Below are 57,671 nucleotides of genomic sequence, written 5' to 3'. Positions count from 1 at the left end.
TAAGCGCAGCAAGGATAACAGAAACTGGTCGAACCTTTTAATTTTATTGAGCATGAATTAGTCAAACACCCGAGCCGTTGCTTCCACTTGATTCACTTTAAGCGAGCTGTTTTAAACGTTTATGACGAAAAGGATGCTGCGTAACTTAAGCAAGCCACGCAAATAAATTAAAAAACAACCAATTGGGTTTCCATTTAACCATTTACTGGATATACTCACAGTTAACTGTATAAAAAGACAGGTGAGACATGAAGCCGTTAACGCCACGCCAACAACAAGTCTTCGATTTGATTAAAAGTAAAATCGATGACACCGGAATGCCACCAACCCGTGCAGAGATTGCGCGTGAGCTTGGCTTCCGCTCTGCAAATGCTGCAGAGGAACACCTAAAAGCACTTGCTCGTAAGCAAGCGATTGAAATTATTCCGGGTGCATCTCGAGGGATTCGTATCCTGCTTGAAGATGCTGCAAATGATGATCAGGGCTTGCCTCTGATTGGTCAGGTGGCAGCGGGTGAGCCGATTCTGGCTCAAGAGCATGTGGAAGCCCACTACCAAGTTGATCCAGCGATGTTTAAACCGCAAGCGGATTTCTTACTTCGCGTAAACGGCGAAAGTATGAAAGATATCGGTATTATGGATGGTGACTTACTTGCTGTGCATAAAACGCAAGACGTACGTGACGGTCAAGTTGTCGTTGCTCGTGTTGACGACGATGTGACGGTGAAGCGTCTGGAGCGTAAAGGTTCTACCGTATTGCTGCATGCAGAGAATGAAGAGTTTGCACCTATCCAGGTGGATCTGACTTCTCAGCACCTGACGATTGAAGGTCTGGCCGTCGGTATTATTCGCAATACTGACTGGATGTAAGCTCAAGCTTTGAAACAACAGTCCAGCTTTACTGGGCTGTTGTTTATTACGCTTTTTAATTTCCCCACCTCTCTCATTTCACACTTCCTATCTTTTGATATGCATCCATGCTTGATAATGTAATTGATATTCATTATCATTTATTTCTGTATCCATTACTTTCATTGGCGCAGGAAATGCCATGTCTCAGTCTAAACATCAAGTTCCTAACCATTTATTAAAACCTTTGTTGTTACGCAGTCGTGAAAGTATGGTCGACAATGGCTTAGTGTATGACCCTATCGCAGCCAAAGCCTGTTTAAACTGCCAAATGGCACCTGATTGTCTTGGCGGAGATGTGGCGCAAAAGCAGTTATTGCATGTCACGTTAACTCAACTGTGTGACCAACAGGTCAATCAATTCCTGCAACAACATCCTGATGCGTGGGTGATTAATGTCGGCGCAGGTCTCGATACGCGTTTTTACCGTCTGGATAACGGACGTTGTCATTGGGTCGAGCTGGATGTTACGGAGAATCTGGTTTGGCGACAGCGACTTTTCCATAAAAACGAACGTTATAAAAATCATATCGGCAGCGTAGAAGAAATGTCATGGGTGGACTCTCTGAATATTCCAGACAAATCACCAGTTTTGGTGGTATGTGAAATGGCACTTTTGGATTGCTCAGAATCACAGGTTGCCCGTTTTATTCAAACTCTGGGACGACACTTTGTGTCTGCTGAAGTGTGTATGGTTCTGGCTGGGGATCTCACTGAAAGTAAATGGGGACAGAAGCTGGGCTCTGATCGCTATGCGCATGGCTTTGAAGCACCATCAGAACAATTTCTGCAATGGCTGCCTTGGGCTGAGTGGGTGAAAGTATTTTCGCCTTTCGATCGTTTTTGCTCTCGATGGAAGGCATGGCAACGCTGGCTCAACAAGATCCCTGTACTTAAATACCGTCTGACACCTGTCCTCGTTCATATTAAGTGGTGATTGGCTAGCTTCACATTGCTCAGGTACACTCGTTAATCCAGTTAACGAGGTGCTTGTGACAAACTCTATTTTCTCTCCTTTATCTAATCCTCAGGTGCACCGTCAGGTCTTGGCACTTGCGATCCCAATGGTGCTGTCGAATATTACCGTTCCTTTGCTTGGTCTGGTTGATGCCGTTGTCATTGGCCATCTTGAACATGCTTGGTATCTGGGCGGTGTCGCCTTGGGTAGCACGATGATCAGTGTGACTTTTTGGCTGCTCGGTTTTTTGCGTATGTCGACAACAGGGTTAGCCGCACAATCTTACGGAAGTGATGATCGTAAGCAACTTGCTTTAGTTTTCCTGCAAGGCGCTTTGATGGCGTTGCTGTTCGCAGTGCTGTTTTTAGTTGCACACAGTTCTATTGCTGACCTTATCTTTAGCTGGAGTGATGCCAGTGAGGAAGTGAAACACTATGGTATGCAGTATTTCTCTGTCCGTGTCTGGAGTGCGCCTGCGGCGTTAATGAATTTCGTATTGTTGGGCTGGCTACTTGGTACTCAAAACTCCAAGGCTCCGATGTGGATGGTGATCATTACTAACCTTACTAATATCGCATTGGATGTCTTGTTTGTGATTGGCTTAGGCTGGAAAGTAGAAGGGGCGGCATTAGCTTCAGTGATCGCAGACTACTCAGGCATGGCATTTGGCTTAGTTTGTGTTTGGAAAACATGGCAAGAGCGACAGTTACCTTCGCCTCAGCGCCTCCTTGCAGACACGCAGAATGGGATAGGTCGGTTTGTAAAACTTAATCGAGATATCTTTTTACGCTCTTTGTGTTTACAGGCGGCATTTAGCTTTATGACCTTTCAAGGGGCGAGCTTTGGTGATGATGTGGTGGCTGCGAATGCTGTGCTGATGAGTTTTTTGATGATCATTTCTTACGGCATGGACGGTTTTGCGTATGCCATGGAAGCCATGGTGGGTAAAGCCATTGGGGCGAAAGACAGGCAGCAACTGAGCGCATCGCTTATTGGGACATTCTTTTGGAGCCTGGTTATCTGTTTGGGCTTAACGGCAGTCTTCTCTTTAGCAGGATCGACCCTGATCGCCATGATCACCTCAATAGAAGAGGTACAGCAGCAGGCGGCGAATTATCTGCCATGGCTGGTGGTGATGCCACTGGCTTCGATGTGGTGCTTTCTCTTGGATGGAATTTTTGTCGGAGCGACTAAAGGTAAAGACATGCGTAACAGTATGTTTGTTGCGACCAGCAGCTTCTTTGTTGTCTTTTACTTATTTTCGGGATGGGAAAATCACGCGCTTTGGCTGGCGATGACTAGTTTTATGCTGATGCGCGGCATCGGGCTTGGCGTGATTTTACTTTATCAATGGCGCAAGGGAACCTTTCTCGCTTAACGGTTACCACAAACAAAAACAGCAGGCGGAGTGCCTGCTGTTTTACGTTTTAGGGGGCTGCTCTCATTAGAACAGTCGGTTCAAACCATTCAATGCTGCCACGCGGTAGGCTTCGGCCATGGTTGGGTAGTTGAACGTTGTGTTAACGAAGTACTCGATGGTATTCGCTTCACCTTTTTGTTCCATGATGGCTTGTCCGATGTGGATGATTTCCGCAGCACGTTGACCAAAACAGTGGATACCAAGGATTTCTTTGGTTTCGCGGTGGAACAAAATCTTCAAACTGCCAATGTCTTTTCCTGCGATCTGTGCGCGCGCCAGATGTTTGAAGGAAGAGCGACCCACCTCGTAAGGTACTTTCGCTGCCGTCAGTTCTTGCTCTGTTCTACCAACAGAACTGATTTCCGGAATGGTGTAGATGCCGGTTGGGATATCTTCAATCAGATAGTTATCCGCTTGTCCTTTGGTGATTGCCTGCGCCACAAAGCGCCCCTGATCGTAGGCGGCACTTGCCAGGCTAGGGTAACCAATCACATCACCGACTGCGTAAATGTGCTCCACTACGGTTTGATAGTTACGATTCACTTTCAATTGTCCGCGCGAGTCCGCTTCCAGACCAACCGCACCAAGGTTGAGTTTATCCGTGTTACCTGTTCGGCCGTTGGCGTACAGCAGGCAATCCGCAAACATCTTTTTGCCAGACTCTAAATGGATAATCACACCGTCTTCTGTACCTTCAATTTTCTCGTAAGTTTCATCATTACGAATCACCACACCGCTGTTCCAGAAGTGGTATGACAGCGCATCAGAGACTTCGTTGTCCAAGAAAGATAACAAACGGTCACGGGTGTTAATCAAGTCAGTTTTCACCCCAAGCCCGCGAAAGATAGACGCATACTCACAGCCAATGACACCTGCACCATAGATAATGATATGACGAGGGTCATGCTTCAGGCTTAGGATGGAGTCACTGTCGTAAATGCGTTCGTGTAGGAAGTCGACATCATCTGGCTGGTATGGACGAGAGCCTGTCGCAATGACAAATTTATCTGCTGAGTAGACTTCTTCAGTGCCATCACTTTGCATAACCGCGACAGAGTAATCATCGATAAAACGTGCGGTTCCGAAGAGCAGGGTACATTGGTTACGGTCGTAGAACCCCTGACGCAGGCGCGTTTGTTTGTCGATGACCGACTTCGCATGGCCTAAAATGTCAGAAAATGTTGCATGTAAACTGGTGCTATTGCGGCAGAATAGCGGGTTGCTATTAAATTCGATGATTCGGCTAACCGCATGACGCAGTGCTTTTGATGGTATGGTTCCCCAGTGCGTACAGCCGCCACCAACGCTGCTCTCTTTCTCAATGATGGCTACATTCAGTCCCGCTTTGGTTAATCCCATTGCAGCCCCTTCTCCGCCAGGGCCACTACCAATTACGATCACGTCAAAGTGATTTACATGCGCCATGATGTATTTCCTTGTTATATTTGCTTAACATTGCCTTAGCGCAATTTTAACTCATTTGCTCTATACGTACACGTAATGGCTGCGAGAGAGTGGAAGTGATCACGCAGAAACGACCAAAAGCACGAATTGGTATGTTGGATGTCTATAAATTGCATTGAGAATATTGCATTCAGACGGTTGCCAATAGTAACGTTTGCGCGGTTAACGCTGGCAAAGGCAACATATCTTTCTCCGTAGGGGGTAATTGCGTTATATTGAAGCTCTTGTACCCTACATAAAAAGAGCAAGTTAAGAATGAAATCGATGGGCATCCGCGCGCAACAAAAAGAGAAGACACGTCGATCATTGATCGACGCGGCATTTAGTCAATTAAGTGCGGATCGCAGCTTTTCCAGTCTCAGCTTGCGAGAAGTTGCCCGAGAGGCAGGAATTGCACCTACTTCTTTCTATCGCCACTTTAAAGACATGGATGAACTAGGCTTAACCATGGTCGATGAAGGGGGGTTACTGTTACGTCAGTTGATGCGTCAGGCGCGTCAACGTATCGTAAAAGAAGGAAGTGTGATTCGAACTTCGGTTGAAACATTTATGGAATTCATTGAAAGTAGCCCTAACGTATTTCGTTTGTTACTGCGTGAACGTTCAGGAACTTCTTCTGAATTCCGTACCGCTGTTGCTCGAGAAATTCAGCATTTTGCGGCAGAATTAACCGAGTATTTGATGAGCACCGGCGTGACCAGAGAAGAGGCGTATACTCAAGCAGAGGCGTCGGTTACTTTGGTCTTCAGCTCGGGTGCTGAAGCTTTAGATTTAGATCGCCGTGAGCGCGATGAACTCGCGGAACGATTGATTATGCAATTGCGAATGATAGCCAAAGGGGCTTATTGGTATCGCAAAGAACGTGAACGTAACCGATTAAAAGGCAGGATAGAATAATGTCGAATGGAAATAAATCTGAAAAGAAAACGCTGATTTTAGCGTTGGTTGCAGGTGTGTGTGGTGATGCTTTGTTGTCATGGTTGACGATGAGCGAAGTCTCTTTCTCAATCTTTCCGTTAATCGCTCTTGTACTAGCAGTACAGGCGCTGTACCAAGAATACTTGAGTAACCCGGTATCGGAAGATATCCCACTGGTTGGTCTGGCATGTTTCTTCGTCGGGGCGTTTGGTCACTCTGCGTTTATCAAAGCGCAATACCCAGAAGCAGGTTCAAACTTCTTCGCTATTATGGTTTCTATGATCCTTCTAGTGTGGATCGGTAAGAAGCTTGGCTTTATGGAAAGCAAGAGCAAAACTTCAGCGGAATAACGCCGCAAGGTTAAATAAAAAAGCGAGCTATTGAGCTCGCTTTTTTTATACCTGCTTTACGCTTATTTGCGTTCTAGGAATACACCCGCTTCCATGTGGTGGGTGTATGGGAACTGATCGAACAGAGCAAAACGTGTGACTTTGTGTGTTTCGCTCAAAATGTCCAAGTTCTCTTTCAGAGTGTCAGGGTTACAAGAGATGTACATGATACGCTCGTAACCTTGCACCATTTTACAGGTGTCCACATCCATACCTGAACGTGGCGGGGCCACAAAAATTGTGTTGCAGTTGTAGCTCTTCAAATCCACGCCAGCATCTTGCAAGCGGCGGAACTCACGTTTACCTTCGATCGCCTGAGTAAACTCTTCTGCTGAAAGTCGCAGGATTTGTACGTTATCAATCTCATTCGCTGCGATATTGTATTGAGCAGATACCACAGAAGGCTTCGCCAGTTCGGTTGCCAAAACGCGGTCAAAGTTTTGTGCCAATGCCAGCGAGAAGTTACCGTTACCACAGTAAAGCTCTAACAGGTCGCCAGTGCTGTCTTGAGTGCAGTCTACTGCCCATTCCAGCATCTTCTCTGCTACTTTACCGTTTGGTTGTGTAAAGCTGTTTTCTACTTGTTGGTAAATGTACGACTGACCATTCACATCTAGTTTCTCGATGACATAATCTTGGTCGAGGACGATTTTCATCTTGCGTGCGCGGCCGATGATGTTGAGGTTGAAACCTTCATCATTCAGACGCTGCTTCATTGCTTTCGCGTTTTCAATCCACTCATCATCCAACTGGCGATGGTAAAGCAGAGAAACCAGAATCTCACCGCTCAGTGTAGACAGAAAGTCCACTTGGAATAATTTACGACGCAGAGAGTCGTTGTCTTTCATCGCTTCAATCAGTAGCGGCATCAAATCATTGATAAGACGGCTTGCTGCAGGGAACTGGTCAACGCGGTATTTCTCACGAGTTTCCTGATTGAACATGATGTAGTAAAGGTCTTCACCTTCATGCCAAACACGGAACTCAGTACGCATACGGTAGTGCTGCTCTGGTGATTCAAACACTTCCAGCTCTGGCACGTTGTATGGCGAGAACATATCAGTGAGACGTTCAACTTTTTCCGCCAGTTGTTCTTGGTAGTGTTGTGGGTTTACATCAAGAGTAGCCATGATCTTACCTTTTATGGTGCATTCAATTTAAGAGCGCAGATTTTATTCAATCTCAACAGTATGTCCAGTTTTGTACTTGAATTGATCTAAAGATAGTGTGTACAGGTTAAGTAGAAAGCGCAATCAATCAAAACGTTACAATTTATAGGGGTAATATTGGCTGGACAAATAATCCATAGCTGAATAATATCAGCCTCAAGCTGGTGCTATCTAGCAATCTAGATGGCTGAAATGGGAATCTGGTGGAACTCCAGAACTGACGCGCAGCGGTAAAAGAGAACGAAAGCTTATTAAGACACTGCATTGGTTGATGTGGGAAGTCGAGCGAGTAGGAGGGGTAAAAGCCAGGCTCTTAAGTCCGAATACCTGCCAGCAACTGAGCCACAGCACTGGTCTGCCATTAAATGGCAGGGCTCGGAAGGAATTACGCGATTTAGGACAATATAATGAAAAAATCCGCATTGGCGATCACTCTGGCATCGCTGCTTTCACCTGTCTCTTATCTACAGGCCCAAGAAACCTCCGCTGACGAAACGCTCGTTGTTACCGCTAACCGATTTGAACAAGCTGAAAGCAATACGCTTGCTGATGTGGAAGTTGTGACTCGAGAAGATATCGACCGTATTCAAGCTAAGACTCTACCGGATGTATTGCGTCGACTTACTGGTATTCAGGTTACGCAAAATGGTGGCCGTGGTCAGTTAGCTTCGCTATTTGTGCGTGGCACAAGTTCAGACCAGGTTTTGGTTCTGGTCGATGGTGTACGTTTTGCTCGTGCAGCAAAAGGTGCGGTTGATTTCAACCAGATCCCACTGACTTATGTTGAGCGCATTGAGTATGTTCGCGGCGCTCGTGCGTCTCTGTACGGTTCTGAAGCGATTGGTGGTGTTATCAATATCATTACCGTGGCTCGCGCGGAAGATGAAAGCACCAAGTTGAGCGCGGGTCTGGGTAGCCTTGATTATCAAGAACTGAGTATCGCATCGGGTATCAAAGTCGGTGACAATGGTCAGTTGAATCTTGCATTGGGAACTGAAAGTGATGACGGCTACAACGTTCGCCCGGTTGCTGGCATCAACGATGGTGACCGTCATGGCTTTGAAACCAAGAATGGTCTGATTGGCTACGTGCATAATTTTGATAAGCAGTGGTCAGCATTTGGTAACTTCCGTGCATACGAGAACGTTTACCAGTACGACAGCAGCTATGGCAGTCGCGCCTACTACGAAGCAGAGAAAGATGATTTCTCGGCAACGATTGGCGGCAAATACCAATCTGACAATCTGATGTCTGAGTTACAAGTGACGGCACAGAAGCAGAAGTCATGGAATTACCAACAGTCGGCAGGTAAGCACTCAGGTACAGAAGACGAGCTAGAACAGCAAAATGTGCAGTGGACCAACAGCTACCTTCTAAACAACAATACAACGTTTGCTGGTGGTATTGATTGGCGTGACGAGTCTTATGTTGATAAGAACGCAAATAAAACGTTCGATCGCACCAATGGCGCGTTATTTGGTATCGCGACCGCAACGATTGATAACGCTATGCTCGAAGGCAGTGCCCGTATCGATGATAACGAAGAGTACGGCAGTGAGTTTACTTACAGTCTGGCTGCGGGTTACCAGTTCGTCCCAGAGTTTGGCGCTAAAGCCTCTTTTGGTACTGCATTTAAAGCGCCGAACCTTTATCAGCAATACGACCCAACTTACGGTGAAAAAGATCTTAAGCCAGAAGAGTCAGATGCATGGGAAATCAGCTTTAGTGGTGATGTTCAGGGCGTTTTCTGGTCACTGACAGGTTACGACTACAAGATCACCAATCTTATCGACTACCATCCGACGACATACAAGTACCTGAATGTTGACGGTGAAACACACATTCAAGGTGTTGAATTAGTTGCCGAGTTTGAAACTGGTATTGTACAGCATCAAGTGAGCGCTGATTACAAAGATGCCGAAGATGACAATGGCGATCAGCTGCAACGCCGTGCCAAAGAAATGTACAAGTGGAACGCGATTGTAAACTTTGACAAGGTTGATTGGTCAATTAGCTATCTATACGTAGGTAAGCGCCCAGATGTTGATTACAGCACTTGGCCATCTCAAGACGTATACATGCCTTCTTACTCACTGGTAGATACAGCAGTTACTTACTACCCTAATGAGTCAACCACGGTTAGTGCTCGTATCGATAACTTGTTTGATGAAGAGTATGAAATGGCGTTGGGTTATCCTGCGGCAGAGCGTGCTTACTACGTAAACATCGGTTACCAATTCTAACCTGAGTTATGAATGAAAGCCGCCTTCGGGCGGTTTTTTCTTTTCAAGAATCGTATGGAGGCATCATGAGTACACCAAAACGCGTCGTGATCAGTTGGTCGAGTGGTAAAGATTCCACTTTGACGTTAGAAAGATTGCAAGAAGACCCAAATTACGAAGTCGTTGGACTCTACACAACTTATGTTGAAGACGAAGTTCCCTTTCAGGCGACACCTCTTGAAGTTGTGCAGATGCAGGCTGATTTACTGCATTTGCCGCTCGTAACGATACCTTTACCTGAAGTATTTCCAAGCAATGACATCTACCAATCTACCATTGTCACCGCATTGGCAGAGAGTAAATTAAATATACAAGCTGTCGCTTTTGGTGACATGTTCTGCAATGGTATCGCCGATTATCGACGTAGCTATATAGAACCTGCTGGCTGGGAATGTGTATTCCCTCTATTAGGGGAGAGCAGCAAAGCGCTGGCGATGGAAATCATTGATCGCGGAATTCAAACCATGCTGATAACGACGGATGGTCAAGTACTATCATCAGATTGGTGCGGGCGTTGGTATGACAAACCGCTGGTTGATTCGCTACCAAGTCATATTGACCCTTGTGGAGAAAATGGCGAGTTTCATACCTTGGTGACATCTGCCCCTTCATTTCAAGGCCATATAGAACTGGTTAAGCGAGAGGTCGAGACTGGGGAGAGGTTTAGTCATCAAAGATACAGTGCCAAAGCATTGCCAAAACAAATCTAGCCAGTATGATCGCAGCGTTTATATTGCTTAGGTAAGACTCGTGCGAGTAGCGAATAAGAAAAAGGTTCTGGTGTTTGACTCCGGTGTCGGAGGGCTTTCTGTATTTAAAGAAATCCATCGTCTATTGCCGCAAATGGACTACCTATATCTATTCGACAATCAGGCATACCCATACGGAGAGCTTGAACAAAGCGTTCTCATTTCTCGTGTGAACCAACTGGTATCCGCGCTAGTGGAAGAGTATCAGGTCGATATTGTTGTCATCGCGTGTAACACCGCAAGTACGATAGTGCTCCCGTCACTACGTGCAAAGCTAGCGATTCCTGTTGTTGGAGTTGTCCCTGCTATTAAGCCAGCGTCATTACTTGCTTCTAAAGGCGTGGGATTGATCGCGACGCCAGCCACAGTTACTCGACAATATACCCACAAATTGATTCGTGATTATGCTCAGGGAAAACCTGTTGAGTTATTGGGCTCTACCCGCCTGGTCGATATAGCGGAAGAAAAGCTGCGTGGGAAAGAGGCTTGCATTGAAGAACTAAAAGACATCTTGGAACCTATCCGCAATAAAGTGGATGTCGCTGTATTAGGTTGCACTCACTTTCCACTTCTTAAAGAAGAAATTCATCAGGCACTGGATGGTGAGGTCACATTAGTTGACTCAGGAAAAGCGATAGCACGTCGAGTAAAGACGTTATTAGATAGTGAGCAGTGTAAGGAAACCACAGAAGAGGGGACTAAACGAATTTTTGCCAGTGCACCTCCTTGGCAAGAAGATGCACTGAATGTGTGTCTGGCGAAGCTAGGTTTTACTCCTGTTCAAATTTATCGCCTTCCGGGTGTTTCGGATCGTTAGCGATACGCACTTTAAGTGTACGATCCATATATAGCTTTTCATTTAACTTGGCGATGGCTGGTTCAGCATCTGCAGCGGCCATCACAACAAATCCAAATCCTCTTCTTTTACCAGTACGTTTATCTTTCATTAATCGCACGGCATAGACTTGTCCATATTCCGCAAATAAATCGCGAACATGACTTTCATTTGCCTTATAAGGCAGATTTCCGACATACAAGGTTTTGGTTGATGGGTCAGAGTCGGTTGATTGATCAATTGGTGTCTGGCTAGAAAATGAAAACAGAAAAGCAGTAGCGACAACACCGATAAGAAAGCTCAGTACGGGTGAAACGGCGAATTGAGAGAAGATGACTCCCCCAATGACGGCCAACCCGGCACATAAAATCAGATTTTTTTTAGACGTCATTTTGATTACTACACATAGGTGATAAAGAGATTGTTTGCCTATTAACATAATAGACACATGAATCTTACGTATATGGTTGGTGTTTTTCCAACCAATTGCTGTGATATGTCTCAAATGTGACGAAGAAATATGCGAATTTCGCCATTTTGATTAATAACTGACCGCTTAAATCTTTTTTTTAAAAAAAGAGTTGCGCTCTTCAAGTATCTCCCTATAATGCCGCCTCACCGACACGGAGTGAGACGAGAGTCACACAGCGAGTTGGAAAGAGAAGAAAAAGAAATTTGAAAAATTTCTTGACTCTCAAACCGGGCAGCGTAAGATACGCACCCCTGACAACGAGACGCGAAAGCGGCAAGTTAAGTCAGAAAAGCTCTTTAACAATATAGACCTATCAATCTGTGTGGGCACTCGTTGATGATAATCCAATTAGATACCTCGGTATCAAATTAGGTTTCAATGATACGAAGTGACCATTGAATCTTCGGATTCAGCACAGTCAATTCAAACATTACTTTATGTAATGTTCAGTATTCATTGAGCCGAACAAAATCTTAAATTGAAGAGTTTGATCATGGCTCAGATTGAACGCTGGCGGCAGGCCTAACACATGCAAGTCGAGCGGAAACGAGTTAACTGAACCTTCGGGGGACGTTAACGGCGTCGAGCGGCGGACGGGTGAGTAATGCCTAGGAAATTGCCCTGATGTGGGGGATAACCATTGGAAACGATGGCTAATACCGCATGATGCCTACGGGCCAAAGAGGGGGACCTTCGGGCCTCTCGCGTCAGGATATGCCTAGGTGGGATTAGCTAGTTGGTGAGGTAAGGGCTCACCAAGGCGACGATCCCTAGCTGGTCTGAGAGGATGATCAGCCACACTGGAACTGAGACACGGTCCAGACTCCTACGGGAGGCAGCAGTGGGGAATATTGCACAATGGGCGCAAGCCTGATGCAGCCATGCCGCGTGTGTGAAGAAGGCCTTCGGGTTGTAAAGCACTTTCAGTCGTGAGGAAGGTTTATGCGTTAATAGCGTATAGATTTGACGTTAGCGACAGAAGAAGCACCGGCTAACTCCGTGCCAGCAGCCGCGGTAATACGGAGGGTGCGAGCGTTAATCGGAATTACTGGGCGTAAAGCGCATGCAGGTGGTTTGTTAAGTCAGATGTGAAAGCCCGGGGCTCAACCTCGGAATAGCATTTGAAACTGGCAGACTAGAGTACTGTAGAGGGGGGTAGAATTTCAGGTGTAGCGGTGAAATGCGTAGAGATCTGAAGGAATACCGGTGGCGAAGGCGGCCCCCTGGACAGATACTGACACTCAGATGCGAAAGCGTGGGGAGCAAACAGGATTAGATACCCTGGTAGTCCACGCCGTAAACGATGTCTACTTGGAGGTTGTGGCCTTGAGCCGTGGCTTTCGGAGCTAACGCGTTAAGTAGACCGCCTGGGGAGTACGGTCGCAAGATTAAAACTCAAATGAATTGACGGGGGCCCGCACAAGCGGTGGAGCATGTGGTTTAATTCGATGCAACGCGAAGAACCTTACCTACTCTTGACATCCAGAGAACTTTCCAGAGATGGATTGGTGCCTTCGGGAACTCTGAGACAGGTGCTGCATGGCTGTCGTCAGCTCGTGTTGTGAAATGTTGGGTTAAGTCCCGCAACGAGCGCAACCCTTATCCTTGTTTGCCAGCGAGTAATGTCGGGAACTCCAGGGAGACTGCCGGTGATAAACCGGAGGAAGGTGGGGACGACGTCAAGTCATCATGGCCCTTACGAGTAGGGCTACACACGTGCTACAATGGCGCATACAGAGGGCGGCCAACTTGCGAAAGTGAGCGAATCCCAAAAAGTGCGTCGTAGTCCGGATTGGAGTCTGCAACTCGACTCCATGAAGTCGGAATCGCTAGTAATCGTGGATCAGAATGCCACGGTGAATACGTTCCCGGGCCTTGTACACACCGCCCGTCACACCATGGGAGTGGGCTGCAAAAGAAGTAGGTAGTTTAACCTTCGGGGGGACGCTTACCACTTTGTGGTTCATGACTGGGGTGAAGTCGTAACAAGGTAGCGCTAGGGGAACCTGGCGCTGGATCACCTCCTTATACGATGATTATTCACGATGAGTGTCCACACAGATTGATATGGTTTATGAAGTTTAAGAGATAGAACATCCCCCAAGATGTTCAACTTAGTGTCCCGTTCGTCTAGAGGCCTAGGACACCGCCCTTTCACGGCGGTAACAGGGGTTCGACTCCCCTACGGGATACCATCTTTAAGTGCATTAGCGATAGTGCTTTTAAAAATGGTTACTTCATTAGAAGTGACTAGCTCTTTAACAATTTGGAAAGCTGACAAATCAAACCTTGTCTTTAAATAGATAGGAGTTTGATTGTAAAGTTCTCAAAGTATTCATGTATTTGAATACAACTAAAAACACATTCAAGTGTTCTTGGAATTTGAGTCCGGCAAAATCGAAAGCTGTCTCGCTCATTCAAATAATGAGACAGCAACTTTGGTTGTTTAACATCAATTCGAAACTCCTTCGGGTTGTATGGTTAAGTGACTAAGCGTACACGGTGGATGCCTTGGCAGTCAGAGGCGATGAAGGACGTATTAACTTGCGATAAGCCCAGATTAGGCAGTAAAAGCCACTTGAGTCTGGGATTTCCGAATGGGGAAACCCACTTACATAAGTAAGTATCCTGTTGTGAATACATAGCAACAGGAGGCGAACCGGGGGAACTGAAACATCTAAGTACCCCGAGGAAAAGAAATCAACCGAGATTCCGAAAGTAGCGGCGAGCGAAATTGGACTAGCCCTTAAGCTTTATAAGCGTTAGGTGAACAAGCTGGAAAGCTTGGCGATACAGGGTGATAGCCCCGTAACTGACGACGCATATTCAGTGAAATCGAGTAGGGCGGGACACGTGATATCCTGTCTGAATATGGGGGGACCATCCTCCAAGGCTAAATACTACTGACTGACCGATAGTGAACCAGTACCGTGAGGGAAAGGCGAAAAGAACCCCTGTGAGGGGAGTGAAATAGAACCTGAAACCGTGTACGTACAAGCAGTAGGAGCAGGCTTTGTCCTGTGACTGCGTACCTTTTGTATAATGGGTCAGCGACTTATATTCAGTGGCAAGGTTAACCATCTAGGGGAGCCGTAGGGAAACCGAGTCTTAACTGGGCGTTCAGTCTCTGGATATAGACCCGAAACCAGGTGATCTAGCCATGGGCAGGTTGAAGGTTGAGTAACATCAACTGGAGGACCGAACCGACTAATGTTGAAAAATTAGCGGATGACTTGTGGCTAGGGGTGAAAGGCCAATCAAACCTGGAGATAGCTGGTTCTCCCCGAAAGCTATTTAGGTAGCGCCTCGGACGAATACTACTGGGGGTAGAGCACTGTTAAGGCTAGGGGGTCATCCCGACTTACCAACCCTTTGCAAACTCCGAATACCAGTAAGTACTATCCGGGAGACACACGGCGGGTGCTAACGTCCGTCGTGGAGAGGGAAACAACCCAGACCGCCAGCTAAGGTCCCAAATTACTACTAAGTGGGAAACGATGTGGGAAGGCTCAGACAGCCAGGATGTTGGCTTAGAAGCAGCCATCATTTAAAGAAAGCGTAATAGCTCACTGGTCGAGTCGGCCTGCGCGGAAGATGTAACGGGGCTAAGTAGTAAACCGAAGCTGCGGCAATGCACTTTTGTGCATTGGGTAGGGGAGCGTTCTGTAAGCGGTTGAAGGTGTGTGGTAACGCATGCTGGACGTATCAGAAGTGCGAATGCTGACATGAGTAACGATAAAGGGGGTGAAAAACCTCCTCGCCGGAAGACCAAGGGTTCCTGTCCAACGTTAATCGGGGCAGGGTAAGTCGACCCCTAAGGCGAGGCCGAAAGGCGTAGTCGATGGGAAACGGGTTAATATTCCCGTACTTCTTACAATTGCGATGGGGGGACGGAGAAGGCTAGGTGGGCCTGGCGACGGTTGTCCAGGTTCAAGTGCGTAGGCTTGAGAGTTAGGTAAATCCGGCTCTCTTTAAGGCTGAGACACGACGTCGAGCACCTACGGGTGTGAAGTCATTGATGCCATGCTTCCAGGAAAAGCCTCTAAGCTTCAGATTGTAAGGAATCGTACCCCAAACCGACACAGGTGGTCGGGTAGAGAATACCAAGGCGCTTGAGAGAACTCGGGTGAAGGAACTAGGCAAAATGGTACCGTAACTTCGGGAGAAGGTACGCTCTCGACGGTGAAGTCCCTTGCGGATGGAGCTATTGAGAGTCGCAGATACCAGGTGGCTGCAACTGTTTATTAAAAACACAGCACTGTGCAAAATCGTAAGATGACGTATACGGTGTGACGCCTGCCCGGTGCCGGAAGGTTAATTGATGGGGTTAGACTTCGGTCGAAGCTCTTGATCGAAGCCCCGGTAAACGGCGGCCGTAACTATAACGGTCCTAAGGTAGCGAAATTCCTTGTCGGGTAAGTTCCGACCTGCACGAATGGCGTAATGATGGCCACGCTGTCTCCACCCGAGACTCAGTGAAATTGAAATCGCTGTGAAGATGCAGTGTACCCGCGGCTAGACGGAAAGACCCCGTGAACCTTTACTACAGCTTGGCACTGAACATTGACCCTACATGTGTAGGATAGGTGGGAGGCTTTGAAACAGGTACGCCAGTATCTGTGGAGCCGTCCTTGAAATACCACCCTTGTAGTGTTGATGTTCTAACGTTGACCCCTTATCGGGGTTGCGGACAGTGCCTGGTGGGTAGTTTGACTGGGGCGGTCTCCTCCCAAAGCGTAACGGAGGAGCACGAAGGTGGGCTAATCACGGTTGGACATCGTGAGGTTAGTGCAATGGCATAAGCCCGCTTGACTGCGAGAATGACAATTCGAGCAGGTGCGAAAGCAGGTCATAGTGATCCGGTGGTTCTGAATGGAAGGGCCATCGCTCAACGGATAAAAGGTACTCCGGGGATAACAGGCTGATACCGCCCAAGAGTTCATATCGACGGCGGTGTTTGGCACCTCGATGTCGGCTCATCACATCCTGGGGCTGAAGTCGGTCCCAAGGGTATGGCTGTTCGCCATTTAAAGTGGTACGCGAGCTGGGTTTAGAACGTCGTGAGACAGTTCGGTCCCTATCTGCCGTGGGCGTTGGAGAATTGAAAGGGGCTGCTCCTAGTACGAGAGGACCGGAGTGGACGAACCTCTGGTGTTCGGGTTGTGTCGCCAGACGCATTGCCCGGTAGCTAAGTTCGGGATCGATAACCGCTGAAAGCATCTAAGCGGGAAGCGAGCCTTGAGATGAGTTCTCCCTGATACTTTAAGTATCCTAAAGGGTTGTCGTAGACTACGACGTTGATAGGCAGGGTGTGTAAGCGTTGTGAGGCGTTGAGCTAACCTGTACTAATTGCCCGTGAGGCTTAACCATACAACACCCAAGGGGTTTTGATGGACTCAATGTAAGAACGTTGAATGTGTAAAAACGAGAATTAAAAACAGCTTTCCGAATTAAAGAATTTGCTTGGCGACCATAGCGTTTTGGACCCACCTGACTTCCATTCCGAACTCAGAAGTGAAACGAAATAGCGCCGATGGTAGTGTGGGGTTTCCCCATGTGAGAGTAGGACATCGCCAGGCTTTAAATTTTGGACGTTCGCTTTAAAGCGGATGATACCACTGCGGAGTGGTAGTTCAGTTGGTTAGAATACCGGCCTGTCACGCCGGGGGTCGCGGGTTCGAGTCCCGTCCACTCCGCCACTTATTAGAAAGCCTAGTCGAAAGACTAGGCTTTTGTCGTTTATGGCGTATAGTTTCCCTTTCAGGGAAGTCGGGTTAGGCTTATGTGCGAATCCAGTTGTACGCAAGCCCAGCCACTTGACCGTTTAAGAAAGCTCGCTAAAAACAAGCAGGCTTTCTTCTAACGCTCTAGATTATCTCCCCGCCTATCATGCTAAGGCCGCTGTTTTACTTCTTCGCATATTTACTAATGTGAATAATGGTGAACTCTCCAACTTGTATGCCATTAGCTTTAAGAAGTCACATGTCAGGTCTTAAGTTTTGAACCATTAGGAGAAGAGCCTGCCTAGATTCGAGTTCATGTATAGCTCTTAGCTTCAAGTAATAAGCCGCCAAAAAACTATTAGCAATGCATTAGAAATAAAAACGCCCAACAGTTGTTGGGCGTTGATCGATTATGTTTGAAGCCGCTAGATTACAGAATGCGTTTTAATACTCCATCGGCTTTCAAGCGAGTAATTTTTCTTACCAGCTTTTGTACACCGAACGGATAATCTTCGACTTTTTCTAGCTGTCTGTAAGTGCAGATTAAGTGGGTGTGCTCTAGGATTCGTGAAACTTCTTCCTCGAACTTATTGGTGAGCTGAGCGTAGTTATCTTGAATCAATAAGCCATTCTCTAGGTCAAGTGACCACGCTCGCGGATTCAAGTTATTACCTGTCAGTAGCATGTATCGTTTATCGACCCAAATACCTTTTAGGTGGAAGCTGTTATTGTCGTGCTTCCATAAGTGAATCGATAGTTTTCGTGCTGCTATGTTGGCTTCATTTGCTTTAGCAAAGCGACGCAGGTTCACTTCATAAAGATAAGGTAAACCACCAATGGTTTTAAAGTCTTCTTCAGGAGAGATATAGAAATCATTGGCTATCTTATCGCCGACCACGATGGTGACTTTAACACCACGCTTCATAGCACGTTTCACTTCACGGTGAATCGCTTTAGGAAAGTTGAAGTACGGAGTACAGATGAAGATTTCATTTTGAGCCGCCGCGAGTAACTTTACTATCTGTTGATTTAATATATTACGTCGTTTACCTAAACCAACTAGTGGCGTGACTTTTACGTCTTCTTCGGTTTCTGCCTGACTTTCAAACTGGTAACTTGCTTGAGATAGTGAAGCGCGTAATTGGCGAATAGCCGATTTGATTTCTTTTGTTTCTGGCTTGTATTGGTTAGCAAGGTCATTGACTGCAGGATGAGCGATCATCTCATTCTGAATAAATTGCGCCATTGAGTCTGCGAGAGATTCATTGCGAATGACATGGTAGCGATCAAAGCGATAACGGCCATGATAGTTCAGATAGACATTATTTAAGCTTGCTCCGCTGTAAATAACAGTGTCATCGACAATGAAGCCTTTCAAATGCAGAACACCAAAGACTTCTCGACCACGTACGGGAATGCCGTATACAGGAATTCGGTGTTGGTACTTTTGCGCGAATGCCTTATACAGAGCTGAGTTACCTTCAGAGGTTTCTGCACCAATCAAACCGCGTTGTGCTCGGTGCCAATCTACACAGATATTGATGTCCAGCCCTGGATTACGTTGCTTCGCCTCGTAAAGTGCTGTGAGTATTTCACGTCCAGCCTCGTCATCTTCCAGATATAGAGCGACTAGGTAAATTCGTGACGTTGCTTTGCTTATCGCATCCAGAAGGCGAGTCCTGAATTCTTGTGCAGAATACAGAACGTCAAAGTCCTCAGGATTTACTGCGAGGCTTGGCAACTGTTCGAATGGATTCCTACTTACTATCATATCGGTGTGAGTACCTTTATTTAGTGCAATATTGCGAACCTGATATTTTATCAAAGATATGATTTATCTGGCTACAAAAGCACGCGGTTTGAAGTCTAGGATGGGATGAATTGCATTGGAATGAGATCTTTACCGCTATCAACGTAGCGCTGAAAGGCCATTTTCAATGAGTTTGGGAGTTCTGAGCTATCGATGGTCTTAAAACCATGTTGAGAGTAATAAGTCTCTAAGTGCATAAACGCAAAGCAATAATCACCATCGGTGAAAACTTTGTTTTTGCAGTGAGTCAGTAATGCATTCCCCACACCAGTTCCCCTATATTCAGGAACAACAAGCATCCCAGTTAATAATCGATAGTTTTCCACGCTCTTCATACGCAGTAGAGCTACGATAGATCCTTCATGACTTGCCGTGATGATCAATTCATCTCTTTTCGCTCGCCCTGAGGGATAGTGTGCTTTATACAACCTCTTAATGAGAGGAAGCTTGATGGGATTTAACACTTCTATGATTAATGAGTTAGGTATTGTCACTGCGGTTAAAAGAGTTCTAAGGTAGAATGTTGACAGTTTAAGAGAATCTTATCTGGCGTTGCAAACCACTATGCAAATTAAAACAAATGCGAGCCTTAAGGCTTATCACACTTTTGGTATCGAACAGACATGTTCGTATTTAGCCATCGTTGAGTCTGTTGACGATGTTATTCAACTTTTTCAGGAACCTGCTTTCAAAAGCTTACCTAAGCTGTTCCTGGGCAAAGGAAGTAATGTGCTGTTCACTGAGCATTACGAAGGTCTGGTTATCGTCAATAGACTGCTTGGCAAAGTAGTTGAAGAGACTGACGAGCATAACTTGCTACATATCGAAGGTGGTGAGGATTGGCCTGAATTAGTTTCCTGGTGTGTTGAGCGAGGCTTAGGTGGCATAGAAAACCTAGCGCTCATCCCTGGTTGTGCAGGCTCTGCGCCCATCCAAAACATTGGTGCTTACGGATTAGAATTGAAAGATGTTTGTGACTACGTGGATATCTTAGATCTCACGACGTTTGAATCGCGACGCATGAGCGCAGATGAGTGCGAATTTGGTTATCGTGACTCTATCTTTAAGCATGCTTTGTATGGTGAATGTTTTATTTCCGCTGTTGGACTTAAGCTGAACAAAGAATGGAAACCGATCAACCAATACGGTCCCTTGCAAAGTATTCCTACCGAACAGTTAAGTCCAGCATCCATATTTGAACGTGTTTGCCAGGTTCGCCAAGAAAAATTGCCTGATCCTGCGAAAGTGGGTAATGCAGGCAGCTTTTTTAAGAACCCTGTGATCTCGCAAGATCATTATGATCGACTGGTTAAGACGCATCATGATCTGGTGGCGTACCCTGCAGAAAATGGAATGAAAGTGGCTGCGGGTTGGCTCATTGATCAATGTGGTCTTAAAGGGATCTCTGTTAATGGTGCGCAAGTTAACCCTTTGCAAGCATTAGTGCTGACTAACGTGGACAACTGCAGTGCGCAAGATGTATTGGCTCTGGCATCTCTCGTTAAGCAGACGGTATGGAATAAATACCAGATAGAGCTCGAGCATGAAGTTCGGTTTATCAATCGTGGTGGTGAAACCAATCTTGCTGAGATAGAGGCTGCGCAATGAGAAAAGAGCATGCAACAAAACTGCATATCCTGAAAACACTCAGTGATGGCGAGTTCCATTCAGGTGAAGCCCTAGGTCATGACCTTGGTATCTCAAGAGCCGCCATTGCTAAGCATATTAAAGGTCTGAGTGAATGGGGTGTGGATATATACCGTATTCAAGGACGTGGTTATCAATTGGCTCATCCCATGCAATTGTTAGACGAGACGAGACTCACGGATAGCTCCGAGCCAAAACTGGAGTTAATCCCGGTGATTGATTCCACCAACCAGTACTTGTTAGAGCGGGTGAATGAATCCGAAAAAGGCCGTGTTTGTGTCGCTGAGTACCAAGCTAGCGGGCGTGGCCGTCGTGGCCGCCAATGGGTTTCTCCGTTTGGCTCCAACTTATATTTGTCTATGTACTGGCGTCTTGATGCGGGGATGGCTGCAGCAATGGGCTTGAGTCTCGTTATTGGTATCGCTGCGGTTGAAGCATTAGAGGAAATGGGCATCCAGGGCGTCAAGCTCAAGTGGCCAAACGATCTCTATTATCAAGATAAAAAGCTCGCGGGCATTCTGGTAGAAATGTCAGGCCAAGCCGGTGGTGCAGCTAATCTCGTAATAGGAATGGGTCTAAACATTGGTATGCCAGATAAACAGCCTGATATTGACCAGCCCTGGACGACGTTAAATCAAGTGTGTGCTGATCTCCGCTTAGACAGAACTCAGCTTGCTTTGACGCTAATTGAGCATTGGAAGACGATACTGGCCGATTACGAAATGATGGGACTGGCAGGCTTTGTTGATCGCTGGAATCGTCTGGATAACTTCATTGGACGCCCGGTCAAGCTCTTAATGGGAGCCAGAGAAGTGAAGGGGATTGTTCAAGGTATCGATCAGCAAGGTGGTGTGGTACTTGAGACTGACAATGGATTAGAAACCTACATTGGTGGAGAGATTTCTTTGAGAAAAGGGGATTGAGTTATCCCCTTACTTTCGTAGAGATACTTTGTCTACGAGGTGATTAACCCCTTTATGTAAGATCAAATGGGCTCTTTCTCGGGTAGGAAGAATATTATGCTCTAAGTTGAGCCCATTAATACTCTGCCAGATCTCTTTTGCCTTATTTTTCGCTTCTTCAGTCGACAGCTGAGTATAGTGACTAAAATAAGACCCTGGTTTGGTAAAAGCCCCTCGGCGGAACTTCAAAAATCTTTCCACATACCATTGTTCAATGGTGTCAGATTCCGCATCGACGTAAATAGAGAAATCCAAAAAGTCTGAAACAAACACTCGATGAGGATCGTGGGGATAATCCATACCGCTCTGTAATACGTTTAACCCTTCAATGATCAGAACATCAGGCCTGTCGACTTTTTTGAGTTCGTCGGTAATGTCATAAGTAATATGCGAGTAGACAGGCACTTCAAGATCCGGCTTCCCGGCTTTTACATCAGACATAAACTCAACTAAGCGTTTGATGTCGTAGGACTCAGGGAAACCCTTGCGATGCATGATGCCTTTTTCTTCCAAGATTTTCTTGGGATACAAAAAGCCATCCGTCGTAACCAAAGATACTTTAGGATGATTTTCCCAGCGGGAAAGCAGCGCTTTTAGAATACGAGCTGTTGTGCTTTTGCCTACCGCTACACTTCCGGCGATTCCAATCACAAAGGGAGGAGCATGTTCTTCAGTATTCAAAAACTGTTGAAGAACCGTATTACGACTCTGGCGAGCCTGTACATACAAATTTAATAGGCGAGACAATGGCAGGTAGATTTCTACTGCCTCCTCCATGGTAAGATTTTCATTTATGCCCTGAAGTGCAGTTAAGTCTTCTTCAGAAAGTGTCATTGGCACAGAGTTTCTTAAATCTGCCCAGTTGGCACGGTCAAATGACAAAAATGGACTCATGGGGCTCTTTCATCCTTGGTTTCATTGAGAGCATGAACATACATCAAGCGCACTTTAAAGCAAGCGACAGAGGTCGAAGTTTGCTTTAAAAAAGCGAAGTTTGTACGTTTTTGCAGCAAATGAATGCAAAAAATCGAAATTTATGATTTTTTTTTAAATTCCTATTGCAACCTAGAAAATCATTCAATAGAATGCGCACCACTTATGCCGACTTAGCTCAGTAGGTAGAGCAACTGACTTGTAATCAGTAGGTCACCAGTTCGATTCCGGTAGTCGGCACCATTCTCTCCTGTTTCTTAACGAAACAACTAGTAGTGAGAATGGCTAGAAATTTTGGAGGGGTTCCCGAGTGGCCAAAGGGAGCAGACTGTAAATCTGCCGGCACTGCCTTCGATGGTTCGAATCCGTCCCCCTCCACCATATTCTTTAGGAAATAGCTCTCAGAGTTACGTGTTGCGGGCATCGTATAATGGCTATTACCTCAGCCTTCCAAGCTGATGATGCGGGTTCGATTCCCGCTGCCCGCTCCACTCTAATTTGAGTGCTGATATAGCTCAGGTGGTAGAGCGCATCCTTGGTAAGGATGAGGTCGGCAGTTCGAGTCTGCCTATCAGCACCAGCTCTAAAGTTTATTTCCTTTTGATATTAGATTTACCAATAATCTTTTTTTTGGTTGCGTGGTCAAACTGGGCCACCAAAATCCGTACCTAGAGGGACCACTCATGTCTAAAGCAAAATTTGAACGTGTAAAACCGCACGTAAACGTTGGTACTATCGGCCACGTTGACCACGGTAAAACAACTCTAACTGCAGCTATCTGTACTACTCTTGCTAAAGTTTACGGCGGTGAAGCGAAAGACTTCGCATCTATCGATAACGCTCCAGAAGAGCGTGAGCGCGGTATCACAATCTCTACTTCTCACGTAGAGTACGACACTCCAACTCGTCACTACGCACACGTAGACTGCCCAGGACACGCTGACTATGTTAAAAACATGATCACTGGTGCTGCGCAAATGGACGGTGGTATCCTAGTTGTTGCTGCAACAGATGGCCCAATGCCTCAAACTCGTGAGCACATCCTACTAGGCCGTCAGGTTGGTATCCCATACATCATCGTATTCATGAACAAATGTGACATGGTTGACGATGAAGAGCTACTAGAACTAGTAGAAATGGAAGTTCGTGAGCTTCTATCTGAGTACGATTTCCCAGGTGATGACCTACCAGTTATCCAAGGTTCTGCACTAGGCGCACTAAACGGCGAAGAGCAGTGGGAAGCGAAAATCGTTGAACTAGCAGAAGCGCTAGATTCATACATCCCAGAACCAGAGCGTGCAGTAGACCTACCGTTCCTAATGCCAATCGAAGACGTATTCTCGATCCAAGGCCGTGGTACTGTAGTAACTGGTCGTATCGAACGTGGTATCCTAAACGTAGGTGACGAAGTTGCTATCGTTGGTATCAAAGACACCATCACTACTACATGTACTGGTGTTGAAATGTTCCGTAAGCTTCTAGACGAAGGTCGTGCGGGTGAGAACGTTGGTGCACTTCTACGTGGTACTAAGCGTGACGAAGTAGAACGTGGTCAAGTACTAGCTAAGCCAGGTTCAATCACTCCACACACTAAATTCGAATCAGAAGTATACGTACTGTCTAAAGATGAAGGTGGTCGTCACACTCCATTCTTCAAAGGCTACCGTCCACAGTTCTACTTCCGTACAACTGACGTAACTGGTGACATCACGCTACCAGAAGGCGTAGAAATGGTAATGCCAGGCGACAACGTACAAATGACTGTTGAGCTAATCGCACCAATCGCAATGGACGAAGGTCTACGTTTCGCGATCCGTGAAGGTGGCCGTACAGTAGGTGCTGGTGTTGTTGCTAAGATCTTCGACTAATTCATAGCGAATTAGACGGATGCTATCGGAAAATCTTGAATTAGATTTGACGAACCAGTAGCAAAAAGGGCATCATTTGATGCCCTTTTTCTGCACTCAACATAATTTTTGCTGTTTTCTTGTCCAGAAGTTGCTTGAGTGTGGAGCAAGATTAAGCAAACGGGCTTAATCTTATTAAGAGTACGCTGATTTTTTCAGCGATTTGGAGTTTGCCCTGCAACAGCGGGGTTGTTGTCGTCTATATTAAGACTTGAAACAGGTTGGTTTTATGAAAGCAAATAATGCTGAAACTCCTGATAGCTCAAATGCAGCAGATACGTTCAAGTGGATCGTCGCTTTCGTATTGGCAGGTGCCGCTGTTGTGGGTAATTACCTGTATGGTGAAATGTCTGTAGTGATTCGCGCTGCAGGTGTTGTTGTTCTTATTGCAGCTGCTCTAGGCGTTGCAGCAACAACGACTAAAGGTAAAGCAGCGATCAGTTTTGCAAAAGAATCGCGTATGGAAGTACGTAAAGTTGTTTGGCCTACTCGCCAAGAAACCATGCAAACAACACTGATCGTTTTAGCTGTAAGTATTGTAATGGCTCTAGCGCTATGGGGTATTGACGGAATTATGGTTCGTCTAGTAGCTCTAGCGACTGGGGTATAGAGGGTTTTAATTCATGAGTGAAGCTCCAAAAAAACGCTGGTATGTGGTTCAAGCCTTCTCTGGATTTGAAGGTCGTGTAGCTCAATCTCTGCGCGAGCATATCAAAATGCACGGCATGGAAGAGCTATTCGGTGAAGTACTAGTTCCTACTGAAGAAGTAGTAGAAATGCGCGCGGGTCAGCGCCGCAAATCTGAGCGTAAGTTCTTCCCAGGTTACGTCCTTGTTCAGATGATTATGAACGATGAATCATGGCACCTTGTACGCAGTGTGCCGCGTGTCATGGGCTTCATTGGTGGTACCTCGGACCGTCCTGCACCTATCACAGATAAAGAAGCTGACGCGATTCTTAACCGTCTTGAGAAAGCGAGCGAAGCGCCACGTCCTCGTACTATGTACGAAGCGGGTGAAGTGGTACGTGTTAATGAAGGTCCATTTGCTGACTTCAACGGTACTGTTGAAGAAGTGGATTACGAGAAGAGCCGCCTGAAAGTGTCTGTATCGATCTTTGGTCGTGCAACACCAGTTGAGCTTGAATTTGGTCAGGTTGAAAAACTAGACTAAGACTCTTAATTTAAAGAGTATAAAAAATCACCTTTTTAGGGTTGTATAAGGCGCGAATTATTACTATAATTTCGCGCCTTTTTACTTCTAGTGAAGTAAAAAGTATCTTACACAAACGGGGAGCTGATCTGTGATTAGCGCTAGTACCCAAATTTAGGAATTATCATGGCTAAGAAAGTTGAAGCTTACATCAAGCTACAAGTTGCTGCTGGTATGGCTAACCCTAGTCCACCAGTAGGTCCTGCACTAGGTCAACACGGTGTTAACATCATGGAATTCTGTAAAGCGTTCAACGCGAAAACAGAATCTATCGAGAAAGGTCTACCGACTCCAGTAGTTATCACTGTTTACAACGACCGTTCTTTCACGTTCGTAACTAAGACTCCACCTGCTGCTGTTCTACTTAAGAAAGCTGCTGGCGTTAAGTCTGGTTCAGGTCGTCCAAACACTGAAAAAGTTGGTACTGTAACTGACGCTCAAATCCAAGAAATCGCAGAAACTAAAGCTGCTGATATGACTGGTGCTGACATCGAAGCGATGAAACGCTCAATCGCTGGTACTGCTCGTTCAATGGGCCTAGTGGTAGAGGGTTAAGATCATGGCAAAACTAACTAAGCGCATGCGCGTAATCCGCGAAAAAGTTGACGTAACTAAAGAATACGAAATCAACGAAGCTGTTGCTCTTCTTCAAGAACTAGCGACTGCTAAATTCGTTGAGTCTGTAGACGTTGCTGTTAACCTAGGCATCGATGCTCGTAAATCTGACCAGAACGTACGTGGTGCAACTGTACTACCTCACGGTACTGGCCGCGAAATCCGCGTTGCAGTGTTCACTCAAGGTGCAAACGCTGAAGCAGCTAAAGAAGCTGGCGCAGACATCGTTGGTATGGAAGATCTTGCTGAGCAAGTGAAGAAAGGCGAAATGAACTTTGACGTAGTTGTTGCTTCTCCAGATGCAATGCGCGTTGTAGGTCAACTAGGTACTATCCTAGGTCCTCGCGGTCTAATGCCTAACCCTAAAGTTGGTACTGTAACTCCTAACGTTGCTGAAGCTGTTAAGAACGCTAAAGCTGGTCAGGTTCGTTACCGTAACGACAAAAACGGCATCATCCACACTACTATCGGTAAAGCTAACTTCTCTGCAGAGCAGATCAAAGAGAACCTAGAGTCTCTTCTAATCGCTCTTAAGAAAGCTAAGCCATCTTCAGCGAAAGGTACTTTCCTGAAGAAAGTAAGCATCTCTACTACTATGGGTGCTGGTGTTGCTGTTGATCAGGCTAGCCTGAACACTCAAGCATAATTTATTTGCTTAGGTGCAAAATTAGTGTATAATTTTGCGCCTAATATTTGTGGTTGGGGCTGAACTTTGGTTCTTTGAACTGTCTCCTAGTTCGAATTGAATTAAGACCCAGTCTCCGTCCAAGACCGTAGGTGTTTGTTAATTTACAAACTTAATTGCCCTACGTAGATGGTGCCCGAACTGACAGAAAGCTCTATATTTTAATAGTTAACTTTCTTCTGGGAAGCACCTAAATAGCTCTCACTGTCGTGATGATAGTGAGTGGTGTAACGACAACCAGGAGTAAATCCAAGATGGCTTTAAACCTTCAAGACAAAAAAGCAATTGTTGCTGAAGTCAACGAAGCTGCCAGTGGTGCACTTTCTGCAGTTGTAGCTGATTCTCGTGGCGTTCAAGTTGGCGCGATGACTTCTCTACGTAAACAAGCTCGTGAAGCTGGTGTTTACATGAGAGTTGTTCGTAACACACTTGCTCGTCGTGCGGTTGAAGGTACTGAGTACGAGTGTCTAACTGACACTTTCACTGGTCCTACTCTAATCGCGTTCTCTAACGAGCACCCAGGTGCTGCAGCGCGTCTTTTCAAAGACTTCGCTAAAGAGAACAAAGACTTCGAGATCAAAGCTGCTGCATTTGAAGGCGCGCTAACTGACGCTGAAGTACTAGCGACACTACCAACTTACGACGAAGCAATCGCACGCCTAATGATGTGCATGAAAGAAGCTTCTGCTGGCAAGCTGGTACGTACCTTCGCTGCTATCCGCGATCAAAAAGAAGAAGCAGCGGCGTAAGCCTTGCTTTTTACTGGTTGCTTAATAAACTTATTGTTGACTTAAAAGAGAATTGTTATGTCTATTACTAACGAGCAAATCCTAGACGCAGTTGCAGAAATGTCTGTAATGCAAGTTGTTGAACTAATCGAAGCAATGGAAGAGAAATTCGGTGTTTCTGCTGCTGCTGCTGTTGTAGCTGGCGGCGCTGCTGCAGGCGAAGCTGCTGCTGAGCAAACTGAATTCGACGTAATCCTAGAAGCTGCTGGCGGTAACAAAGTTGCTGTAATCAAAGCAGTACGTGGCGCAACTGGCCTAGGTCTTAAAGAAGCTAAAGCTCTTGTAGACGGCGCTCCAGCACCTCTTAAAGAAGGTGTTGACAAAGCAGAAGCTGACGCTCTTAAAGCTCAGCTAGAAGAAGCTGGTGCAACTGTTGCTGTTAAGTAATTATTGCATAGTTTCTTAGCCTAACGGCTAATTGGCTGGTGGTTTTTTAACCACCGGCCTTTTTGCGCTGTAGGGTATAGGTGAATTTTCCCGCTGTTTAAGCGCCTTATACCCATGCAAAAAACATTTCATTCTATCGAAATGAAATGTCACTACAGTAAACAGCTATTTAGTCACTGTCCCTTACCCCCCTTAAGTAACTAGGAGCGGGCGGACAGTTTGGGTCACTTATCAGCGAGCTGAGGAACCCCATGGTTTACTCTTATACCGAGAAAAAGCGCATCCGTAAGGACTTTGGTACTCGTCCACAAGTTTTGGACATTCCATACCTGCTATCGATCCAGCTCGATTCGTTCGACAAATTTATCGAACAGGATCCTGAAGGTCAATACGGTCTTGAAGCCGCTTTCCGTTCTGTATTTCCAATTCAGAGCTACAACGGCAATTCTGAGCTGCAATACGTTAGCTACCGTCTTGGTGAGCCAGTTTTTGACGTTAAAGAATGTCAAATCCGCGGTGTAACTTACTCAAAGCCACTACGTGTAAAACTACGCCTAGTTATCTTTGATAAAGACGCGCCAGCAGGTACTGTAAAAGACATTAAAGAACAAGAAGTCTACATGGGTGAAATTCCACTCATGACAGACAATGGTACCTTCGTAATCAACGGTACCGAGAGGGTTATCGTATCCCAGCTGCACCGAAGCCCAGGCGTGTTCTTCGACAGCGATAAGGGTAAGACCCACTCATCAGGTAAAGTTCTATACAACGCACGTGTTATTCCTTACCGTGGTTCATGGCTTGATTTCGAGTTTGATCCTAAGGATAACCTGTACGTACGTATCGACCGCCGTCGTAAGCTACCAGCATCGATCATCCTTCGTGCACTAGGTAAATCGACTGAAGAAATCCTAGATATCTTCTTCGAGAAAGTGAACTTCGAAGTGAAAGACCAAACTCTACTGATGGAGTTGGTTCCTGATCGTCTACGCGGTGAAACTGCGTCATTCGACATCGAAGCAGATGGTAAAGTTTACGTTGAGCAAGGTCGTCGCGTAACGGCTCCCCATATCCGCCAACTAGAAAAAGATGGCGTTGATCACATCGAAGTACCAGTTGAGTACATCGTTGGTAAAGTTGCATCGAAAGATTACATCAACGAAGCAACAGGCGAGATCATTGTTACTGCTAACCAGGAAATCAGCCTGGAAGCACTAGCGAACCTATCTCAGGCTGGCCACAAAGCGCTAGAAGTTCTGTTTACGAACGATCTAGACCACGGTCCGTTCATGTCAGAAACACTACGTATCGACAGCACTGTTGATCGTATTTCTGCATTGGTAGAAATCTACCGCATGATGCGCCCTGGTGAGCCGCCAACAAAAGAAGCTGCAGAAGCATTATTCGAAAGCCTATTCTTCTCTGAAGAGCGTTACGATCTATCGACTGTTGGTCGTATGAAGTTCAACAGCTCTATCGGTCGTGAGGATGCTCAAGAGCAAGGCACTCTGGACGAAACTGATATCGTCGAAGTGATGAAGAAGCTTATCGCGATCCGTAACGGTAAAGGTGAAGTGGACGATATCGACCACCTAGGCAACCGTCGTATCCGTTCTGTAGGCGAAATGGCTGAGAACCAGTTCCGTGTAGGTTTAGTACGTGTTGAGCGTGCAGTTAAAGAGCGTCTAAGCCTAGGCGATCTTGATGCTGTTATGCCTCAAGACTTGATCAACGCGAAGCCAATTTCTGCAGCAGTTAAAGAATTCTTTGGCTCTTCACAGCTTTCACAGTTCATGGACCAAAACAACCCGTTATCAGAAGTAACGCACAAGCGTCGTATTTCTGCATTGGGTCCTGGCGGTCTAACTCGTGAACGTGCTGGCTTCGAAGTACGTGACGTACACGTAACTCACTACGGTCGTCTATGTCCTATCGAAACGCCTGAAGGTCCAAACATCGGTCTGATCAACTCTCTATCTGCGTTTGCGCGTTGTAACGAGTACGGTTTCCTAGAGACTCCATACCGTCGCGTTGTAGATGGCGTTGTTACAGACGAAGTAGATTACCTATCTGCAATCGAAGAAGGCCAATTCGTTATCGCACAGGCTAACGCTGCGTTGACTGAAGAAGGTACGTTTGCAGATGAGCTGATCACAGCTCGTCAGAAAGGTGAATCTGGTCTACACCCTCGTGAGCACGCTCAGTACATGGACGTTGCGACAAACCAGGTTGTATCTATCGCTGCATCGCTTATCCCGTTCCTAGAACACGATGATGCGAACCGTGCATTGATGGGTGCGAACATGCAACGTCAGGCAGTTCCAACACTGAAAGCTGACAAACCGCTTGTTGGTACTGGTATTGAACGTAACGTAGCCGTTGACTCAGGTGTAACTGCAGTTGCGAAACGTGGTGGTGTAATCCAGTCAGTAGATGCTTCTCGTATCGTTGTTAAAGTGAACGAAGAAGAGCTAGTACCAGGCGAAGCTGGTATCGACATCTACAACCTGACTAAATACACACGTTCTAACCAGAACACATGTATTAACCAGCGCCCATGTGTGATGCCAGGTGAACCTGTATCACGCGGCGACGTACTTGCTGATGGTCCTTCAACAGACCTTGGTGAGCTAGCGCTTGGTCAAAACATGCGTATCGCGTTCATGCCTTGGAACGGTTACAACTTCGAAGACTCGATCTTAGTATCTGAGCGCGTAGTTCAAGAAGACCGCTTCACGACAATCCACATTCAAGAACTGACTTGTGTGGCACGTGATACTAAGCTGGGCTCTGAAGAGATCACAGCGGATATTCCAAACGTAGGTGAATCTGCTCTGTCTAAACTAGACGAGTCAGGTATCGTTTACATCGGTGCTGAAGTTAAGGGTGGCGACATCCTGGTTGGTAAAGTAACACCTAAAGGTGAAACTCAGCTGACTCCTGAAGAGAAGCTACTACGTGCGATCTTCGGTGAAAAAGCATCTGATGTTAAAGATACGTCACTACGTGTACCGAACTCTGTATCAGGTACGATCATCGACGTTCAAGTCTTCACTCGCGATGGCGTAGAGAAAGACAAGCGTGCGCTTGAAATCGAACAGATGCAGCTTAAAGAAGCGAAGAAAGACCTAACTGAAGAATTCCAGATTCTTGAGGGTGGCCTTCTAAACCGTGTTAAAGCTGTTCTGATTGAAGGCGGTTACTCTGAAGCGAAACTAGAGTCTACTGAACGTAAGAAGTGGCTAAAGCTAACGCTGGAAGATGACGCACTACAAACTCAGCTAGAGCAGCTTGCTGAGCAGTGGGACGAGCTAAAAGCTGACTTCGATAAGAAGTTCGAAACTAAGCGTCGTAAGATCACTCAAGGTGATGATCTAGCACCTGGCGTACTGAAGATCGTTAAGGTTTACCTAGCGGTTAAACGTCGTATCCAGCCTGGTGATAAGATGGCCGGCCGTCACGGTAACAAGGGTGTAATCTCTAAGATCAACCCTGTTGAAGACATGCCATACGATGAAAAAGGTCAGCCTGTAGACATCGTACTTAACCCACTGGGTGTACCTTCGCGTATGAACATCGGTCAGATCCTAGAAGTTCACTTAGGTCTGGCAGCGAAAGGTATCGGTGACAAGATCAACCAGATGGTTAAAGAGCAGCAAGAACTAGCGAAATTCCGCGAGTTCCTACAAAAAGTTTACGATCTAGGTGAGACTCGCCAGAAAGTAGACGTTGCTTCTCTGTCTGATGATGAAGTTCGTACACTGATCAAGAACCTGCGTGGCGGTCTACCAATCGCGACGCCAGTATTTGACGGTGCTTCTGAGCATCTAATCAAAGAGCTTCTAAAACTAGCAGACCTACCAACATCTGGTCAGCTAACGCTGTTTGATGGTCGCACAGGTGATGCGTTTGAGCGTCCTGTAACTGTTGGTTACATGTACATGCTGAAACTGAACCACCTTGTTGATGACAAGATGCACGCTCGTTCAACTGGTTCGTACAGCCTAGTAACTCAGCAACCACTTGGTGGTAAAGCTCAGTTCGGTGGTCAGCGTTTCGGTGAGATGGAAGTATGGGCACTAGAAGCATACGGTGCTGCTTACACTCTACAAGAAATGCTAACTGTTAAGTCGGATGACGTTAACGGCCGTACTAAGATGTACAAGAACATCGTAGACGGAAGCCACAGCATGGAACCTGGTATGCCAGAATCGTTCAACGTATTGTTGAAAGAGATTCGCTCGCTAGGTATCAACATCGAGCTAGAAGACGAAGAGTAATCCCTTTCTCATTTGAGAAAAGTGATTATCTGGTAGAAAGCAGCTAGCGCTTGGCTGGCTGCTTTTAACTCCTTACAGGAGCTGATTGTGAAAGACTTATTAAACTTTCTAAAAGCACAGCATAAGACCGAAGAGTTTGATGCAATCAAAATCGGTCTATCTTCACCAGACATGATCCGTTCATGGTCTTTCGGTGAAGTTAAAAAACCTGAAACGATCAACTATCGTACGTTCAAACCTGAACGCGATGGTCTGTTCTGTGCGCGTATTTTTGGTCCAGTTAAAGACTACGAATGTCTTTGTGGTAAATACAAGCGCCTGAAGCACCGTGGTGTTATCTGTGAGAAGTGTGGTGTAGAAGTTACACAAACTAAAGTTCGTCGTGACCGTATGGGCCACATCGAGCTTGCTTCACCAGTAGCTCACATCTGGTTCCTAAAATCGCTACCGTCTCGTATCGGTCTACTAATGGATATCCCTCTACGTGATATCGAACGTGTTCTTTACTTCGAAATGTACGTAGTAACTGAACCAGGTATGACTGATCTAGAAAAGAGTCAGATGCTTACTGAAGAAGAGTATCTAGACCGTCTAGAAGAGTGGGGCGACGAGTTCACTGCTAAGATGGGTGCAGAAGCTATCAAGGACCTTCTAGGTTCTATGGATATGCACGCTGAAGCGGAACAAATGCGCGAAGAGTTAGAAACGACTAACTCTGAAACTAAGCGTAAGAAAGTTACTAAGCGTTTGAAGCTGGTAGAAGCGTTTATTCAATCTGGTAATAACCCAGAGTGGATGATCCTGACTGTACTTCCTGTACTTCCGCCAGATCTACGTCCTCTAGTACCACTAGATGGCGGTCGCTTTGCGACTTCTGATCTAAACGATCTATACCGTCGTGTGATCAACCGTAACAACCGTTTGAAGCGTCTTCTAGAGCTAGCGGCTCCGGACATCATCGTACGTAACGAAAAACGTATGCTGCAAGAGTCTGTTGATGCGCTACTAGATAACGGTCGTCGTGGTCGTGCGATCACAGGTTCGAACAAGCGTCCTCTGAAATCTCTTGCTGATATGATCAAGGGTAAACAAGGTCGTTTCCGTCAGAACCTTCTAGGTAAACGTGTAGACTACTCTGGCCGTTCTGTAATCACAGTAGGTCCATACCTTCGTCTGCACCAGTGTGGTCTTCCTAAGAAGATGGCACTTGAGCTATTCAAACCATTCATCTACAGCAAGCTAGAGACTCGTGGTCTTGCGACTACAATCAAAGCTGCTAAGAAAATGGTAGAGCGTGAAGAAGCGGTTGTTTGGGATATCCTGGACGAAGTAATCCGTGAACACCCAGTACTATTGAACCGTGCACCTACACTTCACCGTCTAGGTATCCAGGCGTTCGAACCAGTACTAATCGAAGGTAAAGCGATTCAGCTACACCCACTTGTGTGTGCGGCGTACAACGCGGACTTCGATGGTGACCAAATGGCGGTTCACGTACCTCTAACTCTAGAGGCACAGCTTGAAGCTCGTACTCTGATGATGTCGACAAACAACATTCTGTCGCCAGCGTCAGGTGATCCGATCATCGTACCTTCTCAGGACGTTGTATTGGGTCTGTACTACATGACTCGTGAAAAGATCAACGTGAAAGGTGAAGGCATGTACCTTTCTGGCCCAGCAGAGGCTGAGAAAGCATACCGCACTAAACAAGCTGAACTTCACGCACGCGTTAAAGTACGTATTACTGAAACAGTCGTAGACGAAGACGGCAACAGCACAACATCTACTGGTATGGTTGATACCACTATCGGTCGTGCAATGCTTTGGCAAATCGTGCCAGCTGGTCTTCCGTACAGCATCGTTAACCAAAAGCTAGGTAAGAAACAAATCTCTAACCTACTTAACGAGGCGTACCGTAAGTTAGGTCTGAAAGACACAGTAATCTTCGCTGACCAAATCATGTACGCAGGTTTTGCTTACGCAGCACTATCTGGTGTATCTGTTGGTATCGACGATATGGTTGTACCGCCAGCTAAGTACACTGAAATCGCAGAAGCGGAAGAAGAAGTACGTGAAATCCAGGAACAATACCAATCTGGTCTTGTTACTGCGGGCGAACGCTACAACAAAGTTATCGATATCTGGGCATCGACCAACGACCGCGTTGCGAAAGCAATGATGGAGAACCTGTCATCTGAAACGGTAGTTAACCGTGACGGTGAAGAGGAACAACAAGAGTCGTTCAACAGCATCTACATGATGGCCGACTCAGGTGCTCGTGGTTCTGCAGCACAGATTCGTCAGCTTGCGGGTATGCGTGGTCTGATGGCGCGTCCAGATGGTTCAATCATCGAAACGCCGATCACAGCGAACTTTAAAGAAGGTCTAAACGTACTTCAGTACTTTATCTCAACGCACGGTGCTCGTAAGGGTCTTGCGGATACGGCACTGAAAACAGCGAACTCGGGTTACCTAACTCGTCGTCTAGTAGACGTTGCTCAAGACGTTGTTGTAACTGAACATGACTGTGGCACTCACGAGGGTGTTGACATGATGCCTCATATCGAGGGTGGTGATGTTAAAGTTGCACTTTCTGAGCTAGCTCTAGGTCGTGTAGTTGCTGAAGACGTTCTAAAACCTGGTACTGAAGATGTTCTTATTCCACGTAACACCCTGATCGATGAGAAGTGGTGTCAAATCATGGAAGAGAACTCAGTAGACAGCATGAAAGTACGTTCTGTTGTTACTTGTGATTCTGACTTCGGTTGTTGTGCACAGTGTTACGGTCGTGACCTAGCACGTGGTCACCTAGTGAACCAAGGTGAAGCAGTAGGCGTTATCGCTGCTCAGTCTATCGGTGAGCCGGGTACACAGCTTACGATGCGTACGTTCCACATCGGTGGTGCGGCATCGACAGCAGCAGCAGAAAACAGCGTTCAAGCGAAGAACAACGGTTCTATCAAGCTACACAACGCTAAATCAGTAGTGGCAGATGACGGTAAGATCGTTATCACTTCTCGTGCGACTGAACTAACCATCATTGATGAGTTTGGCCGTACTAAAGAGAAGCACAAACTGCCTTACGGTACACTACTAAGCAAAGGCGACGGTGACACAGTTCAAGCTGGTGAAACTGTAGCTAACTGGGAAGCGCACACACTACCAATCATCACTGAAGTAGCGGGTCGCATCCAGTTCGTAGACATGATCGACGGTGTAACAGTTTCTCGCCAAACAGATGACCTAACAGGTCTATCTTCAAGCGAAGTAACTGACGCAGCAGCGCGTCCATCTGCAGGTAAAGATATGCGTCCAGCTATCAAACTTGTTGATGAGCAAGGTAACGATGTAATGATCCCTGGTACTGATATGCCAGCTCACTACTTCCTACCTGGTAAAGCGATTGTAAACATCGAAGATGGCGCAGCAGTAGGCGTAGGTGCAACACTTGCACGTATTCCTCAGAAATCTGGCGGTAACAAAGATATCACCGGTGGTCTTCCACGCGTTGCTGACCTGTTCGAAGCACGTAAGCCTAAAGAGCCTGCGATCCTTGCTGAACACACAGGTACAGTTAGCTTCGGTAAAGAGACCAAAGGTAAGCGTCGTCTAGTGATCACTCGCGACAGCGGTGAAGCATACGAAGAGATGATTCCTAAGCATCGTCAGCTTAACGTTTTCGAAGGTGAGAAGGTTGAGCGTGGTGATGTAATCGCTGATGGTCCAGAGTCTCCACATGACATCCTACGTCTACGTGGCGTACACGCGGTAACTCAGTACATCGCTAACGAAGTACAAGAAGTTTACCGTCTACAAGGCGTTAAGATTAACGATAAGCACATTGAGACTATCGTTCGTCAAATGCTACGTAAGTGTACTATCACATTTGCTGGTGATTCTGAGTTCCTACCTGGTGAGCAAGTAGAATACTCACAAGTTAAGATTGCTAACCGTAATCTAGAAGCTGAAGGCAAAGAGCCTGCGCGTTTCGAACGTGAACTTCTAGGTATTACCAAAGCGTCTCTAGCGACTGAGTCGTTCATCTCTGCGGCATCGTTCCAGGAGACAACTCGCGTACTAACAGAAGCTGCGGTTTCTGGTAAGCGTGATGACCTACGTGGTCTGAAAGAGAACGTAATTGTTGGTCGTCTGATCCCAGCTGGTACTGGTTTCGCATACCACCAAGAGCGTCAAGCTAAACGTACTGAAGCGCAAGAAGGCCCGTCTGCTGAACAAGCAACGGATAACCTGGCAGCACTTCTAAACGCTGGCTTCTCTTCTGAAGAATAAGCCTCTGACGAGTCATCGTTAAGAGCGAAAAAAGGCACCCTCGGGTGCCTTTTTTAATATTTATGTACCGTCCTAAACAAAAAAGGATTGATGCTTTCACATCAACCCTTCATTTCAATAGCTGCTATAGATTAGCCAGAGTTCGTTTAAGCCCCTGGTGGCATTGCTAAACTATCAGAGATCTGTTGAATCAATTGATCTTCTACTTCGAAACGAGTCTCAAGAATCTCTCCTACCAGGGACATATCCGAGTTAAAGTCTGGTAACTCGTCGTCTTCTGTTACTTCAGAGTATTTATCGTTAAAGTTCAGCAGTGGCTCAGTCGTAATGACGATTTTTCCGTACGTCTGATTGATTTCGTCTGTCACGATAAAGCCGGTCGATTTCCATCGATCCATGACCATATCGTAAATTTTGAAATGGCCTTCAGAGATATAGTCGACCAGGTGTTGGCAGAAGTTTTGCAGCTCGGAAGGGGTAGGAAGTTCAATCACGTTAGTTTTCGAACAAGGTTGCAGCGCTGCAAGCTTACAGTATTCAACGATCAGCGATTGTCTCGTTTCTAACCAATGATCAATGACATCACTGGAGCCACCCCACTGGTCTTGTGTTTGTTTGAATTTTTTTAGCATGACCATGCCCTCATGATCGGTTCGCCATTTGGCAAACGTATCCTTTGCATAGCAAAGTTAGTAAAGTTATTACAAACTCTTGTCCTTACTAAAATTTATAGTTTCATATTTACCTAACGATAAACTCTAGTATGAAATTAGATTGCCAGTAAAATGGTTGAACTTCAAGCAAAGGGAGGGTGTCATGTTAAGAAAAGGTGATGTTAACCGCGTAGAAAATGCGCATTGGTGTGTTGTTTCAGGAAGTGAAATTTGGCTGGTGGATGGTGCTGTTCCTTTTGGTTCTGCGGAACAGTTCGCATTGCCGGAGGCGAGTGCAAGAAAAATTGGTGAGTATCAACAACATCCGGTTATGTGGATAAACCTGGCCGATCTTGAGCAAGACTTACCGATGACTTCATTGCGAGATTGCCTGCATTTCCCTGAAGCGCTCTTTTTGCTGCTAAGTAAGGCTATTCAGTATGGACACATGACGCAAAGTCTGCGTTTTTGTCCTCAATGCGGGGGAAGGAACTTCATCAATAATAATCAGCTCGCAATGCAATGTGGCGAGTGCAGAACGCTACACTACCCACGCATCTTCCCTTGCATTATTGTCGCTGTACGTAAAGATAAGCAGATTTTATTAGCGCAGCACCCAAGACATAGAAATGGTATGTATACCGTCATAGCGGGCTTTCTGGAGGTCGGAGAGACCTTAGAAGAGTGTGTTGCGCGCGAAATACATGAAGAAACCGGTGTATACGTAAAAAATATTCGTTACTTCGGTAGCCAACCTTGGGCGTTTCCATCCAGCATGATGATGGCATTTCTGGCCGACTATGAGTCGGGAGAGTTGAATCCAGACTACACAGAACTATCAGACGCACAGTGGTTTAACGTTGATGACATGCCAGATGTCGCTCCAAAAGGCACGATTGCTCGAGCGTTAATAGAGCAAACTCTGCAAGATATTAAAGCTAATCACCTGGGCAAATAGATAAAAAAAACCCTCCGAGAGGGAGGGGGTAAGTAAGATGTCGTTATGAGATGCCGAGTACTGGGTACTCAGTTTATAATTGTAGTTTTCGCTAGCGAACAAATTTTTAACACTGATACGGATTGGGTGCAAATTAAGCATTGATTTAAAAGTTGATAACATGATCCAGGTTGCAAAGCACACAGCTATTGGCTTCAAATCAGTGATAGAATACTCCCTTTCAAAGAAAGCCTAACAATTGGAATTACGGAATGACTGAATTAAAAAATGATCGTTATCTACGTGCACTACTAAAAGAGCCTGTAGATTACACGCCAGTATGGATGATGCGTCAGGCAGGTCGTTACCTACCAGAATACAAAGCAACACGTGCACAAGCGGGCGATTTCATGTCTTTGTGTAAAAATGCGGAGCTGGCGTCTGAAGTAACGCTTCAACCTCTACGCCGTTTTCCTCTTGATGCAGCAATCTTGTTCTCAGATATCCTGACGATCCCTGATGCAATGGGACTTGGTCTGCGCTTTGCTGCGGGTGAAGGCCCGGTGTTTGATAACCCAATCACTTGCAAAGCGGACGTGGAAAAAATTGGTCTTCCAGATCCAGAAGGTGAGCTGCAATACGTGATGAACGCAGTGCGTCAGATCCGTAAAGACCTAAAGGGTGAAGTGCCACTGATTGGTTTCTCGGGCAGCCCATGGACACTCGCGACTTACATGGTTGAGGGTAGTAGCTCGAAAGCGTTCACTAAGATCAAGAAGATGATGTACGCAGAGCCACAAACACTGCATCTATTGCTTGATAAGCTTGCTGACAGCGTCATTGAATACCTGAATGCACAAATCAAAGCGGGTGCGCAATCGGTGATGGTATTTGATACATGGGGCGGAGTACTGACTCCTCGTGACTACAACTTGTTCTCACTGCAATACATGCACAAGATCGTTGATGGCCTGATTCGTGAAAATGACGGTCGTCGCGTACCAGTAACGCTATTCACTAAGAATGGTGGCATGTGGCTAGAGCAAATCGCAGCAACAGGCTGTGATGCAGTTGGCCTGGACTGGACGATCAACATCGCAGACGCGAAAGCACGCATCGGTGACAAAGTCGCATTGCAAGGCAATATGGATCCATCAATGCTTTACGCATCACCTGAGCGTATCCGTGAAGAAGTTGCTGACATCCTGGAAGGTTTTGGCGATGCGGGCACAGGCCATGTGTTTAACCTTGGCCACGGCATTCACCTAGATGTTCCGCCAGAAAACGCAGGCGTATTTGTGGAAGCAGTGCACGAGTTATCTAAGCCGTACCACAAATAATCCCTATTTTTTGAAATCTATACCGGCATCTATTGCCGGTATTTTTTTGCCTGAAATTTACCGGTGTACAGCTCTTATAGTATTTGGCCTACTATGATCTAATTACTCCAAAATCTGAGCGTGATATTTTATTTTCAGTTAAAACAATTATTTATGTTATTGGCCTGCTTGTGTCTTTTTACTATGTACAGGTAAAGCAGTGTTTAGAACATGGGTAACCTAAAGCATCGAATGAATGCGACTTTGCAGGTAAGGGACGACGTCTGCCTCAAACCATGGGTTCTTTTTAAGCCATAACGTATTGCGTGGTGAAGGGTGAGGTAGAGGGATAAAGTCCGGTTCCCAGTCTTGCCAATGTTGAACCGTTTCGGTCAGTGTTTTGGGCTTATTAGTCAGGTAGTAGTTCTGTGAATATTGGCCGATGAGTAATGTCAGTTCGATATTTGGCAGTTGTTGCAGCAGCTTTTGGTGCCAGGCTGGCGCGCATTCCTTACGTGGAGGCAGGTCTCCGGATCGTCCCTTACCCGGATAACAAAACCCCATTGGAATAATGGCAACTTTGGTCGGGTCGTAGAAGGTGTCCTTATCGATATCTAGCCACTGACGTAGCCGGTCACCACTTGGGTCATTCCACGGAATGGACGTGTTGTGGACCCGAGTACCAGGAGCCTGACCAATAATCAGTAATCGGGCTTCTTTTGCCGCTTGTACGACAGGGTTTGCGCCTAGCGGTAAATCGCTGGCGCAAAGCTGACAGGCTCTAACTTGCTTCAGTAGTGCGTCTAGTGACATGAACGAATTAATATCCTTTATCGAAATCGACTTGGTAGTTGAGTGTGAATCCATCTCGCCAGTTTAGGTAATTCTCGACAAATATCTCCACCACTTGTTCCGGGAAGCTGAGAGCGGCAATGTGCGGTGTGAGCGTAATTTGCGGCAATCTCCAGAAAGGATGCTCCTTGGGAAGTGGTTCTTGCTCAAAAACATCCAGAATCGCGTGTTCTATCCAGCGGTTTTTAATCGCCAGTAAGAGTCCCTTGTCCTCGAGCACATCCCCGCGTCCGACATTAATCAGTATGGCTTGGTTTAGATGACAGAGCGTTTCGCTATTAAGCAGGTAAAGGGTCTCTGGTGTACTTGGCAAGGTGTTGACGACGATGTCTGCTTGCTTAAGGGCGCTCGTAAGTTCATTGATATGAAAAGTCTGGTTAAATTCCCCTCCTGAGGTTGGAATACCGGTGCGATTCACACCGATGGCCTCTATTCCCATGGCTCTAACCGTTTTGGCTAAGTAACTGCCTATGCTGCCAGTGCCGAGAATGACCATCTTTTTACTTTGCAGAGAAGTATAGAGGTGTGGCTGCCACTGTCGATTCTGTTGCTGCTGGTGGTAAAGGATAAAGTGACGATAGTGGCTAATACAGTAGCCAATCACATATTCGGCAATGAGCGGGCCAAAGATGCCTCGTACATTTGTGAGAGTATAATCCTGACGTAACTCAGGCGACATCAAGGTGTTTACGCCTGCAAACGTGGATTGTACCCAGTCAAGTTGTGAAAACTCGTCTAACCTTTGTGATAGCAGAGGTGGATCCGCCAGAACTATTTGAGCGTCATTCGGGTTATCCGTAAGGCTAAGATCAGGCAGGTTTTTCTCTGCCAACAATGTTTGGTAGGTGCTTTGATGCTCCGAGAGCAGGAAAATCTTATTTGGTTGCGGCATTAACTTTTTTCCCTGTGATGAATCAAGTACACTTTCGCTGTTTTTTTCTTCAATGATTGAGTGACTATGCTTAAGAATCCTCTTCAGGTTCGTTTGGAAAAACTAGAACCTTGGCAACAAATTACCTTTATGGCGTGTCTGTGCGAGCGCATGTATCCAAACTACGCAATGTTTTGTGAGAATACAGAATTTGCGGAACCGCGCGCTTACCGAGCGATTCTTGATAGTGTATGGGAAATTCTGACAGTTAAGAGCGCGAAAGTGAACTTTGAGCGTCAGTTAGAAAAACTAGAAGAGTTATTCCCAAGTGCCGATGAGTTTGATTTTTACGGTGTATACCCAGCAATGGACGCGTGTCAGGCGTTGTCTACACTGCTGCATGGTCTGTTGGATCGCGACTACCTTTTTGACTCAATGATTAAAGTGAGCCAACAGTCGGTACAAACTGTTGCGGATCTTGAGCAAGCTCAAGGGAGCGAGCCAATCACGAATGACAATCAAAAAGAAAACCAAGCTGTGTGTGAAGAATGGGACGTTCAGTGGGCGATTTTCCGTCCATTACGTGAGGCAGCAGAGCGCGATATTGGTTTGATTAAAGATCTGCGTGAAGAGCTACGAGAAGAGGGCGTTAGCAATATTGGTATTGCGTTATAACTCCTCTACGAAGAATATGAAAAAGGCATCCTACTGGATGCCTTTTTGCTGTGACTGCCGATAAATATTGAAACTACTTGGAGTCTGGCTTCGTTGCCTCGGTTGGTTCAGGCTTCGTTTCCTGATTCTCCAGTGGGGTCTCTTCTTCGTCATCATCTCGGCTTTCAATTACGCCGTACTTCTCTTTCCAGTTCTCCCAGCGCTGGTACGCCAGTTCTTGCATGTCTGTACTTTTGTCTGCTTCATCGATGATCTCTTCGCCTACAAGGTGCTCAAAGATATCTTCCAGCGTTACCAAGCCTTGTACAGTGCCGTACTCGTCAACCACAAGTGCCAATTGCAGGCGGTGAGTCATCATTTGGTCGAAGACTCTCGGTAGCGCTGTATTGTTCAGAACTACCTGAATAGGACGCATCACTTCACCAAGCTTCTTCTGACCGCTGCCAGACTGTTGCAGTTTAAACAGCTCCAAGCGGTGCACAAAGCCGATGATGTTGTCTTTCTGCTCGCTATAAATCAAAGGTCGAGAGAATGGCGTATCTTTGTGTTTCTCTAAAAACTGGTCAATCGTCTTAGTCGCGTTGACACGGAATACCACCGGGCGAGGCGTCATCACCTGAGTGACAGGTACATCTTGAATGCCAAGCAGGTTACTCAGAATTTTTGATTCGCCTTCTGCAAACTCGCCGCTTTCACGAGCAAGAATCGCCATCGCGGATAACTCATCACGCATCTTAGGCGCTACGTGGTTGCGAGCCAGGCGCTTGGTGATTTGCTCAGAGAACCAGACAAATGGTGTTAAGGCCCATACCATCCAGCGTAAAGCGACCGCAGCGGTTGGAGCGAGCTGGCGCCAGTAAGTTGCACCAATTGTCTTAGGTACGATTTCAGATAGAACCAAAATCGCCAAAGTCAGTACCGCAGAGAAGATGCCCAGCGCTTCGCTACCGAATACCACGGCAGCTTGTGCACCAGCTGTTGCTGCACCGATCGTGTGTGCAATGGTGTTAAGAGTCAGAATCGAGGCTAACGGGCGGTCGATGTCTGATTTAAGTTTAGAAAGCTGCTCAGCAGCAGGGTGCCCTTGTTGGTTGAGCTGTGCGATGTAACTTGGACTGATACTCAGTAATACTGCCTCCAGCACCGAACAGATAAACGAAATGCCGATAGCAATAGAGATATAAATGGATAACAGCAGCATAGTTGCCCTTGAAAGTCGTTAGATAGTAGTTGTTTGCGGCTATTATAGCCGAGTATGTGCGATATAAATTGCGCCAAATCCCTTGGAAAGCAAGGGAATTCGGATGCTATGTGGTAACAAATTGTGAGTTATTACTCATATTATGGCTAAAAGTACGTCATAAAATCGAAAGTTCACCTACAAACCTTTGCCAGATGGGGCATTTATGTTTTAGAGTGAGACGAATTCGATAACCTATAAGAAGGGAAACCTAATGAACAAGACCCAATTAATCGACTTTATCGCAGAAAAAGCAGACCTATCAAAAGCACAAGCAAAGGCTGCTCTTGAAGCGACTCTTGAAGGTGTAACTGGCGCACTTAAAGAGGGTGACCAAGTTCAACTAATTGGTTTTGGTACATTCAAAGTAAACCACCGTGCTGCACGTACTGGCCGTAACCCTAAGACTGGCGATGAGATTCAAATCGCAGCGGCTAACGTTCCTGCATTCGTAGCAGGTAAAGCACTGAAAGAATCAGTAAACTAAGTTAGAATGCACCGAGGTATCCTGCCTCGGTGCAATTTTATGAAAAAACAGCTATACACTTCTCTTCTCCTTGCTAGCCTTTCTCTCGTTGGCTGTTCATCTGTTGAAACCCCCAATCTAGAACAATTTACTCATTTCACTGGCGGTAAAACCGAAGGTGATGCAAGCAGTTTGTATTGGATGACGGAACGACTTACCCGAGTCAGTACAGCAGCAGACTATGTAACATCGGGTGATTACGGTTGGTACCAGAGTGATTATCGTTGGGATGCCGGAGAATTACGGGAGTTGACTCGAAAGGGTGACCAGATTGATGCCAAGCTTGGTATGGTACCTTTTCAAATCCACATCCGATTCAATAAAGATGGTGAAGCGGTTTATCAGCAATATCGAGTTAATAACAAAGTCCTGCCTTTGCAGCGTGACCAGCTAGCACGTTTTAAGTCTGAAGCTAACGATGTTGTTGCCTCTGTCAAAGAGCGCTCTCGCAACGGCCAGAGCCTGATTCAAGGTTACTGGGATGGGGAATCCTTAGAAGTTTGTGATGGCAAAGAGTTCACGACATTAGAGTTTAATCAAACGTTGCCGAAATTTGTCATTGACCGATTGGCTTCCGTTGATAGTTACATTGCCTTCATTGGTAAAGAGTCACGCAATAAAGTGACCGTTGATGAATTGCTTTTACTTAAAGATGATGAGTTTGATTGCGTTCAGCGACCTAAACTCATCGCTGAATAACCGTTCTTGCTTTTAATAATAAAAAAAGGCGCATTAAGCGCCTTATTATTTATAGCCAACTGATGTTGTTTTTATTTTGATTGCTCGCGTGCGATAGCGCGGTAGCCAATATCATTGCGATGGAACATACCATCCCAGCTGATCTGTTTCGCTAGCTCGTACGCGCGTTGCTGAGCTTCTGAAACGCTATGGCCAAGTGCTGTAGCACACAGTACGCGACCACCGTTTGTCACGACATCGCCGTCTTTGCTCTCTGTACCAGCATGGAAGACTTTCTCGCCTTCAACTTCGGTCTGAGGCAGGCCTGAAATTACATCGCCTTTGTTGTATGCCGCTGGGTAACCGCCTGCAGCTAGAACAATACCGATAGATGCGCGTGGATCCCATTTAGATTCCACTTGGTCAAGTTTCTTGTCCACAGCTGCCAGACAAAGTTCAACTAAATCTGACTGCATACGCATCATGATTGGTTGAGTTTCTGGATCGCCGAATCGACAGTTATATTCGATCACTTTTGGCGTGCCGTCTTGATCGATCATTAGGCCAGCGTATAGGAAACCTGTGTATGGGTTACCTTCTGCTGCCATACCGCGAACGGTTGGGTAAATGACTTCTTCCATAATGCGATTATGGATTTCTGGTGTAACCACTGGCGCTGGAGAGTAAGCACCCATACCACCTGTGTTAGGACCTGTATCTTTGTCACCTACGCGTTTGTGGTCTTGGCTGGTGGCCATTGGTAGTACGTTCTCACCATCAACCATCACGATGAAGCTTGCTTCTTCGCCATCCAGGAATTCTTCAATAACCACACGGCTACCAGCGTCACCAAAAGCGTTGCCAGCAAGCATGTCTTTGATTGCGTCTTCCGCTTCTTCTAGCGTCATTGCGACGATAACGCCTTTACCTGCAGCAAGGCCGTCAGCTTTCACAACGATTGGTGCGCCTTGCTCACGAACGTAAGCCAATGCAGGTTCAATCTCGGTGAAATTAGCGTAAGAACCCGTTGGGATCTTATGGCGTGCAAGAAAGTCTTTGGTGAACGCTTTTGAACCTTCAAGCTGAGCAGCAGCCTGAGTTGGGCCGAAAATTGGCAGGCCAGCTTCATTAAACGCATCAACGACACCAATTACAAGTGGTGCTTCAGGGCCAACGATAGTTAGCTCAATCGCATGTTCTTGTGCAAATGCAACCAGTGCTGCCGTGTCTTCTACGCCGATGTTGACGTTCTTCAATTTAGGCTCAAGAGCAGTACCAGCGTTACCAGGAGCAACGAATACCGTTTCAACATTTGGGTTTTGAGCGGCTTTCCAACCTAGTGCGTGTTCACGACCGCCTGCGCCGATAATCAATACATTCATTGTATTTTACCTTTGATAGCTTCGTCATATTGCCGATTTCAGCGTCAAACATGCTCACTTATAGCCATAAGCTCAGCGTGTTTTCCTTGAGCTAGGCAATCTGACTTTGCTCTAAAATTAAAATTTTTTAATTAATGTTGATAAGCAAAAGCGACAACACTAATGAAGAATTAAACGGATCAAAATGGCCCTAGGTCATCCCTAGAGCCATGTTCTGATTAGTGACGGAAGTGACGCATGCCTGTGAAGATCATCGCCATACCGTGCTCATCTGCTGCTGCAATAACTTCGTCATCGCGCATAGAGCCACCTGGCTGAATCACACACTTGATGCCCGCTTCGGCTGCCGCATCAATACCATCACGGAATGGGAAGAATGCGTCTGATGCCATTACGCTACCAGCGACTTCCAGACCTTCATCGGCTGCTTTAATACCAGCGATTTTTGCAGAGTAAACACGGCTCATTTGGCCAGCGCCCACGCCGATAGTCATGTCACCTTTTGCGTAAACGATCGCGTTTGATTTCACGAATTTCGCTACTTTCCAGCAGAATAGCGCGTCTTTTAGCTCTTCTTCTGTTGGCTGACGCTTAGACACGACTTTAAGGTCGTCCAGGCTTACCATGCCTTGGTCACGGTCTTGAACCAGCAGGCCGCCGTTAACGCGTTTAACATCAAAGCCAGTTGTCTTGGTTGTCCACTCACCGCACTCAAGCAGGCGAACGTTTTTCTTCGCTGCAACCACTTCGATAGCTTCCGCTGATACTGAAGGTGCAATAATGACTTCTACGAATTGGCGCTCAACAATCGCTGTTGCAGTTTCTGCGTCTAGCTCTTTGTTGAATGCGATGATGCCGCCGAATGCTGATGTTGGATCCGTTTGGTAAGCGCGGTTGTACGCTTCCAGGATGTCTTTACCTAGTGCTACACCACATGGGTTTGCGTGTTTCACGATCACACATGCTGGCTCGTCGAACTCTTTCACACACTCAAGCGCTGCATCAGTGTCAGCGATGTTGTTGTAAGAAAGTGCTTTACCTTGGATTTGGCGAGCAGTAGATACAGATGCTTCTTCCGGATTCGCTTCAACATAGAATGCTGCTGCTTGGTGGCTGTTCTCACCGTAGCGCATATCTTGTTTCTTCTCGAACTGCTGGTTGAAAGTGCGAGGGAATTTCGACTCTTCATCACCTTCTTTGTTCTCACCGTAAGATGGAACCATAGTGCCGAAGTAGTTTGCGATCATGCCGTCGTAAGATGCAGTATGCTCAAATGCAGCGATAGCAAGGTCGAAGCGAGTTTCCAGAGTCAGAGACTTGTCGTTTGCATCCATTTCAGCGATTACGCGATCGTAGTCTGAAGCGTTTACAACGATAGTCACGTCTTTGTGGTTTTTCGCAGCAGAGCGAACCATTGTTGGACCACCGATATCGATGTTCTCAACAGCGTCTTCTAGAGTACAGCCGTCTTTAGCAACAGTTTCTGCGAATGGGTATAGGTTAACGACAACCATGTCGATTGGATTGATGCCGTGTTTTTCCATCACTTCATCGTCCTGACCGCGACGGCCTAATACGCCACCGTGAACTTTCGGGTGAAGCGTTTTTACGCGACCGTCCATCATTTCTGGGAAACCAGTGTAGTCAGAGACTTCTGTTACTGCGATACCTTGCTCAGCAAGTAGGCGAGCTGTACCACCAGTAGATAGGATATCGACACCACGCTCAGCAAGAGCTTGTGCAAACTCAACAATACCTGTTTTGTCTGATACGCTGATTAGCGCGCGGCGAATAGGACGAGCGTTGTTCATGCTTCCATTTTCCTCAAATTCACGGAGTTAAAGATGTTTGCCAAAAATGAACTTGTTTTTACCTCTTGGGGTAAAATATTGGCCAGTTTTGGTAAAGACCTTTTCAGGCGTTTTCCTGTCAGAAAACAGTCTCCACTATTTGATGGCGCGTATTCTAACCAATTTATTACAAAAAAGCTCGCGCAATCGTTTGGCATCTCAAAAATAATTGCAAAAAAGTCGATCTTTAGCTTTAAAAGTAACGAGATAGTTAATAAGGACAGTTATGTTTCAGATAGGTGAACTGGCGAAACGCTGTGGTGTGACCGCCGATACATTACGATTCTACGAAAAAAATGGGCTAATTAAGCCAGCGGGACGAAGTGAGTCAGGCTATCGACTCTATAATGAAGAGAATCAAAAGCAGGTTCGATTTATCCTCAAAGCCAAAGAGCTTGGTTTAAGTTTGGGTGAGATTAGAGATCTTCTGGAAATAAAACTAGAAGCGACAGAGCACAGCTGCGCCGAGGTTAAAGCGATTACTACTGCTAAGTTAGAGCTGGTGGATGAAAAAATTAATGAACTGACTAAAATTCGCCGAGCGCTCAAAAAGATTAATGATGCCTGCTGCGGCCATGTGGATGACGATGCGAGTCACTGCTCCATCTTAGCTGCGCTCGAGTAGCTGGCTTTTTATTCTGCCCAGATTGTATCTGAATTAGATGGTTTACTAGGAACCAGCCGCCCTCCACCCTATAATCCCTCCTCTTTATTTACGGTAAGAGATGGTGTCCTTGTCATTTCTGCTGCTTTACCTGGTAGATGTGAGAGTGTAATTACATGGTTGAAGTCTATTTTCAAATCAGCGATTGGGTGATGGACGTTGGTGAAAATAAGCTTTACCGAAAAGGTAGGGAAACCTCTGTCGAACCACGATTAAGTAACCTTCTATATTTCTTTGCTAAGAACGCGAACCAAGTGTTCACACGCAAAGAGTTAATACAGTCGGTCTGGGATAGGGCGGCTGTCACCGACCAAGTGGTGACTCAGTCTATCTCTGAGCTGCGTAAGTTATTGCGTGATAGTCGTGAAGAGAACCCCAGCTATGTCATCACAGTGCCCAAGCGAGGGTACAAACTCGTCGCTGAAGTCACACGCTTAACGGCAAAAGAGTTTATGCGCGTTAGTCGTGAGGACCTGCCTACTCTTATTGGAGAAGCAGATGGCTGTTACTCAAACGACGCTCAAGCACAACTTGCCACTGACTCAGATGCGGTTGGTGGGGAGTTTAAACAAAAACATCAAGGACGCTATTGGCGGAAGGGATTATTTAGCCTTCCTTTGATCGGTATTGTGGTTGCGATGATATTCACGTTTACCTTCAAGCAACCAGAAGCCAGTAATAACCCAAACAACGACATACATCTGATTGAATTCACGCTCCACAACAACGCCAGTCATACAGGTGTTAGCGATGACTTAGCTGACGGTATCACGAAAAAGTTAATGTCGGATGTGGCTCAGGTTAGTGACTATCGTGTGATGCAGAAGAACTCGTCATTAAATAGCGATGCGGAACCGGGTAAATCTGTGGTGGTGAAGATAAGGCAAAGCGATGTAGCCCGCTTATTAGAAATCGAGTATCGGACCAGTTTCTCTGATAAAGCGTTATTTCGTCGTTTATATACTTTGGCGGACCGTGATTTAAAGACGGTTTTACAGCAAGCGTCGCTGGGGATGATGACAATACTGAGTGTGCCCGACGCCAAACTGAAATCAACCATGCTGGTGGCTGGGCTTCCCATGACGCCCAAGGCACTAAAACTGTTTATTCAAGCGCATCATTATTTAAACATTTCGGCTGCTAATCAGTATCAGCATGGTATTGAGCTCATGGAAAACGTTTTAGACATTGAACCACACAATGCTTATGTCCAAGCTGAGTTGCTGATTGCCTACTATGTACAAAAAGCACTGTACCCTGAACAAGCTCAGAAAAAGAGACAGACCCAAGCTCTCCATGAGGCATTGGAAGTAGGTGCAAAAATGGCTATCGGTCAAATTCAGCCTCGTATTTACGAAGCGCTCGCTTTACATGAAACAGTTGCCGGTGATTTAGCGAAGGCAAAGCAATATCTAGCACAAGCTCTTCAGTTACGTGACTCCGTGCTTTCCAATGTTATTCGCGCTAAACATGCGGAGTTGGAGCAAGATATAGAGTCAGCGGATAAGTTCTATCGCCAAGCCCTCTATATAGATAGATCATTAAAGACGTACGTATTGTGTAAATCGCTAGTGTTTAAAAGTAACGTGAAGGTGGATGACACCAAGCATCAAGCCAATTTCCTCACAGTGAGTGATATTTAATAAACGAATGCTGATAACTATATAAGCCCTCCACTATTAGTGAGGGGCTTTTTTGTATCCCTAATGTCTACAGAAGGTATGCCGTGTAGTCATCGTGATTAACACTAAATGGCAAAAGTTTACGGTGATATCGAAAAAATCGGTGATAGAGGTATAAGTGAAAAGGAAAAAGTCGGCGCTTTTTCTAACAAGGGATGACCTCGATCAGCAGAAAAGATCCGATTTATCCAAGAAAATAGGCTGAATCGTTCTTTATTTGCGCAAAGTGTTTGTTGTTTGTTCGGTTGAAAGTTTTTTTGCAAAAAACGCTTGTGCTAATTTCTTAACTCCCTATACTGCGCATCCACCGACACGGAGTGAGACGAAAGTCACACAGCGAGTCGGAAATGAGAGAAAAAAGAAATTTGAAAAAATGCTTGACTCTCTCACGGTGCGGAGTAAGATACGCACCCCTAACGACGAGCAAATGAGTTGCTGGGTAAGTTAGAAAAGCTCTTTAAAAATAAGAACCTATCAATCTGTGTGGGCACTCGTTGATGATAATCCAATTAGAAACTTCGGTTTCAAATTAGGTTTCAATGATACGAAGTGACCATTGAATCTTCGGATTCAGCACAGTCAATTCAAACATTACTTTATGTAATGTTCAGTATTCATTGAGCCGAACAAAATCTTAAATTGAAGAGTTTGATCATGGCTCAGATTGAACGCTGGCGGCAGGCCTAACACATGCAAGTCGAGCGGAAACGAGTTAACTGAACCTTCGGGGGACGTTAACGGCGTCGAGCGGCGGACGGGTGAGTAATGCCTAGGAAATTGCCCTGATGTGGGGGATAACCATTGGAAACGATGGCTAATACCGCATGATGCCTACGGGCCAAAGAGGGGGACCTTCGGGCCTCTCGCGTCAGGATATGCCTAGGTGGGATTAGCTAGTTGGTGAGGTAAGGGCTCACCAAGGCGACGATCCCTAGCTGGTCTGAGAGGATGATCAGCCACACTGGAACTGAGACACGGTCCAGACTCCTACGGGAGGCAGCAGTGGGGAATATTGCACAATGGGCGCAAGCCTGATGCAGCCATGCCGCGTGTGTGAAGAAGGCCTTCGGGTTGTAAAGCACTTTCAGTCGTGAGGAAGGTTTATGCGTTAATAGCGTATAGATTTGACGTTAGCGACAGAAGAAGCACCGGCTAACTCCGTGCCAGCAGCCGCGGTAATACGGAGGGTGCGAGCGTTAATCGGAATTACTGGGCGTAAAGCGCATGCAGGTGGTTTGTTAAGTCAGATGTGAAAGCCCGGGGCTCAACCTCGGAATAGCATTTGAAACTGGCAGACTAGAGTACTGTAGAGGGGGGTAGAATTTCAGGTGTAGCGGTGAAATGCGTAGAGATCTGAAGGAATACCGGTGGCGAAGGCGGCCCCCTGGACAGATACTGACACTCAGATGCGAAAGCGTGGGGAGCAAACAGGATTAGATACCCTGGTAGTCCACGCCGTAAACGATGTCTACTTGGAGGTTGTGGCCTTGAGCCGTGGCTTTCGGAGCTAACGCGTTAAGTAGACCGCCTGGGGAGTACGGTCGCAAGATTAAAACTCAAATGAATTGACGGGGGCCCGCACAAGCGGTGGAGCATGTGGTTTAATTCGATGCAACGCGAAGAACCTTACCTACTCTTGACATCCAGAGAACTTTCCAGAGATGGATTGGTGCCTTCGGGAACTCTGAGACAGGTGCTGCATGGCTGTCGTCAGCTCGTGTTGTGAAATGTTGGGTTAAGTCCCGCAACGAGCGCAACCCTTATCCTTGTTTGCCAGCGAGTAATGTCGGGAACTCCAGGGAGACTGCCGGTGATAAACCGGAGGAAGGTGGGGACGACGTCAAGTCATCATGGCCCTTACGAGTAGGGCTACACACGTGCTACAATGGCGCATACAGAGGGCGGCCAACTTGCGAAAGTGAGCGAATCCCAAAAAGTGCGTCGTAGTCCGGATTGGAGTCTGCAACTCGACTCCATGAAGTCGGAATCGCTAGTAATCGTGGATCAGAATGCCACGGTGAATACGTTCCCGGGCCTTGTACACACCGCCCGTCACACCATGGGAGTGGGCTGCAAAAGAAGTAGGTAGTTTAACCTTCGGGGGGACGCTTACCACTTTGTGGTTCATGACTGGGGTGAAGTCGTAACAAGGTAGCGCTAGGGGAACCTGGCGCTGGATCACCTCCTTATACGATGATTATTCACGATGAGTGTCCACACAGATTGATATGGTTTATGAAGTTTAAGAGATAGAACATCCCCCAAGATGTTCAACTTAGTGTCCCGTTCGTCTAGAGGCCTAGGACACCGCCCTTTCACGGCGGTAACAGGGGTTCGACTCCCCTACGGGATACCATTGGGTCGTTAGCTCAGTTGGTAGAGCAGTTGACTTTTAATCAATTGGTCGCAGGTTCGAATCCTGCACGACCCACCATTCTTCTCCACGAAGAATTAAAACTTATGTGGGCGATTAGCTCAGTTGGGAGAGCACCTGCCTTACAAGCAGGGGGTCACTGGTTCGAGCCCGGTATCGCCCACCATTCTCTAAGCATTTTTGGAATAAAACATCCAAACCAGAGCAAGCAATTGATACTGGTTGGTATTTTTGACTCTGAAAGTCTTTAGAAAATGTACTTCCTTGTGAAGAAACATAGCTCTTTAACAATTTGGAAAGCTGACAAAATAATCTTTAAGATTATTTGTAAAGTTCTCAAAGTATTCATGTATTTGAATACAACTAAAAACACATTCAAGTGTTCTTGGAATTTGAGTCCGGCAAAATCGTAGTTTGGCTCTGCTTTTTAAAGCGGAAACAAACTAATGTCTCTCGCTCATTCAAATAATGAGAGACAACTTTGGTTGTTTAACATCAATTCGAAACTCCTTCGGGTTGTATGGTTAAGTGACTAAGCGTACACGGTGGATGCCTTGGCAGTCAGAGGCGATGAAGGACGTATTAACTTGCGATAAGCCCAGATTAGGCAGTAAAAGCCACTTGAGTCTGGGATTTCCGAATGGGGAAACCCACTTACATAAGTAAGTATCCTGTTGTGAATACATAGCAACAGGAGGCGAACCGGGGGAACTGAAACATCTAAGTACCCCGAGGAAAAGAAATCAACCGAGATTCCGAAAGTAGCGGCGAGCGAAATTGGACTAGCCCTTAAGCTTTACACATGTTAGACGAACGGTCTGGAAAGGCCGACGATACAGGGTGATAGTCCCGTAGTTGACGATGTGTGTTCAGTGAAATCGAGTAGGGCGGGACACGTGATATCCTGTCTGAATATGGGGGGACCATCCTCCAAGGCTAAATACTACTGACTGACCGATAGTGAACCAGTACCGTGAGGGAAAGGCGAAAAGAACCCCTGTGAGGGGAGTGAAATAGAACCTGAAACCGTGTACGTACAAGCAGTAGGAGCAGGCTTTGTCCTGTGACTGCGTACCTTTTGTATAATGGGTCAGCGACTTATATTCAGTGGCAAGGTTAACCATCTAGGGGAGCCGTAGGGAAACCGAGTCTTAACTGGGCGTTCAGTCTCTGGATATAGACCCGAAACCAGGTGATCTAGCCATGGGCAGGTTGAAGGTTGAGTAACATCAACTGGAGGACCGAACCGACTAATGTTGAAAAATTAGCGGATGACTTGTGGCTAGGGGTGAAAGGCCAATCAAACCTGGAGATAGCTGGTTCTCCCCGAAAGCTATTTAGGTAGCGCCTCGGACGAATACTACTGGGGGTAGAGCACTGTTAAGGCTAGGGGGTCATCCCGACTTACCAACCCTTTGCAAACTCCGAATACCAGTAAGTACTATCCGGGAGACACACGGCGGGTGCTAACGTCCGTCGTGGAGAGGGAAACAACCCAGACCGCCAGCTAAGGTCCCAAATTACTACTAAGTGGGAAACGATGTGGGAAGGCTCAGACAGCCAGGATGTTGGCTTAGAAGCAGCCATCATTTAAAGAAAGCGTAATAGCTCACTGGTCGAGTCGGCCTGCGCGGAAGATGTAACGGGGCTAAGTAGTAAACCGAAGCTGCGGCAATGCACTTTTGTGCATTGGGTAGGGGAGCGTTCTGTAAGCGGTTGAAGGTGTGTGGTAACGCATGCTGGACGTATCAGAAGTGCGAATGCTGACATGAGTAACGATAAAGGGGGTGAAAAACCTCCTCGCCGGAAGACCAAGGGTTCCTGTCCAACGTTAATCGGGGCAGGGTAAGTCGACCCCTAAGGCGAGGCCGAAAGGCGTAGTCGATGGGAAACGGGTTAATATTCCCGTACTTCTTACAATTGCGATGGGGGGACGGAGAAGGCTAGGTGGGCCTGGCGACGGTTGTCCAGGTTCAAGTGCGTAGGCTTGAGAGTTAGGTAAATCCGGCTCTTTTTAAGGCTGAGACACGACGTCGAGCTACTACGGTAGTGAAGTCATTGATGCCATGCTTCCAGGAAAAGCCTCTAAGCTTCAGATTGTAAGGAATCGTACCCCAAACCGACACAGGTGGTCGGGTAGAGAATACCAAGGCGCTTGAGAGAACTCGGGTGAAGGAACTAGGCAAAATGGTACCGTAACTTCGGGAGAAGGTACGCTCTCGACGGTGAAGTCCCTTGCGGATGGAGCTATTGAGAGTCGCAGATACCAGGTGGCTGCAACTGTTTATTAAAAACACAGCACTGTGCAAAATCGTAAGATGACGTATACGGTGTGACGCCTGCCCGGTGCCGGAAGGTTAATTGATGGGGTTAGACTTCGGTCGAAGCTCTTGATCGAAGCCCCGGTAAACGGCGGCCGTAACTATAACGGTCCTAAGGTAGCGAAATTCCTTGTCGGGTAAGTTCCGACCTGCACGAATGGCGTAATGATGGCCACGCTGTCTCCACCCGAGACTCAGTGAAATTGAAATCGCTGTGAAGATGCAGTGTACCCGCGGCTAGACGGAAAGACCCCGTGAACCTTTACTACAGCTTGGCACTGAACATTGACCCTACATGTGTAGGATAGGTGGGAGGCTTTGAAACAGGTACGCCAGTATCTGTGGAGCCGTCCTTGAAATACCACCCTTGTAGTGTTGATGTTCTAACGTTGACCCCTTATCGGGGTTGCGGACAGTGCCTGGTGGGTAGTTTGACTGGGGCGGTCTCCTCCCAAAGCGTAACGGAGGAGCACGAAGGTGGGCTAATCACGGTTGGACATCGTGAGGTTAGTGCAATGGCATAAGCCCGCTTGACTGCGAGAATGACAATTCGAGCAGGTGCGAAAGCAGGTCATAGTGATCCGGTGGTTCTGAATGGAAGGGCCATCGCTCAACGGATAAAAGGTACTCCGGGGATAACAGGCTGATACCGCCCAAGAGTTCATATCGACGGCGGTGTTTGGCACCTCGATGTCGGCTCATCACATCCTGGGGCTGAAGTCGGTCCCAAGGGTATGGCTGTTCGCCATTTAAAGTGGTACGCGAGCTGGGTTTAGAACGTCGTGAGACAGTTCGGTCCCTATCTGCCGTGGGCGTTGGAGAATTGAAAGGGGCTGCTCCTAGTACGAGAGGACCGGAGTGGACGAACCTCTGGTGTTCGGGTTGTGTCGCCAGACGCATTGCCCGGTAGCTAAGTTCGGGATCGATAACCGCTGAAAGCATCTAAGCGGGAAGCGAGCCTTGAGATGAGTTCTCCCTGATACTTTAAGTATCCTAAAGGGTTGTCGTAGACTACGACGTTGATAGGCAGGGTGTGTAAGCGTTGTGAGGCGTTGAGCTAACCTGTACTAATTGCCCGTGAGGCTTAACCATACAACACCCAAGGGGTTTTGATGGACTCAATGTAAGAACATTGAATGTGTAAGAACGAGAATTAAAAAACAGCTTTCCGAATTAAAGAATTTGCTTGGCGACCATAGCGTTTTGGACCCACCTGACTTCCATTCCGAACTCAGAAGTGAAACGAAATAGCGCCGATGGTAGTGTGGGGTTTCCCCATGTGAGAGTAGGACATCGCCAGGCTTTAAATATCGTTACCTGTGGAAACATGTAACAACATCATCAGTGTACTAATCTGAAGATGACAATTTGTGGAGAGATGGCTGAGTGGTTGAAAGCACCGGTCTTGAAAACCGGCATACGTTAATAGCGTATCTAGGGTTCAAATCCCTATCTCTCCGCCACTATTAAGAAGCCTCGCTAGAAATAGCGAGGCTTTTTTCATTTCTACACTGTCCTGAAAAATGTCTTCATGCGTTGAAGACAGTCGACGAGTTCAGGCAACTTCAACAAGCCCTTATACCACTTATACCAATCTGGAAAATTAACTGGTCAGGTTTATCCATCTTCTCGAGCACATTTTGGTGACTCTTTTGGAGCTATCCAAAAAATGATTCCATGCATCGCAGACTTTGGAGATGATATCGTCGTAATCAGTAAAAGATTGGTTGGGTAAATAGCGTTGCCTCAACCAACTCCATACTTGTTCGATAGGGTTTAGCTCTGGAGAATAGGGTGGAAGTTTGATGACACTGACATTCTTAAAGTCATTGGTAATGTCTTCTGTATGCCATCCTGCTCCATCCATAACAACGACGGCGTGACGTCCCTTTTCTGTGACTGCCGATATTGTTTTAAGTGCTCTATCATGATGTCTTTACTAACCCAAGGGACAACGATAGCCTCACCAATTCCTTTGCTGGGACCAACGGAACCGAACAGATAGGCATACTCAAATTGTTGTTGCTTCACGGCTCTTGGGCGAGTTCCTTTGTCAGCCCATAAACGTGTGGTCGTTTTTTGTTGCCCAAATCTGTCTTCGTCCTGAAACCAGACATCGACACACTCTAAAGCTATATGTCCTGGGATCTTAAGGATCGTTTCGATTTTGAATTTTTTTAAAATTGTCTTGTATTTGTTGAGATTGTTTGGGGTGTTTTGAGCGGGAAGTTATCCATGAAAAAACCATGTGGTCGAGCAGGTAATACCAATCCGGAAAATTAACTGGTCAGGGAGCAGGGTTCGATAAACAAACTCGATTTGCCATGGATGGCAAATCGAATCTCCATGAATGGGGTCATGCGTATTTGTGTCCGATGCTAAGAGCTTTTTTCTAATAGGAGCTCTGTGGTAGTAACCCGGCAGTTGATGCCTTGCTCCTGCAGACGGGTGCATTGGGACTGGGCCTGTGCTCTGTTCAGGTAGGTGCCCAGTTGTAACCTGAGGTGCTCGCTGCCTTCCCTAGCCACCTTAGAATAAGATGCCTGCGGCAATATATTGGCGTGCGAACGGTAGAGCAGGTGCCAGTAGGCCTTCATGGTTGTTTCCGAGCTAAACTCACCCAATGAAACCAGAAACGCTGGCTGGAAGCTCAGGGCAGCAAGACTGAAATCGTTGCCGCGCAACACATCGCCATCACCCTTTATCGTTACCTCGACGGCCGCAAGCGGATACAGTTTCTTATCCTCGATATACTGCTTATCGATCTCCACCCGGAACTTACCCGGCAACACATTCATAAAGAGGTAGAAGCCATCATATTCACTCTCCCCCCTCTGTACCACTT

At 46.5% G+C, this 57,671-nt stretch carries 39 protein-coding genes, 10 tRNA genes, 6 rRNA genes, 1 pseudogene and 1 riboswitch (1 of these 57 only partly in view); of the genes and pseudogenes, 42 read left to right on the top strand and 14 right to left on the bottom strand.

The window, feature by feature from the left end; all coding sequences use genetic code 11:
• The first annotated feature begins 248 nt into the window (after positions 1 to 248).
• The 3 genes from lexA to dinF all read left to right on the top strand — a co-directional run bounded on the left by lexA (position 249) and on the right by dinF (position 3,244).
• Positions 249 to 869 carry a transcriptional repressor LexA gene (lexA, locus tag VEJY3_RS15195; RefSeq protein ID WP_014233303.1) on the top strand — a complete coding sequence of 207 codons (621 nt, stop codon included), beginning with the start codon at positions 249 to 251 and terminating at the stop codon, positions 867 to 869.
• 181 nt (positions 870 to 1,050) lie between these two features.
• Entirely contained in the window at positions 1,051 to 1,845 is a 795-nt protein-coding gene (locus VEJY3_RS15190; RefSeq protein ID WP_014233302.1) for a class I SAM-dependent methyltransferase, read from the top strand.
• A 55-nt stretch (positions 1,846 to 1,900) separates the two neighbouring features.
• Entirely contained in the window at positions 1,901 to 3,244 is a 1,344-nt protein-coding gene (gene dinF / locus VEJY3_RS15185; RefSeq protein ID WP_014233301.1) for an MATE family efflux transporter DinF, read from the top strand.
• Between the two features lie 66 nt (positions 3,245 to 3,310).
• On the opposite strand, the gene sthA is transcribed toward dinF, so the two are convergent.
• Entirely contained in the window at positions 3,311 to 4,711 is a 1,401-nt protein-coding gene (gene sthA, locus VEJY3_RS15180) for a Si-specific NAD(P)(+) transhydrogenase (RefSeq protein WP_014233300.1), read from the bottom strand.
• A 294-nt stretch (positions 4,712 to 5,005) separates the two neighbouring features.
• Here sthA and fabR point away from each other — a divergent pair, with 294 nt between their 5' ends.
• Complete coding sequence (gene fabR / locus VEJY3_RS15175) at positions 5,006 to 5,647, top strand: HTH-type transcriptional repressor FabR (protein WP_014233299.1); 642 nt, start codon at positions 5,006 to 5,008, stop codon at positions 5,645 to 5,647.
• Entirely contained in the window at positions 5,647 to 6,018 is a 372-nt protein-coding gene (locus VEJY3_RS15170) for a YijD family membrane protein (protein ID WP_014233298.1), read from the top strand. The genes fabR and VEJY3_RS15170 overlap by 1 nt, the downstream gene beginning before the upstream one ends.
• A 62-nt stretch (positions 6,019 to 6,080) precedes the next feature.
• On the opposite strand, the gene trmA is transcribed toward VEJY3_RS15170, so the two are convergent.
• Positions 6,081 to 7,187, bottom strand: coding sequence for a tRNA (uridine(54)-C5)-methyltransferase TrmA (gene trmA, locus VEJY3_RS15165; protein WP_014233297.1), 1,107 nt, complete (start codon positions 7,185 to 7,187; stop codon positions 6,081 to 6,083).
• Between the two features lie 184 nt (positions 7,188 to 7,371).
• Positions 7,372 to 7,576: riboswitch (cobalamin riboswitch) on the top strand.
• 57 nt (positions 7,577 to 7,633) lie between these two features.
• On the opposite strand from trmA, the gene btuB reads away from it, so the two are divergent.
• From btuB to murI, 3 genes are all read left to right on the top strand, one after another.
• Positions 7,634 to 9,469, top strand: a complete 1,836-nt coding sequence (gene btuB / locus VEJY3_RS15160; RefSeq protein WP_014233296.1) for a TonB-dependent vitamin B12 receptor — start codon at positions 7,634 to 7,636, stop codon at positions 9,467 to 9,469.
• A gap of 65 nt (positions 9,470 to 9,534) precedes the next feature.
• Complete coding sequence (locus VEJY3_RS15155; protein WP_014233295.1) at positions 9,535 to 10,218, top strand: ATPase; 684 nt, start codon at positions 9,535 to 9,537, stop codon at positions 10,216 to 10,218.
• Positions 10,219 to 10,258: 40 nt separating this feature from the next.
• Entirely contained in the window at positions 10,259 to 11,074 is an 816-nt protein-coding gene (murI, locus tag VEJY3_RS15150; RefSeq protein ID WP_014233294.1) for a glutamate racemase, read from the top strand.
• Here the strand turns inward: murI and VEJY3_RS15145 are convergent.
• Positions 11,028 to 11,483, bottom strand: a complete 456-nt coding sequence (locus VEJY3_RS15145) for an RNA-binding protein (protein WP_024372606.1) — start codon at positions 11,481 to 11,483, stop codon at positions 11,028 to 11,030. The genes murI and VEJY3_RS15145 overlap by 47 nt on opposite strands.
• 556 nt (positions 11,484 to 12,039) lie before the next feature.
• On the opposite strand from VEJY3_RS15145, the gene VEJY3_RS15140 reads away from it, so the two are divergent.
• The 5 genes from VEJY3_RS15140 to VEJY3_RS15120 all read left to right on the top strand — a co-directional run bounded on the left by VEJY3_RS15140 (position 12,040) and on the right by VEJY3_RS15120 (position 17,263).
• Positions 12,040 to 13,592, top strand: a 16S ribosomal RNA gene (locus tag VEJY3_RS15140).
• Positions 13,593 to 13,683: 91 nt separating this feature from the next.
• Positions 13,684 to 13,759, top strand: a tRNA-Glu gene (locus VEJY3_RS15135).
• A gap of 284 nt (positions 13,760 to 14,043) precedes the next feature.
• Positions 14,044 to 16,934, top strand: a 23S ribosomal RNA gene (locus VEJY3_RS15130).
• Positions 16,935 to 17,026: 92 nt separating this feature from the next.
• Positions 17,027 to 17,143: ribosomal RNA gene (rrf, locus tag VEJY3_RS15125) — 5S ribosomal RNA — on the top strand.
• Together the 16S, 23S and 5S rRNA genes with 2 tRNA genes alongside form the textbook arrangement of a ribosomal RNA operon.
• A 43-nt stretch (positions 17,144 to 17,186) precedes the next feature.
• Positions 17,187 to 17,263: transfer RNA gene (locus tag VEJY3_RS15120), tRNA-Asp, on the top strand.
• 454 nt (positions 17,264 to 17,717) lie between these two features.
• Here the strand turns inward: VEJY3_RS15120 and pssA are convergent.
• On the bottom strand, positions 17,718 to 19,058 hold the full coding sequence (gene pssA, locus VEJY3_RS15115) for a CDP-diacylglycerol--serine O-phosphatidyltransferase (RefSeq protein ID WP_014233292.1): 1,341 nt from the start codon (positions 19,056 to 19,058) through the stop codon (positions 17,718 to 17,720).
• Positions 19,059 to 19,153: 95 nt separating this feature from the next.
• On the bottom strand, positions 19,154 to 19,561 hold the full coding sequence (locus VEJY3_RS15110) for a GNAT family N-acetyltransferase (protein WP_041170279.1): 408 nt from the start codon (positions 19,559 to 19,561) through the stop codon (positions 19,154 to 19,156).
• A 100-nt stretch (positions 19,562 to 19,661) separates the two neighbouring features.
• On the opposite strand from VEJY3_RS15110, the gene murB reads away from it, so the two are divergent.
• Entirely contained in the window at positions 19,662 to 20,705 is a 1,044-nt protein-coding gene (gene murB, locus VEJY3_RS15105; protein WP_014233290.1) for a UDP-N-acetylmuramate dehydrogenase, read from the top strand.
• Positions 20,702 to 21,667 (top strand): bifunctional biotin--[acetyl-CoA-carboxylase] ligase/biotin operon repressor BirA, encoded by a 966-nt coding sequence (gene birA / locus VEJY3_RS15100; RefSeq protein WP_014233289.1) that lies wholly within the window; start codon positions 20,702 to 20,704, stop codon positions 21,665 to 21,667. Before murB ends, birA begins: the two co-directional genes overlap by 4 nt.
• Before the next feature lie 9 nt (positions 21,668 to 21,676).
• Here the strand turns inward: birA and coaA are convergent, their stop codons facing one another.
• Positions 21,677 to 22,600, bottom strand: a complete 924-nt coding sequence (gene coaA / locus VEJY3_RS15095) for a type I pantothenate kinase (protein ID WP_014233288.1) — start codon at positions 22,598 to 22,600, stop codon at positions 21,677 to 21,679.
• A 206-nt stretch (positions 22,601 to 22,806) separates the two neighbouring features.
• Here coaA and VEJY3_RS15090 point away from each other — a divergent pair.
• The 13 genes from VEJY3_RS15090 to rpoC all read left to right on the top strand — a co-directional run bounded on the left by VEJY3_RS15090 (position 22,807) and on the right by rpoC (position 36,802).
• Positions 22,807 to 22,882: transfer RNA gene (locus VEJY3_RS15090), tRNA-Thr, on the top strand.
• A 53-nt stretch (positions 22,883 to 22,935) separates the two neighbouring features.
• Positions 22,936 to 23,020, top strand: a tRNA-Tyr gene (locus tag VEJY3_RS15085).
• A gap of 35 nt (positions 23,021 to 23,055) precedes the next feature.
• Positions 23,056 to 23,130, top strand: a tRNA-Gly gene (locus VEJY3_RS15080).
• A gap of 13 nt (positions 23,131 to 23,143) precedes the next feature.
• Positions 23,144 to 23,219: transfer RNA gene (locus tag VEJY3_RS15075), tRNA-Thr, on the top strand.
• Positions 23,220 to 23,322: 103 nt separating this feature from the next.
• Entirely contained in the window at positions 23,323 to 24,507 is a 1,185-nt protein-coding gene (gene tuf, locus VEJY3_RS15070) for an elongation factor Tu (protein ID WP_014233170.1), read from the top strand.
• Between the two features lie 268 nt (positions 24,508 to 24,775).
• Complete coding sequence (gene secE / locus VEJY3_RS15065; RefSeq protein WP_014233287.1) at positions 24,776 to 25,156, top strand: preprotein translocase subunit SecE; 381 nt, start codon at positions 24,776 to 24,778, stop codon at positions 25,154 to 25,156.
• A gap of 13 nt (positions 25,157 to 25,169) precedes the next feature.
• Positions 25,170 to 25,718 (top strand): transcription termination/antitermination protein NusG, encoded by a 549-nt coding sequence (gene nusG / locus VEJY3_RS15060; protein WP_005384681.1) that lies wholly within the window; start codon positions 25,170 to 25,172, stop codon positions 25,716 to 25,718.
• A 165-nt stretch (positions 25,719 to 25,883) separates the two neighbouring features.
• Positions 25,884 to 26,312 (top strand): 50S ribosomal protein L11, encoded by a 429-nt coding sequence (gene rplK, locus VEJY3_RS15055; protein WP_008078231.1) that lies wholly within the window; start codon positions 25,884 to 25,886, stop codon positions 26,310 to 26,312.
• A 4-nt stretch (positions 26,313 to 26,316) separates the two neighbouring features.
• Complete coding sequence (gene rplA, locus VEJY3_RS15050; protein WP_014233286.1) at positions 26,317 to 27,018, top strand: 50S ribosomal protein L1; 702 nt, start codon at positions 26,317 to 26,319, stop codon at positions 27,016 to 27,018.
• Positions 27,019 to 27,311: 293 nt separating this feature from the next.
• Positions 27,312 to 27,806 (top strand): 50S ribosomal protein L10, encoded by a 495-nt coding sequence (gene rplJ / locus VEJY3_RS15045; protein ID WP_014233285.1) that lies wholly within the window; start codon positions 27,312 to 27,314, stop codon positions 27,804 to 27,806.
• Positions 27,807 to 27,863: 57 nt separating this feature from the next.
• Positions 27,864 to 28,232 (top strand): 50S ribosomal protein L7/L12, encoded by a 369-nt coding sequence (gene rplL, locus VEJY3_RS15040; protein WP_014233284.1) that lies wholly within the window; start codon positions 27,864 to 27,866, stop codon positions 28,230 to 28,232.
• Between the two features lie 251 nt (positions 28,233 to 28,483).
• On the top strand, positions 28,484 to 32,512 hold the full coding sequence (gene rpoB, locus VEJY3_RS15035; RefSeq protein WP_014233283.1) for a DNA-directed RNA polymerase subunit beta: 4,029 nt from the start codon (positions 28,484 to 28,486) through the stop codon (positions 32,510 to 32,512).
• An 87-nt stretch (positions 32,513 to 32,599) separates the two neighbouring features.
• Positions 32,600 to 36,802 carry a DNA-directed RNA polymerase subunit beta' gene (gene rpoC, locus VEJY3_RS15030; RefSeq protein WP_014233282.1) on the top strand — a complete coding sequence of 1,401 codons (4,203 nt, stop codon included), beginning with the start codon at positions 32,600 to 32,602 and terminating at the stop codon, positions 36,800 to 36,802.
• A gap of 146 nt (positions 36,803 to 36,948) precedes the next feature.
• Here rpoC and VEJY3_RS15025 read toward each other — a convergent pair whose 3' ends face one another.
• On the bottom strand, positions 36,949 to 37,440 hold the full coding sequence (locus VEJY3_RS15025; RefSeq protein ID WP_014233281.1) for an Rsd/AlgQ family anti-sigma factor: 492 nt from the start codon (positions 37,438 to 37,440) through the stop codon (positions 36,949 to 36,951).
• Positions 37,441 to 37,618: 178 nt separating this feature from the next.
• On the opposite strand from VEJY3_RS15025, the gene nudC reads away from it, so the two are divergent.
• Both nudC and hemE read left to right on the top strand, forming a co-directional pair.
• Positions 37,619 to 38,413 (top strand): NAD(+) diphosphatase, encoded by a 795-nt coding sequence (gene nudC, locus VEJY3_RS15020; protein ID WP_014233280.1) that lies wholly within the window; start codon positions 37,619 to 37,621, stop codon positions 38,411 to 38,413.
• A 251-nt stretch (positions 38,414 to 38,664) separates the two neighbouring features.
• Positions 38,665 to 39,732, top strand: coding sequence for a uroporphyrinogen decarboxylase (hemE, locus tag VEJY3_RS15015; protein WP_014233279.1), 1,068 nt, complete (start codon positions 38,665 to 38,667; stop codon positions 39,730 to 39,732).
• A 219-nt stretch (positions 39,733 to 39,951) separates the two neighbouring features.
• On the opposite strand, the gene VEJY3_RS15010 is transcribed toward hemE, so the two are convergent.
• On the bottom strand, positions 39,952 to 40,524 hold the full coding sequence (locus VEJY3_RS15010) for a uracil-DNA glycosylase family protein (protein ID WP_014233278.1): 573 nt from the start codon (positions 40,522 to 40,524) through the stop codon (positions 39,952 to 39,954).
• A 7-nt stretch (positions 40,525 to 40,531) separates the two neighbouring features.
• A complete protein-coding gene (locus VEJY3_RS15005; RefSeq protein ID WP_014233277.1) occupies positions 40,532 to 41,455 on the bottom strand; it encodes a D-2-hydroxyacid dehydrogenase in 924 nt (307 codons plus the stop codon).
• 66 nt (positions 41,456 to 41,521) lie between these two features.
• Here VEJY3_RS15005 and VEJY3_RS15000 point away from each other — a divergent pair, with 66 nt between their 5' ends.
• Positions 41,522 to 42,109 carry a YjaG family protein gene (locus tag VEJY3_RS15000; RefSeq protein ID WP_014233276.1) on the top strand — a complete coding sequence of 196 codons (588 nt, stop codon included), beginning with the start codon at positions 41,522 to 41,524 and terminating at the stop codon, positions 42,107 to 42,109.
• A gap of 73 nt (positions 42,110 to 42,182) precedes the next feature.
• Here the strand turns inward: VEJY3_RS15000 and VEJY3_RS14995 are convergent, their stop codons facing one another.
• A complete protein-coding gene (locus VEJY3_RS14995) occupies positions 42,183 to 43,310 on the bottom strand; it encodes a CNNM domain-containing protein (RefSeq protein ID WP_014233275.1) in 1,128 nt (375 codons plus the stop codon).
• A gap of 253 nt (positions 43,311 to 43,563) precedes the next feature.
• On the opposite strand from VEJY3_RS14995, the gene hupA reads away from it, so the two are divergent.
• Together hupA and VEJY3_RS14985 are read left to right on the top strand one after the other, a co-directional pair.
• Positions 43,564 to 43,836, top strand: coding sequence for a nucleoid-associated protein HU-alpha (gene hupA / locus VEJY3_RS14990; RefSeq protein WP_005433627.1), 273 nt, complete (start codon positions 43,564 to 43,566; stop codon positions 43,834 to 43,836).
• Positions 43,837 to 43,875: 39 nt separating this feature from the next.
• Entirely contained in the window at positions 43,876 to 44,574 is a 699-nt protein-coding gene (locus tag VEJY3_RS14985) for a DUF1481 domain-containing protein (RefSeq protein WP_014233274.1), read from the top strand.
• A 71-nt stretch (positions 44,575 to 44,645) separates the two neighbouring features.
• Here VEJY3_RS14985 and purD read toward each other — a convergent pair whose 3' ends face one another.
• Positions 44,646 to 45,935: a phosphoribosylamine--glycine ligase gene (gene purD, locus VEJY3_RS14980; RefSeq protein WP_014233273.1), complete on the bottom strand. Its 1,290-nt coding sequence runs from the start codon at positions 45,933 to 45,935 to the stop codon at positions 44,646 to 44,648.
• Between the two features lie 218 nt (positions 45,936 to 46,153).
• Positions 46,154 to 47,746, bottom strand: coding sequence for a bifunctional phosphoribosylaminoimidazolecarboxamide formyltransferase/IMP cyclohydrolase (gene purH, locus VEJY3_RS14975; protein ID WP_014233272.1), 1,593 nt, complete (start codon positions 47,744 to 47,746; stop codon positions 46,154 to 46,156).
• Between the two features lie 265 nt (positions 47,747 to 48,011).
• Between purH and zntR the strand changes: the two genes are divergently transcribed.
• From zntR to VEJY3_RS14925, 9 genes are all read left to right on the top strand, one after another.
• Positions 48,012 to 48,410 (top strand): Zn(2+)-responsive transcriptional regulator, encoded by a 399-nt coding sequence (gene zntR / locus VEJY3_RS14965; protein WP_014233270.1) that lies wholly within the window; start codon positions 48,012 to 48,014, stop codon positions 48,408 to 48,410.
• 155 nt (positions 48,411 to 48,565) lie between these two features.
• Positions 48,566 to 50,092 (top strand): lysine decarboxylation/transport transcriptional activator CadC, encoded by a 1,527-nt coding sequence (gene cadC, locus VEJY3_RS14960; RefSeq protein WP_014233269.1) that lies wholly within the window; start codon positions 48,566 to 48,568, stop codon positions 50,090 to 50,092.
• Positions 50,093 to 50,767: 675 nt separating this feature from the next.
• Positions 50,768 to 52,320: ribosomal RNA gene (locus VEJY3_RS14955) — 16S ribosomal RNA — on the top strand.
• A 91-nt stretch (positions 52,321 to 52,411) separates the two neighbouring features.
• Positions 52,412 to 52,487 (top strand) — tRNA-Glu (locus VEJY3_RS14950).
• Positions 52,488 to 52,489: 2 nt separating this feature from the next.
• A tRNA-Lys gene (locus VEJY3_RS14945) sits at positions 52,490 to 52,565 on the top strand.
• Positions 52,566 to 52,595: 30 nt separating this feature from the next.
• A tRNA-Val gene (locus tag VEJY3_RS14940) sits at positions 52,596 to 52,671 on the top strand.
• Positions 52,672 to 53,027: 356 nt separating this feature from the next.
• Positions 53,028 to 55,918 (top strand): 23S ribosomal RNA (locus VEJY3_RS14935).
• A gap of 93 nt (positions 55,919 to 56,011) precedes the next feature.
• Positions 56,012 to 56,128, top strand: a 5S ribosomal RNA gene (gene rrf, locus VEJY3_RS14930).
• A 70-nt stretch (positions 56,129 to 56,198) separates the two neighbouring features.
• Positions 56,199 to 56,289 (top strand) — tRNA-Ser (locus VEJY3_RS14925).
• A gap of 140 nt (positions 56,290 to 56,429) precedes the next feature.
• Here the strand turns inward: VEJY3_RS14925 and VEJY3_RS25995 are convergent.
• A pseudogene (locus VEJY3_RS25995) lies at positions 56,430 to 57,092 on the bottom strand (IS630 family transposase); the annotation flags it as partial.
• 112 nt (positions 57,093 to 57,204) lie between these two features.
• Positions 57,205 to 57,671, bottom strand: the 3' end of a protein-coding gene (locus tag VEJY3_RS14915) for a collagen binding domain-containing protein (protein WP_237708166.1). Its footprint extends 2,488 nt past the window's final position; only the last 467 of its 2,955 coding nucleotides appear in the window; the start codon falls outside the window, past its right edge; the stop codon is at positions 57,205 to 57,207.

The organism is Vibrio sp. EJY3 (assembly GCF_000241385.1).
Taxonomy (GTDB): Bacteria; Pseudomonadota; Gammaproteobacteria; order Enterobacterales; family Vibrionaceae; genus Vibrio; species Vibrio natriegens.
This window is presented reverse-complemented; position numbering and strand designations above follow the sequence as displayed.

Excerpts from the sequence above, each read along its gene's own strand:
- lexA (WP_014233303.1), top strand. The coding sequence starts at position 249 with ATGAAGCCGTTAACGCCACGCCAACAACAAGTCTTCGATTTGATTAAA.
- VEJY3_RS15190 (WP_014233302.1), top strand. The coding sequence starts at position 1,051 with ATGTCTCAGTCTAAACATCAAGTTCCTAACCATTTATTAAAACCTTTG.
- sthA (WP_014233300.1), bottom strand. The coding sequence starts at position 4,711 with ATGGCGCATGTAAATCACTTTGACGTGATCGTAATTGGTAGTGGCCCT.
- fabR (WP_014233299.1), top strand. The coding sequence starts at position 5,006 with ATGAAATCGATGGGCATCCGCGCGCAACAAAAAGAGAAGACACGTCGA.
- VEJY3_RS15170 (WP_014233298.1), top strand. The coding sequence starts at position 5,647 with ATGTCGAATGGAAATAAATCTGAAAAGAAAACGCTGATTTTAGCGTTG.
- trmA (WP_014233297.1), bottom strand. The coding sequence starts at position 7,187 with ATGGCTACTCTTGATGTAAACCCACAACACTACCAAGAACAACTGGCG.
- btuB (WP_014233296.1), top strand. The coding sequence starts at position 7,634 with ATGAAAAAATCCGCATTGGCGATCACTCTGGCATCGCTGCTTTCACCT.
- VEJY3_RS15155 (WP_014233295.1), top strand. The coding sequence starts at position 9,535 with ATGAGTACACCAAAACGCGTCGTGATCAGTTGGTCGAGTGGTAAAGAT.
- VEJY3_RS15145 (WP_024372606.1), bottom strand. The coding sequence starts at position 11,483 with ATGACGTCTAAAAAAAATCTGATTTTATGTGCCGGGTTGGCCGTCATT.
- pssA (WP_014233292.1), bottom strand. The coding sequence starts at position 19,058 with ATGATAGTAAGTAGGAATCCATTCGAACAGTTGCCAAGCCTCGCAGTA.
- murB (WP_014233290.1), top strand. The coding sequence starts at position 19,662 with ATGCAAATTAAAACAAATGCGAGCCTTAAGGCTTATCACACTTTTGGT.
- birA (WP_014233289.1), top strand. The coding sequence starts at position 20,702 with ATGAGAAAAGAGCATGCAACAAAACTGCATATCCTGAAAACACTCAGT.
- coaA (WP_014233288.1), bottom strand. The coding sequence starts at position 22,600 with ATGAGTCCATTTTTGTCATTTGACCGTGCCAACTGGGCAGATTTAAGA.
- tuf (WP_014233170.1), top strand. The coding sequence starts at position 23,323 with ATGTCTAAAGCAAAATTTGAACGTGTAAAACCGCACGTAAACGTTGGT.
- secE (WP_014233287.1), top strand. The coding sequence starts at position 24,776 with ATGAAAGCAAATAATGCTGAAACTCCTGATAGCTCAAATGCAGCAGAT.
- nusG (WP_005384681.1), top strand. The coding sequence starts at position 25,170 with ATGAGTGAAGCTCCAAAAAAACGCTGGTATGTGGTTCAAGCCTTCTCT.
- rplK (WP_008078231.1), top strand. The coding sequence starts at position 25,884 with ATGGCTAAGAAAGTTGAAGCTTACATCAAGCTACAAGTTGCTGCTGGT.
- rplA (WP_014233286.1), top strand. The coding sequence starts at position 26,317 with ATGGCAAAACTAACTAAGCGCATGCGCGTAATCCGCGAAAAAGTTGAC.
- rplJ (WP_014233285.1), top strand. The coding sequence starts at position 27,312 with ATGGCTTTAAACCTTCAAGACAAAAAAGCAATTGTTGCTGAAGTCAAC.
- rplL (WP_014233284.1), top strand. The coding sequence starts at position 27,864 with ATGTCTATTACTAACGAGCAAATCCTAGACGCAGTTGCAGAAATGTCT.
- rpoB (WP_014233283.1), top strand. The coding sequence starts at position 28,484 with ATGGTTTACTCTTATACCGAGAAAAAGCGCATCCGTAAGGACTTTGGT.
- VEJY3_RS15025 (WP_014233281.1), bottom strand. The coding sequence starts at position 37,440 with ATGGTCATGCTAAAAAAATTCAAACAAACACAAGACCAGTGGGGTGGC.
- nudC (WP_014233280.1), top strand. The coding sequence starts at position 37,619 with ATGTTAAGAAAAGGTGATGTTAACCGCGTAGAAAATGCGCATTGGTGT.
- hemE (WP_014233279.1), top strand. The coding sequence starts at position 38,665 with ATGACTGAATTAAAAAATGATCGTTATCTACGTGCACTACTAAAAGAG.
- VEJY3_RS15010 (WP_014233278.1), bottom strand. The coding sequence starts at position 40,524 with ATGTCACTAGACGCACTACTGAAGCAAGTTAGAGCCTGTCAGCTTTGC.
- VEJY3_RS15005 (WP_014233277.1), bottom strand. The coding sequence starts at position 41,455 with ATGCCGCAACCAAATAAGATTTTCCTGCTCTCGGAGCATCAAAGCACC.
- VEJY3_RS15000 (WP_014233276.1), top strand. The coding sequence starts at position 41,522 with ATGCTTAAGAATCCTCTTCAGGTTCGTTTGGAAAAACTAGAACCTTGG.
- VEJY3_RS14995 (WP_014233275.1), bottom strand. The coding sequence starts at position 43,310 with ATGCTGCTGTTATCCATTTATATCTCTATTGCTATCGGCATTTCGTTT.
- hupA (WP_005433627.1), top strand. The coding sequence starts at position 43,564 with ATGAACAAGACCCAATTAATCGACTTTATCGCAGAAAAAGCAGACCTA.
- VEJY3_RS14985 (WP_014233274.1), top strand. The coding sequence starts at position 43,876 with ATGAAAAAACAGCTATACACTTCTCTTCTCCTTGCTAGCCTTTCTCTC.
- purD (WP_014233273.1), bottom strand. The coding sequence starts at position 45,935 with ATGAATGTATTGATTATCGGCGCAGGCGGTCGTGAACACGCACTAGGT.
- purH (WP_014233272.1), bottom strand. The coding sequence starts at position 47,746 with ATGAACAACGCTCGTCCTATTCGCCGCGCGCTAATCAGCGTATCAGAC.
- zntR (WP_014233270.1), top strand. The coding sequence starts at position 48,012 with ATGTTTCAGATAGGTGAACTGGCGAAACGCTGTGGTGTGACCGCCGAT.
- cadC (WP_014233269.1), top strand. The coding sequence starts at position 48,566 with ATGGTTGAAGTCTATTTTCAAATCAGCGATTGGGTGATGGACGTTGGT.